Here is a 55486-nt window from a genome sequence, read left to right as displayed (position 1 = left end):
TCAAACCCGTTACCGATCAGAAAGTCCATATTTTTATTCCGATCAGGAAATTTATGGAGATTGATACCCAAATATTTATTTATTATTTTTTAAGCCGTAACATCAGGGTTTTCGTTCCGAAAGTTGTTGACACGAAGCTCCTCTCCGTCGAAATTTTTAAGAATACTGTATTTGAAGTTGGAAAATGGGATATTTCCGAACCGGTTTCTGATAAGGATTCGGGATGTTTTGATTTTGATTACGTGATTACTCCTTTATTATATTGCGACCATGCAGGGAATAGAGTAGGATATGGAAAAGGTTTTTATGACGGTTTCTTCGAGAAAATTTCTGAAGAGTCAAAAAAAATCGGAGTTAATTACTTTAACCCCGATGAACGTATCGATGATGTCTGGGAAAATGATATTCCGCTTGACTATTTGGTTACGCCTACTGATGTGCTGTCTTTTTTAAGCAAGGGATTGGAATAGAAATTTAAAAAGAAAAATTTAAATTCCCGGTTCGTATTGGGTGTAGAAACAAGGATATACTGTGCACTTTTTTCAAAAGATCCCAATGACTTATTTTTATTGTCAAAGTATTCTACACTGAACTTAGCAAAATCAAGGGTATCTTTATTGTAAAAATCTTTATAAACTTCCAGGTTATTTACTTTTACACTTTTTACCTTCAGGCTGTCCAGCTCACTGAATAATTTTTTAAACGTCAGGCTATCGGGTTTATGGAAATAGCTCTGCATCTGGGAATAAATAACGGTGTCAATTTCCGTATTTCTTTTCCCTGAAAGATATAAAGTGGACAGGTCCAGAAGTTCCTGTACTTTTTGCTTGGTGATAAGGTTAATTGCTTGCGCACTGTCCATCTGTACTGCAGGATAGGTCTTTGTATTATTGCTGTTTCTGAGTTTGTCCAGATCACTTACTTCAGTCTTTTTATTATTACATGAAAATATGGCAAGAAATAATAAAGTGAAAATTAAAAAGTTATTTATTTTTTTCATCCGGGGCTGCAATTTTAAATTTAATGGAGATGATCTTTCCGTTGTCTTTTTTCATTTCTATCACACTAAGGTTTTTAAGTGAAGTCGTAGGCGTGGTGACAAGCGTAATGTATTTTTGCTTGTCAAGTCTTTCAATTCCGTAGGTGTTGTTGTCATATACCTGATAAATAACAGCGTTATTGCTGATCAGGTTTTCCAATTGGCTTCTTTTCTGCTTAATCAGAGCCAGCTGCTCATCTTTTGGTGCTCCCGTTACATCTTTAATGGAAAAATAATAAGCTGCCATTTTATAATCATCCGGCTTTAGTTCAATCATTTCTTCATCCGGAGCATTCTCAAGGCTTCTGTTGACCTCAAGGTATTCATAAAAAGGCGCGCTGATCTGCATTTTGAGGTTTTTATCCTTTGTTGAATAATAAAAGCACTCACCAGGCTTTATTTTATAGAGAATAGGGGATTCGTTTTCTTTAATAACTTTTATTTCAAGGGTGTTCAGCACACCGGCTCCGCGATCGGCATCATTGAAACAATATTTATATGTTTTAGAAAAAATAGCATCTTTGAATCCTAAAAGTCCGGTAATAACAATTAAAATCGACGTTAAAAAAATCCAGCCGCTCTTCTGAAAGAAATTTTTATGCTGTTTTAGAGGTACAGATGTCTCTGTCGTACTGATTTCTTTATTTTCATTAAGTTTCTGGTTTTCAGTAATTGAATTTTGTAAATTAATGTTTTCAATACTGTTTTCTGCTGTTTTTTTGACTGAAATGTCACTTTTAGGTAAATCGGGTGATGTACTAACTGCTTTTTCCTGTTCTTCTATATCTTCTTCGGATAATTCTTCATCATTCTGTAACAATTCTCCGGCAAAAAGATGCTGTTTTTTAAATTCGTACCAAGAGTCGTATCCTGCATAAATACTCAGTAAATTGAGCATGTCAATCCTTGGAAGTTTGGTGACAGGTGATGATTTAAAGTAGGTATAAAAGGATTTTTCACTAATGTTTCCTTTTGCTTTCTTACGCAGATCTTCCTGGAAATATATAATATCAATTCCCTTCCATTTCGAAATATCATCGTAGGAAGGGGTGTGTTCTTTCAGATATTGAGCCTGTACATCCTTTTTAAGTTGCTCAAAATGCAATAGATCTAAATCTGTCAATTTATTATTTAATAATTAAATTATTGATTTTCAGTAATGTTTGTTTGTAAAACTGTTTTACAAAGGTATTACAATTATTTTTCATAAACAAATTTTCTATCTGCTATACCTTTGTCTTGTTCAAATAACAGAACAGGAAAAAGATTTATATAACAATATTAACAAAATTAAATTTAATTTATTATGAAAAAGTCATTATTCGTAGCTGCTATCGCTGCAATCTCTCTAGTTGCTTGTAAAAAAACTGAAGCTAACTCTACTGAAGCTTCTAAAGATTCTGTAAACGCTGCTGCTGATTCAGCTACTACTGCTATCGATTCTACTGCTGATGCTAAAGTTGATTCAGTAAAAACTACTGCTGATGCTAAAGTTGATTCAGTAAAAGCTGACGCTAAAGTTGCTAAAGAAGAAGTAAAAGCTGAAGAGAAAAAAGAAGAAGCTGCTAAGAAATAATTTTAGCTTAAGCTTAAAAATAAAAGAACCGCTCACTCAGTGCGCGGTTTTTTTATGCTCTTATATTTTACATTTACTTAATCTCTTTTCTGTCTCAAAGCTTCATAGCATGTGATTGCCACGGCATTGCTCAGGTTTAAAGAGTCAATACTTCCTGTCATCGGAATTAATGTATTCTTTCCTTTCCCGATCCAGAAATCACTCAACCCTGAATGTTCTGTGCCAAATAAAACTGCGGATTTTTGCTTTAGATCTCTTTTGAAAAGGTCTTCAGCCGTTTCGTCCATGATGGTTGTGTAAATATTGAAGTTGTTTTTTTGCAGATAGTCAAAAGTCTGTTGGTTGTCAGCCTGAAATACTTCCATTCCGAAAAGGCATCCCACGCTTGACCGGATAACATTCGGATTATAAAAGTCTGTTTTACCATCTGAAACGATAAGCGCATCAATTCCGAAGGCCTCACAGCTTCTCAGGATGGCTCCCAGGTTTCCGGGCTTTTCAACACCCTCAACAATAATTACGGTTGCATTATCTTTAGGATTGAATAAAGAAAGGTCTGATTCCTTCGTTTTGTAAATTCCAATAATGCCCTCAGAACTTCCCCGATAGGCTATTTTTTCGTATATCTTTTCGCTTACTTCATGAACTTTTCCTTTAGGAAATTCTTTTCGGTAAACCTTTTCACAGATGAAAAATTCAACAGGTATAAAACCAAACTGTTGAGCACGTTCATTTTCCTGCTGGCCTTCCACGGCAAAAACTTCTGATTTTTTACGGAACCTGTTGTCGGTAAGAAGCCTGGTAAGGTATTTTATCTTTTCGTTCTGAAAGCTTTCTATTAACATACCCGCAAAATTATGTAAATTATCTGTAAGCTCTTTTGAAATTATATTTTAAATAAAAATAAACCCGGTCATAAGCCGGGCTGTTATACATTAATATTATTCATTTATAATATCCGATGAAGTCTGCGAATTTTCTACCAGGCTTGGCGGAAGGTCTTTTTTGTTTTTTATTCCTAAAGACTTTAATTTTTGCGTCTGTATAATGAGATTGTCATTTCCTGTTGAAAGCTGTTTGTATGCTTCATTGTACACATTCTTTGCCTGATCCAGATTTTTTCCCACTTTCTCCAAGTTGTCAACAAATCCTACAAATTTATCATAGAGCTTTGAACCTCTGTCCGCAATTTCCATAGAATTCCTGTTCTGGTATTCGCGTTTCCATAGATCGGCGATTAGCTTTAATGAAGTAATCAGATTGCTTGGGTTTAACAACAATATTCTTTTGTCATAGGCAAAATTCCAAAGATTCTGGTCTGCCTGCATGGCTGCAATGTATGCGGGCTCGCTTGGAATAAACATCATGACAAAATCCAAGGATTTTCCATAATCGTCATAAGCTTTCTGGCTCAATTGGCTAATATGGTTTTTGATGGATGATAAATGCTGATTCAGTTTTATTGAATAAATATCCTGATCTGTTTCATCAACAAGTTCTGTAAATGCGGTAAGAGAAACTTTAGAATCAATAATGACATTTCTTTCATCCGGATATTTTACCACAGCATCAGGCCGCATTTTCTTTCCTGAAAATTCTGAGAAGAGTGCTTTATTGTCTTCATCACGGAGTTCATGTTCGAGGAAATATTCCCTGCCTTTTACCAGTCCGGATTTTTCCAGGATGCTTTCCAGGATCATTTCGCCCCAATTTCCCTGGGTTTTGCTTTCGCCTTTTAGTGCCCGGGTTAGTTTTTTTGCATCTTCAGAAATCTGTTGATTAAGTTCGGCAAGTTCTCTTACTTTTTCTGCCAGTGAGAAGCGTTCTTTATTTTCTTTTTCATAGGCTTCATTTACACGGTTTTTAAGTTCTGTAATCCTTTCCTGGAAAGGTTCAAGAATCATTTTTAAATTATTCTGGTTCAGGGTGGTAAATCTCTCTGTTTTTTCTTCCAGGATTTTATTGGCAAGGTTTTCAAATTGCAGCTTTGATTCTTCCTGAATTTTGGTAATTTCCGCTTTTTGGGTTTCCAGCGATTCTTTCAGGCTTTCGTTAATGGCAATAAGCTCTGAATTTTTAGCGTAAATGTGTTGTTTTTCAGTGATAAGATTTTCTATTTGTGAGATTTGTCTGAGATTGAGTTGTTTCTGTTCCAGAAACTGAGTATTTAAAGAGGCGTGTTCTGCAGAGATTTTAGCAAACTCATTTTTAAGATCATTCAGAAGATCCGATTGCTGTAAGCTCAGCTCTTTTTCCTTACTGATACTCTGAGACAATTCCTGAATTTTCTGAAAATAATTTTCTGCATCTGAATTGTTTTTAATGTATAAATTATTCAGCTCATCATAAGAACTTCTTGAAACCATCGATGATTTCAGTGCAAAGTATAATATCACTGCACCAATTATTGCTCCTATAAGAAATCCTGCTATTAAATAGATCATCTCCATATTTCAAAAATACGAAAAGAAATAATGATTTGTTTTACGGGAAGCCGTAATCTTAAAATTGTAAGATTGTTTTAAATATCATTTATAAAGCTTTTGGCCGATGTAATTAAAATTTCGAAGTTCTTCCTGTAATATTGGAGTAGCAGTTCTGACAGTAAACAGTACAATTATTAAAAAAGCATCCTCAATTAAGGGATGCTTTTTTTTAATCAGGGTCCTACAGTAACAGGTACTTCAATTTCGGTTGGAGGACAAAATCCTGTGTTGATCATGCATTTTCCACCCATGCATCCATAGTTTGTCATTGAAGTGGTTCCGTCCGGACACCTGATGAGTGCCTCTCCGTATCGTGCACATTGCCCGTCAGAATAGCATTCTAAAGCAGGATAGAGTGTTCCTCCGAAAACATCTTTCAATGATTGTCTGGAAAGCTTAGTCAGATTGTTTTTTTTCATGGTTTAACTTTTAGTGATTAATAATTTGGGTTATAATGTTCTCAGGATGAGATTTATAATTTTAATATTTAGCTAAAATATGAAAAATAATCACTACTGTTTGATAAAAAATTAAATTACTGGATGTTTTTATTTCTATGGTAAAATAGAATCATCATTCTGCTTACTCTTTTATTCTCAGGAATTCTTTTGCCAGCTCAATCATTTTCGGATCTCCGGTATATTTTCCATGTTCATCAGAAAGTTTTACGGTCGGTATCCATTCCTTATTGGGAGCCTGTACGCCAATTAATTTCATAACAATATTCATAGGCTTTAGGCCGACATCATTGGTAAGATTGGTTCCGATCCCAAATGAGATCCCGATTTTTCCTTTACAGTAATTTGTAATTTCTTCTACTTTCTCAAGATTCAGGGCATCTGAAAAAATGATGTATTTAAAAAGAGGATTGATTCCGTGTCTTTGATAATGGGCAATGGTTTTGTCTGCGAATTCAAGCGGGTCACCACTGTCATGGCGTACACCATCGAAAAGTTTTGCAAATTTTTTATCAAACTGCTGGAAGAATACATCGGTTGTGTAAGTGTCTGACAATGCAACTCCCAGATCTCCCCGATACACATCTACCCAATGCTCCAGGGCCAGTTCATTGGCCATTTTAAAACCATATTCTGCTGCATGGAACATAAACCATTCGTGCGCATGGGTCCCGATAGGCTTTACTCCGTATTTCATTGCAAAATATACATTTGAGCTCCCGATAAATGCAGGATCATTTTTCTGAGTCAGAGCTTCCATGACCAAATTTTGAACTTTATAAGAATGTCTTCTCCGGGTTCCGAATTCCGCGAATGTAACGCCCAGTTTTGCTAATGTATCCGCTTTTTCCAGAGTTTTATTCATGACCACTTCATTGGAGTCTCTTTCCATATGGTTCATTTCGTAATGGAGCTCGCTGATTAAAGCCAATAATGGAACTTCCCAAAGTATAGTCCGGTACCAAAGTCCTTCGACGGTTACTGAAAGGTCGCCTCCTTCCTGGTGAATTTTTACTTCTGAAGGATCATAATGGTATCCTTCGAGGAAATCCAGGTAAGGCAAATCAATATACGGGCAGGTTTTTGCCATGAATTTTTTTTCGTCTTTCGTCAGTTTAAGTTCTGCCATTCTGTTTACGGCTTCTTTTAAAGCAGTGTCAAAACCTTCCGGAAACTGATGTTTTCCTCTGTTAATAAATTCATATTTTACAATGGAGCCTGGAAACAATTTCACCACAGCATTCTGCATGGTAATTTTATAGAAATCATTGTCTAAAATAGAGTTCAGTTGTACGGTGTGCATAATTGTGTAATTTATACGCAAATTTAATAATTAAAAATAAAATCACCTAAATGTAAGGTGATTTTTTCGATTTTTCTGATAAAATATATTGGGTTACTTTCCAAGATAAGAGTTGTACATCCATACTTCTTTTTCCTGTTCTGTAATATAATCGCTCATCTGGGAATTGGTTCCTTCGTCTCCGGCTTCATCAGTAATATCCAGAAGTTCTCTTTGCAGATCGATTACTACTTTAAACGAGTTAAGAATGTTTTCTACGCTCTTGTTTGCATCGCTGACTTCCTGGCTTTCTTTAATGGTTGCTACTTTAAGGTAATCGGAATAGTTGTGAGCCGGTATTGCGCCCAACGTAAGAATTCTTTCTGCAATTTCATCAATCTTTAAAACCAGATTGTTATAGAGCTCTTCAAATTTTGGATGCAGGGTAAAGAATTGATCTCCTTTGATATTCCAGTGCGATCCTCTTGTATTCTGATAAAAAACAGAATAGTTGGCTAAAAGGATATTCAGCTTTTCAGCAATTTTCTGGCAGTCGGCTTCCTGAAGGCCTATAATGTTCGCGTTTTTCATAATGATTTATTTTTTGATAGTACAAATTTAGTAAATATCATGCCGGAAATATATTTTTATGATTGATGGTACTTATCTTTGAAATTTCTATTATATATTTAAATATGATCATCTTCTCTAAAGTTTATTTTAAAGATTTCCTGCGGTCCTTTGGTATATTCTTTATTGTCTGTATAGGGTATTATCTTAATGTTGTTTCTAAAACAGACGGACACTATGTGTATGTTCTGGATGACGCCTATATTCATCTTGCGATGGCTAAAAAATTTGCTTTGTATGAGGTGTGGGGAGTGACTAAATATCATTTCTCCTCTACTTCTTCTTCGCCATTATTTACTTTTCTTTTAAGTATTCTGATTAAAGTTTTCGGAGATGAGGATAGTCTTCCTTTGTTTTTCAATGCAATAATTGGGCTTGGGGTTGTTTTTATTTTGACCCGATATTTTTCAGGTATTTTTTATCAGGCTAAATATGTTGTAACCGCTGTGCTTTTTACGCTGTTTTTTTCAGTGCTTCATTTACAGGTTTTATCAGGGATGGAGCATGTTTTCCATGTTTTTTTATTTGTGCTGAATATATTTTGTCTTTCAAATCTTAAGAACAGGGCATCTGTCTTTGGCTTTTACTTTTCTCTACTGCTAATGGGACTTGTACGGTTTGAAAGTATGTTTTATTTTGTGATTCTTGCTTTGGTTTTTGCTTTACTTAAGAAATGGAAAGAAGCATTAGCTATTATACTTGTCGGGTTTATACCGATCGCTGTTTTCTGTTATTTTAACGAGCTGCATAGTGGATATCTTTTCCCGAACTCCGTGGTGGTGAAAGGAACGAAATTCAATTTTGACTCAGGTATTCTTCCACAGCTTAAAGTCATCTTTCTTGATAATTTTCTGCTCAATACCAGCTTTTACAAAATCGGGCTTTTTCCTGTAATCATGTCACTGATCTTCATAATAAGGGATCGCAAAGGCAAACGTATTTCAGAAATAATACAGGACAATTTTCTTTTGATCATACTTTCTTTATTAATGATCTGTCATACGATGTTTGCTGATCTGAAAGGTTTTTTCCGGTATGAAGCCTATATCCTGGCAGGATTTTCCATGGCCTTGATTCCGCGGGTAAAAGGTTTTTTTGTAGATTTTAAAAATTATATCATTCGTGAAAAATTCGTTTCCGGTTTAATAATTATGAATCTTCTTCTTTTAATGTATAAATCTTTTGCTGCGCATCTGATGCTGGATAACGGCGGTAAAAATATTTATGAACAGCAAATTCAGTCAGCAAGATTTCTCCATAGCTATTATAACGATTCAAAAGTGGTAGCCAACGATATCGGAGCGATTACTTATTATACAGACATTCAATTGCTCGATATTGCGGGTCTGGCATCGAAAGAAACGATTCCTTTCAACGAAGGCAAGCGGCGGCCGGATAAGTGTTTTGAAGAATTCCTTACGCAGTATACGATTGACAACCGATATGATATTGCGGTAATTTATGATGAGTGGCTTCAGGGTCATATTCCAAAAAACTGGCAAAAAGCAGCTACTTTAAGCATTAGTAATCCCGTAGCGGTTTCAAAAGACCGGGTTTCTGTCTATTCAATAAATAAGGATGATCTCCATGCGCTTAAAGAAAATATCAGGAAATTTTCCTGGAACAAGAATGTTAAGGTTGTGATCATTGATTAATTGTAAGTGCTTGTTAATTAATTTTTAATAAAAAGTATAATTTCTTTCTGAGTACTTGTTAATTAAAAAATAATCATTAAATTTGCACCCTAAAATAAAAAGCAATTAAATGCCTACTATTCAACAATTAGTAAGAAAAGGAAGAGCCACGCTTGCCAAGAAGAGCAAATCGGCTGCCCTAGATTCTTGTCCACAAAGACGTGGTGTATGTACGAGAGTATATACAACTACACCGAAGAAACCTAACTCTGCACTTAGAAAAGTAGCAAGGGTAAGACTTTCTAACGGTAAAGAAGTTAATGCCTATATCCCGGGCGAAGGACATAATCTTCAGGAGCACTCGATAGTATTGGTTAGAGGCGGAAGGGTGAAAGACCTACCGGGAGTACGTTACCACATCGTAAGAGGTGCTTTAGACACCGCTGGTGTAAATGGAAGAACTCAGAGAAGATCTAAGTACGGAGCTAAGAGACCTAAACCAGGACAAGCAGTTGCTGCCCCTGCAAAAGGAAAGAAAAAATAATCATTAAATAAGGTACAGAAGCAATGAGAAAGACAAAAGCGAAAAAAAGACCGTTGTTACCAGATCCGAAATTTAATGATCAATTGGTAACGAGATTCGTAAACAACTTAATGCTTGACGGTAAGAAGTCAATCGCATTCAAAATTTTCTATGATGCATTGGATATCGTAGAAACTAAAAAAGGAGAAACTGAGAAAACAGCTCTTGAAATCTGGAAAGATGCATTAACTAACGTTATGCCTCACGTAGAAGTACGTTCCAGAAGAGTAGGTGGAGCTAACTTCCAGATTCCTATGCCTATCAGAGCTGACAGAAAGATTTCTATGGCAATGAAATGGTTAATTCTTTACTCTAAAAAGAGAAATGATAAGTCAATGGCTTTGAAATTGGCTAACGAAGTGGTAGCTGCTTCAAGAGAAGAAGGTGCTGCTTACAAGAAAAAATCTGATACTCACAAAATGGCGGAAGCTAACAAAGCTTTCTCACACTTTAAATTCTAATCTGAAATGGGTAGAGATCTTAAATTTACAAGAAATATTGGTATTGCTGCTCACATTGATGCAGGTAAAACTACCACTACAGAAAGAATTTTATTCTATACAGGGGTAAACCACAAAATTGGTGAAGTTCACGATGGTGCTTCTACAATGGACTGGATGGAGCAGGAAGCAGAAAGAGGGATTACCATTACTTCTGCTGCAACTACTTGTTCTTGGAACTTTCCAACTGACCAGGGAAAACCTGTAGCTGAAACCAAGCCTTATCACTTTAACATTATCGATACACCGGGACACGTTGACTTCACCGTAGAAGTAAACAGATCTTTGAGAGTATTGGATGGATTGGTATTCTTATTCTCTGCAGTAGACGGAGTTGAGCCTCAGTCTGAAACAAACTGGAGACTTGCTGACAACTATAAAGTAGCAAGAATGGGATTCGTAAACAAAATGGACAGACAAGGTGCTGACTTCCTTAACGTGGTGAACCAGGTTAAGACCATGTTAGGATCAAATGCAGTTCCAATCGTTTTACCAATCGGTGCTGAAGAAGATTTCAAAGGAGTTGTAGACTTAATTAAAAACAGAGCGATTATCTGGGATGAAGCAGGACAAGGAGCTACTTTCGAAGTAGTGCCAATCCCTGAAGACATGAAGGCTGAAGTTCTTGAATACAGAGAGAAATTGGTAGAAGCGGTTGCTGACTACGATGATACTTTGATGGAGAAATTCTTCGAAGATCCGGATTCTATCTCTGAAGAAGAAATAAACGAAGCGCTTAGAAAAGCAACGATTGATTTATCAATTATCCCGATGACTTGTGGTTCTTCATTCAAGAATAAAGGAGTACAGTTTATGTTGGATGCAGTATGTAAATACTTGCCTTCTCCATTGGATAAAGATGATATCAAAGGTACTGACCCGAGAACTGACGCTGAAATCACAAGAAAACCATCTGTAGATGAGCCTTTCGCAGCTTTGGCATTTAAGATTGCTACCGATCCTTTCGTAGGAAGATTGGCATTCTTCAGAGCATACTCTGGAAGATTGGATGCAGGTTCTTATATCCTGAATACCCGTTCAGGTGATAAGGAAAGAATCTCCAGGATCTATCAGATGCACGCTAACAAGCAGAATCCTGTAGAATATATTGAAGCAGGAGATATCGGTGCAGCGGTAGGTTTCAAATCTATCAAAACCGGTGATACGATGTGTGACGAGAAAAACCCGATCGTTCTTGAATCGATGGTTTTCCCTGATCCGGTAATCGGTATCGCTGTTGAGCCTAAGACTAAAGCTGACCAGGATAAAATGGGTAATGCATTAGCTAAATTGGCTGAAGAAGATCCTACTTTCACAGTGAGAACTGATGAAGCTTCAGGACAAACAATTATTTCCGGTATGGGTGAGCTTCACCTGGATATCATTGTTGACCGTATGAAGAGAGAGTTCAAGGTTGAAGTAAACCAGGGACAGCCTCAGGTAGAGTACAAAGAAAACTTAACAAAAGTTGCCCAGCACAGAGAGGTTTACAAAAAACAATCCGGTGGTAAAGGTAAATTTGCTGATATCGTATTTGAACTGGGACCTGCTGAAGAAGGTAAAATCGGTTTAGAATTCATTAATGAGATCAAAGGGGGTAACGTTCCTAGAGAATTTGTTCCTGCAATTGAAAAAGGCTTTAAAGCGGCAATGAAAAACGGTCCTTTGGCTGGTTTCGAAGTTGAAGGTATTAAAGTTACTCTTAAAGACGGATCTTTCCACGCAGTGGATTCTGATGCTCTTTCTTTCGAATTAGCTGCTAAATTAGGATTTAAAGAAGCGGGACGTGCTGCGAAGCCGGTAATCATGGAACCTATTATGAAACTTGAGGTAGTAACTCCTGAAGAATATATGGGTAACATTATTGGTGACCTTAACAAGAGAAGAGGTACGATCAGTGGACAAGAAGAAAAGAACGGTGCCGTTGTAATCAAAGGTTCAGTTCCACTTTCTGAAATGTTTGGATATGTAACGACTCTAAGAACACTTTCATCAGGAAGAGCTACTTCTTCTATGGAATTAGAGAAATACGCACAAACTCCACAAAACGTTGCGGAAGAAATCATTGCTAAAGCAAAAGGTTAATTTTTAAAGTAAAGAAATGTCACAAAGAATCAGAATAAAACTAAAATCTTACGATTACAACTTGGTAGACAAGTCTGCTGAGAAAATCGTAAAAACGGTAAAGGCTACCGGTGCTGTTGTAAACGGACCTATTCCATTGCCAACGAACAAGAGAATCTTCACAGTATTGAGATCTCCGCACGTAAACAAGAAGGCCAGAGAGCAGTTCCAATTATCAGCTCACAAGAGATTGATGGATATCTACTCTTCTTCTTCTAAAACTGTTGATGCTCTAATGAAATTAGAACTTCCTTCAGGAGTTGACGTAGAAATTAAAGTGTGATAACTTTGCCGGAAGATAGATGACGCAGGTCAGAAGTTTTTAAGCAACACCTTAAATACAAATCCCTTTTCGAAAGAAGAGGGATTTTTGTTTTTATAAAATATTAAATTAGTATCATGTATTGCAAGGTTCTGTTTATTGTGTATATTTGTAAAAATGTTTCATGAAAAAAATCCTGCTCTTATTGATATTGATTAGCCTGTCTGTATCGGCACAGACACACCGGTTTATTTATGATGTTATTTACCGCCCGGATTCCGCATCCGCAGAACTAAGAAAAGCAAATTATTATCTTGATATCAATCCTGATGATACATTTTATTATGAAAGATCTTTCTTTGTGAGCGATTCTATAGAAAAAGCATCGGGTTTGAGAACATTTAATGGAAAAGTAACCGATCTTTTAAGCAAAAAACGTAAAACCAATGAATACATGCTGTACAGCATTCAAAGCTTTGATATTTATCAATTAAAAGATGATCCAAAAATAAAGTGGAATATAGAAAAGGATACAAAAACATCTTCATCTTTCACATTACAGAAAGCTACTGCCAGATTCGCAGGAAGAAACTGGATTGCCTGGTTTTCCCGGGATTTTCCTTTTCAGGAAGGACCTTACAAGTTTCACGGTCTGCCGGGACTGATTGTGGAAATTTATGATGACAAAGAAAATTATCATTTCTCTCTGAACAAATCCGAAAATTTCAATGATACCCAATTTATAAGCTTTTATAAAAACGCGAAGGCGAGAGGTGTTGAAATTCCCTATTCAAAGTATAAATCGATGCTGTTGAGCTATTACCGGATCCTATAAAATTTGTAAACAGTGGGCAGATAGAAATCAATGAAGACCACAAACTCGGCTTAGATGACGGAAGAGTGATTTATAAGCCTGAAGAACTCCGCCAGTATGCACTCGAAGAGCAGCAGCTAATAAAAAAATATAATAATCCTATCGAGCTGGATAAAGCGGTCCTGTATCCGGAGATAAAAAAATAATATTAAAATTACTATGAAAAAGCTTTTACTCATTCTGATTTTGTTCAGCCTGACTTTCGCAGCGCAGACCCACCGTTTCATCTATGAATATCATTTAAAAACTGATTCAACATCATCTGAAAAAAGAAAAGTGAGCATGGTGCTGGATGTGAATCCGGACCAGGTAAAATTCTACAATTACGATTTTGTGGTGACCGATTCCATCAACAAAACTAGAGGGGAGAACAATGTTGTTTGGGATGACACTCCTGCGCTTACGAGAAAGAGGAATTCTACCGTTAATTCAAATTATATCATGATCCAGAACATGTTTGTGGTAGAGACTGATGATAAGATGAACTGGAAACTTGATGATGAAACCAAAACCATCGGAGGCTACCAGGTTCAGAAAGCCACGACCCGATACGGAGGCAGAAATTGGACCGCGTGGTTCATGAAAGACATCAATTTGAACGAAGGCCCTTATAAATTCAAAGGTCTGCCGGGGATGATTTTTGAGATTTATGATGACCGGGACAATTTTAAGTTTTCATTGGTGAAAAGCTACAAGATGCCAAAGACGTATGAGACACTGGAGATTCTTGAAAAATTCGGAGGCCAGAATCCTGTTAAAATACCAGAATCAAGACTTAAAAAAATGATGCTCGACAGTTACAATGACCCGCTTCATGAGTTTAAAGAACATTATAAAAACAATACTGATCCTTCCGCACGCTTCATGGTAATGGGAATTCAAGTGAAAAGCCCTGACCAGTTCAAAGATTTATCTGAAAAATTACAGAGTAATATAAGGAAAAATAATAATCCGATCGAAATAAGCAAAGCGGTTCATTACCCGGACAGATAAAAATTATTCAATCTTTTAAAACGCAGATTTCGGCGGAGTTTTTGATGTTTATGTGGTATTAAAATCAACACAATGTCAGGTTCAGATAAAAATGTCTTTGAAAGGTTTTCAAATTGGGCAACAAAATTTACGGGAAGTTCTTACGCTTTCATCGGTGCTACATTAATTGTTATCATATGGGCCGCATCAGGGCCGGTTTTTAAATACTCGGAAACATGGCAGCTGGTCATTAATACAGGAACTACTATTATTACTTTTTTAATGGTTTTTTTAATTCAGAAAGCTCAGAATAAAGATTCAAAAGCAATTCAGATTAAATTGAATGAATTGATTGCAGCCAATGAAAAAGCCAGCAACAGGATTGTAGATATCGAAGACCTGACAGAAAAAGAACTTGATCAGCTTCACTGCTACTACGAAAAGCTGGCTGATTTTGCAGAAGAAGATGAAGACATTCATGCTTCCCATTCTATTGACGCTGCACAAAGAAACCAGGATCATAAGGATGAACTTTTCAGAAAAAAACACGAAGAATGGCTGCAGATGCAAAAAAAGGAATCACACTGATTCCTTTTTCTTTTAAATTTATTTATGTTTACTGTATAAAATAACCGAAATAAGTACAGCTTCCCATCAGGTCTTTGGCAGTTTCGGTATCTGCATATTGTGTTTTCAGCATGGTGAAATAGGTACGGTATTTTTGGTTTTTAATCTGGCTAAGCTGCTTTAAGTAAGCACCACTTTTCTCATCGTATTTAGGATCGGAGTAATCAATTTTCAAAGGATTCTTAGCCTCATACTGATAATATTTCCCTTGTTCTGCGCTGGCCATCTGGAAAAGTACCCTTGCCTTACGCTCCTTATCGGTAGAAAGCTGCAATGCTTTTTTATAATAGTTGATGGCAAGATCAAAATTATCAGGCTCCATATAAGATCGGTCAAGGAAATTCTTATAATAATATGGATTAGGTTTCTGTTGGTCCGGACCTGGGAAGTCATACTTTCCTCCATTCGTATTGTCAAGATCCATCACAAACAATTGTCTGTAATATCCTAAGACGGACGTATTATATAGCAGATTACCGATCAGCTGATTGGCCTTCGCTGCTCTTTCATCCCGGCCGGCTCCTATCTTTTTCAGCTGAAGCAGCATATCTGACAATTGAAATTTATTCATAACCGGCTTTATAAAAGGAAATGCCACGTAGTCTTCTTTTTCCATACTTTCTGCGGGACTGCTTTGGTAGCTAACCAAGATGTTGTGACCGAAAACCAGGTCGGAAATATTATTGAACCCGTTATAGGCGGTAGCACTGTATTGAAGCGGCATTACCTTTTTCTGGTCATAGTTCCATTCCGATCTTGGGATCCCGGAAAAATTCTGTGCTTTTGCATAATAGGATCTTGCTTTTTCAAAATCGGCCTGCCGCATGGCACGGTCACCGTAAATAATTGTAAAGAAAGCATCAATATTTCCTACATCATTAAGATTTTTAGCAACGATCTGTTGCTCAAACTGCGTTTTATTCGGTTTCCTGTAAAAATCTTCTACACTTTTTACCAGAGCAGAATTCGGGTTATATTGTAAGTCAGACAACTTATTATTCATCAGGAAGGATTTTCCATCCTCGCCCTGGAGAAGATAACGGTTAGCCAGAACATCTTTAAGGAAATCTGCTGTTGACGGAGCTTCATCATAATAATCATATCCATCACTCTCAGTGCTGTCTTTTTTTGCTTCCGGCTTATCGATAAAATATTCAGCGTAATCTTTTATCAGATGATCCTCATATGCTGCATCAATTTTGGGTTGAGACACAATATCATTCAGCACTTTCATTCTTTTGATTTCTTGCTGGTATTCCGGATTGGCTGTTTTGATATTATCCAGGATTTCACTGCTTGCTTTATAATCCTTCTTAAGGAATTTCAGATAGGCGTCCGCAATCTGCCAATATTCATCTTTGGATTTCTCTTTGGCTTTATCCGTAAATTTTTCAAGATCATCCAGGAAATTTTTAGTCTGCTCATCATAGTAATAATTGTTTTTGGTGAAAACAGGAATTCTGTTTGGATTCTCTGCAAGTTCTTCATCACTTTGCCCGGATTTGTTTCCGTCGCTGCTTTTATTTTTTGAGCTGAAAAGATTTTTAAAAAATCGCACGATCTTTTGCCAGAAAGAGAGTTCTTTTTTTGCAGGCTCAGCTGCAGGCGCCGTACTGTGGTCAGAATCTTTAATTACAGAGCCTGACTGGACAGTAGAGCCTGTATCATTATTCTGGTAGTAGTAAATTGGAAGATAGCTTCTCTCCAGTTCATTGATGCTTCTTACAGCCATCACTTTCAGGATCTCAGAATCGGGGTTGATGTCATACATTTTCTCCATGACCGGGATCGGGTTATTAAAATCTTCGTATCCCAAAAGAAAATAAGCCATGTTTTTTTCATCATCAGTCGAGGCTCGTTTCAGGATGTTGTTAAATGAAGCGGTATCTGAAAGTTTCATGGAAACAAAAGCAGATTCTTTACGGCTCTTGCTGTCTTTAAAAACCTGGAAAAAGTTCCAGTTGGCATCGCTGCTCATTCCCAGTCCTCTCTGGGCTCCGGCAAGCTGATCTAGTGCCATGATATAAGGAGCTCCTTTCAACCTGATCGGTTCAACATATCTTTTAAAAGCTTTAAGGGCGGCATCGTAATTTCTGGTGTAATGGTTGAAGCGTACAAGCTGATATCCGTACCGCTGCTTTATTTCAGGGTTTCTCGCTGCATTATATAAGGAAGTAAGCGCTGCAATGGTTTTATTGTAATCAAGGCTGGTGGCATTTTTGCCGCTTTGCGGTTCGCTGTAATAGAATGAATCTGCACTTTCAACATAATTGATCCTCATATAGGGTTCAAGATATTTTGCCTCTATAAGATAATCAATGGCTTCACTGTACTTCTGATAAAAACCGGGGCCTGCTTTTGTAAACAGCGGATTGGTCGGATTGCCTTTTTTTAAAGCATTCAGTTCATTCATAGTCATTGTATTGACCAGGTAGGCTGTTTCTGAATAGGTGAACTGATTATTGAAAAATCTCTTCCACGATTCAATATTCTCATCCGGAATCAGGGAAGGTTTGAAATCGGTATAGAACCTTGTTGAATAACTGTGCAGAAAAGGAAGATAAGATTTATCTTTAATGATGCTTTGGGTAAACAGGTTGAAATACTCATAGTCGGGATCTGACCATGCACAGGCATCGGATTCCGCATAGAAAAGGGAAACAACAGCCAGTGAAAGTAGGTACTTTTTCATAATTATATTTGGTGTTTTTATGTATAACGAAATGAGATAGGTTTTAGGATAATTACTGGAAAATAAAATTCTGTCCGGTAACAAATTTACTGTCTAACTGATAATAGATGATTTTAAAGTGAGGTATTTTTTTATCCAGAAAATGAATTACTTCCTTCAATTGTTGATCGGAAATTTCCTCAATCTTAATTCTGAATCCTTTATTTAAATAATTTCCGAAATAAAATCCGTCTTTCTGAATTTCAATTTCATGTTCCGAAAGTCTTTTAAAATTGGTATTTTCCAGGTCTTTTGCAGACAGTGCATTGATTAATTTATGTTTTCCCAGGTAATTGGTGACGATTCCCCATGAGTAGATAGGAAGGGCAACTTCAATGTGCCTGACCGGATATTCGTCAATCTTGTCCAGATAACTTTTTAAAGTATTTACATCAAGAATTGAATTTTTATCTGAATGGTCCAATGGGGAAGAGGTGGAATAGCACATGAGGTAGACTTTCTCTACAGGCGGAACCCCTGTCAGGCTTTTATCTTTTACCTGATGGAGTCTCAGGGTACAGGTAATGTCTTTTCCTGAGATTGTTTTTAATGCTTTAAGGAAATTAAAATAATCATCACGTGTACCAGCGGTCCAATCGCAGTCAATCTGGATTTCATGATTTGTTTTAAGGTCATATTGCGAGATCTTTTTCCTGATCAGATCATTAACGCTTTGTGCAAGGAATCTGATGTCTTCCTTTTTAATATAAAGAAACGTGCGGTTGGTAATGAAAACAACAGGAATGATTTTTTTATCGGTTCTAAAGCTTTTGGTCATTGTAACGGTTCCTACAGGCTGAAATTTCCCGTTAATTTTATCAATGTCAAAAAACCGTGTATACAAATAAGGTACTGAAGCCCGATCCAATACTTCCTTTTCTTTACTGTCCAGGGCAAGTCTGGTTTTCCAGTAATAAAATGTATACGGATGGGATTCTTTCTTCGTACACGATAAAAAAATTAAAAAGAATAAAAGCAGTAAAAATGTAAGGGATTTCATTACCGGTATAGCTTGCCTTCGCAATTACAGTTTATGTTCGCCATTTCAGAAACCGGACAACAGTCATCAGACTTTTTAATGTTTCCCTTTGCATCGGTAAGATAAATTTTTTCTTTATCAAATTTTACGTAAAAGGTCTCATTATATGTTTTAAAATGGACTTTCATTACTTTCGGGTTATACTTTCCGGCATTAATTTCTTCTTTCGTTTCCGTACCGTCGGCCTGGTTAACCTGCAGGAAGCCAAAATGGACATCGCCGTTACTTTTTATATCCAGATAATAAGCCGGGGTTCCGGAGCCGCTAGTTCCCTGCTCGATAACAAAATCTCTTTTACCTGTAAATGGAGCTTTTGATTGTGCAAATGAGAGGATGCCGATGCATAATACGAGTATGCTGAGTGCTTTTTTCATTTAATAAAGGATTTAGAATTAAAAAATAGGGTATCAAAAAGTACACCGTAAAGCTGTTAAGAGAGCTTAATCATGGGTCTCTCAAAAATAAGTTGCAAATTCATTGACTTAATGGCAGTTAATGGAGCAAGATTTAATAGTGCAGCTGCTAAATGCGGGCTTCGAAAAGTATTCATTATAAAAAATTGAAAACTAAAAAATGTTTTCATTGTTGTGGGAGTATACATTCACCATTAAATTTTCGATCCGTTTAAAAATATTTTAAAGGAATATGAGAGATTTTCTCAAAAATGACCTAATCCATTAAAAATCAAAATATTTTGCACCAAATGTTTGTCAGTAATAAATTTATTCATAAATTTGCACACTCATTTTAGGACATAGTATGCCTATATCAAACGTAGAAATTACTTTAGATTCCTCAAAATGATATGAAACAGAAGATAAATTTTATTATTATATAAACAATGTCAGGTATTATTGGTAAAAAAATCGGTATGACATCTTTGTTTGACGAAGCAGGGAAAAATATTCCTTGTACAGTTATTCAAGCTGGTCCGTGCTCGGTTTTACAGGTCAGAACCATTGAAAAAGACGGTTATAAGTCAGTTCAGTTAGGTTTCGATGACAAGAGTGAGAAGAACGTTGGTAAGGCGTTAGCTGGTCATTTCAAAAAGGCTGGTTCAGCTCCTAAAGCGAAGTTGGTAGAATTCTACAGAGAATTCGTTGACGAAGTAAAAGTAGGAGAAGAAGTAAAAGTTGATTTATTCTCTGAGGGAGAATATGTTGACGTAACAGGAACTTCAAAAGGTAAAGGCTTCCAGGGTGTTGTTAAAAGACACGGATTTGGAGGTGTAATGCAGGCAACTCATGGTCAGCACAACAGACTTAGAGCTCCAGGTTCTATCGGTGCTGGATCAGACCCTTCAAGAGTATTCAAAGGGATGAGAATGGCTGGAAGAATGGGAGGTAATCAGGTAACTGTTCAAAACCTTCAGGTATTAAAAGTGGATCAAGAACAAAATCTTTTAGTAGTAAAAGGTGCTGTTCCGGGAGCTAAAAATTCTTATGTAATTATCAGAAAATGGAACTAGTAGTATTAAATACATCAGGAAAAGAGACCGGAAGAAAAGTAACTCTAGACGAAACAGTATTCGGAATTGAGCCAAATCAGCACGCGGTTTACTTAGAAGTTAAACAGTACCTTGCCGCACAGAGACAAGGGACTCATAAATCAAAAGAAAGAAGCGAAATCACTGCTTCTACTAAGAAGCTTAAGAAGCAAAAAGGATCTGGTTCTGCTAGATATGGTGATATCAAATCTCCAACTTTCAGAGGTGGAGGTAGAGTATTCGGACCAAAACCAAGAGACTACAGATTCAAATTGAACAAGGCTCTTAAGAGATTAGCTAAAAAATCTGTTTTATCTCAGAAAATGAGAGACAACAGCATCAGGGTTTTAGAAGATTTGAGCTTAGACGCTCCTAAAACGAAAGATTTCATTACTTTATTAGATGCATTAACATTGAACGGTAAAAAATCTTTGTTTATTCTTCCTGAAGCGAACAAGAATGTATATTTATCTTCAAGAAACTTGCCTAAGACCAAAGTGATGAACTTCAACGAAGTGAGTTCTTACGACTTGGTAAATGCAGGTGAGATCGTTTTCTTTGAAGGTGCAGTTGAAAAATTCCAGGAAAATTTAAAGAAATAAATCATGTCAGTTATTATTAAACCAGTTATATCAGAAAAGGCTAATTACCTTACGGATTTAAGAGGTTCTTATTCTTTCTTAGTGAATCCTAAGGCGAATAAAATCCAGATTAAAAAAGCTGTAGAAGCGGCTTACGGTGTAAAAGTAGCAGACGTTAACACCATGATTTATGCTCCGAAGGTTTCTTCAAAATACACTAAAAAAGGTCTTCAGGTTGGAAAGACAAACAAATTGAAAAAAGCGGTAATCAAGCTTGCTGAAGGTGAGGTTATCGATATTTTTGCTGTAAATTAATTATTAATTATAAATAATAGTAATGTCTGTTAGAAAATTAAAACCTATCACCCCGGGACAGAGATTCAGAGTTGTTAACAACTTTGAGGAAATTACTACCAACAAACCAGAGAAATCTCTAACGGTTGGTATTAGTAAGTCAGGTGGACGTAACCAAACTGGTAAAATGACCATGCGTTACACCGGCGGTGGACACAAAAAGAAATACAGAATTATCGACTTCAAAAGAAACAAAGCAAATGTTGAAGCAACGGTAAAAACTGTAGAATATGATCCAAACAGAACTGCATTTATCGCTTTATTGGAGTATGCTGACGGAGAGAAGAGATATATTATCGCTCCAAACGGTATCAAAGTAGATCAGAAAGTAGTTTCAGGAGAAAGCGTTGAACCTAATGTAGGAAACGCAATGAAATTGAAAAACATTCCATTGGGTACAGTAATTTCTTGTGTTGAAATGAAGCCTGGTCAAGGTGCTATTTTAGCAAGAAGTGCTGGTTCTTCGGCTCAGTTGACTTCAAGAGACGGAAAATATGCGATTATTAAATTACCTTCAGGAGAATCAAGAATGATCCTTACTGAATGTATGGCAATGATTGGTTCAGTTTCCAACTCGGATCATCAGCTGACAGTATCAGGTAAGGCTGGTAGAAGCAGATGGTTAGGCAGAAGACCAAGAACAAGACCGGTAGTAATGAACCCTGTGGATCACCCGATGGGTGGTGGTGAAGGACGTTCTTCCGGAGGTCACCCAAGATCTAGAAATGGTAAGCCGGCTAAAGGTTACAAAACCAGAAAGAAAAATAAAGCGTCTAACCGTCATATCATATCTAAAAGAAAATAATTATGGCAAGATCACTTAAAAAAGGACCATTCATCGCATATACTTTAGATAAGAAGGTTCAGGCAAATATAGAGTCTGGTAAAAAGACAGTTATCAAAACTTGGTCTAGAGCGTCTATGATCTCTCCGGACTTCGTAGGACAGACTATCGCTGTACACAACGGGAAATCTTTTATCCCTGTTTACGTTACAGAGAACATGGTAGGTCACAAGTTAGGCGAATTTTCTCCAACAAGATCTTTCAGAGGTCATGGTGGTAACAAAAATAAAGGTAGCAGATAATCATGGGATCAAGAAAAAGAGAAAGTGCATTAGCACGTAAATTAACAAATCAGGATGTAGCAAAAGCATTACATAATGATTGCCCATCTTCTCCGAGAAAAATGAGATTGGTAGCTGATATCATCAGAGGAGTAGAAGTAGACAAAGCTTTATATATTCTAAAATATTCTAAAAAAGACGCTTCCAACAAATTGGAGAAAGTTTTACTTTCTGCAATGGCAAACTGGCAGTCTAAAAACGAAGGTGCTGATATTGAAGAAGCAAACCTTATCGTTAAAGAAATTTTTGTAGACAGTGCAAGACAATTGAAGAGACTGAGACCGGCTCCGCAAGGTAGAGGGTACAGAATCAGAAAAAGATCAAACCACATTACACTAATCTTAGGTACAAAAGAAAATTAATCAAGGTATGGGACAGAAGACAAATCCAATTGGTAATAGATTAGGTATCATCAGAGGATGGGATTCTAACTGGTTTGGTGGAAACGATTATGGAGACAGAATCGCTGAAGACTACAAAATCAGAAGATACCTTGAAGCTAGATTATCTAAAGGTGGTATTTCAAGAATTTATATTGAAAGAACATTAAAATTAGTAACAGTTACAATCACTACCGCCAGACCGGGATTAATCATCGGGAAAGGAGGTCAGGAAGTTGACAAACTGAAAGAAGAGTTGAAGAAATTGACTAAAAAGGATATTCAGATCAACATCTTCGAAATTAAAAGACCTGAGCTTGACGCAGTATTGGTTGCAGACAGCATCGCTAAGCAAATCGAAAACAGAATCTCTTACAGAAGAGCGGTTAAGATGGCTATCGCAGGTACCATGAGAATGGGTGCTGAAGGTATCAAAGTTCAGATCTCTGGTAGATTGAACGGTGCTGAAATGGCAAGAAGCGAATCTTTCAAAGACGGAAGAATTCCTTTGTCTACTTTCAGAGCAGATATCGATTACCATATTGGTGAAGCACTTACTCAGTACGGTAAGCTAGGCGTAAAAGTTTGGATCATGAAAGGGGAAGTTTACGGTAAAAGAGAACTTTCTCCTCTAGTGGGACAACAGAAAAAAGGAGGTCCGTCTGGAGATAGAAGAGATAACAGAGGAGGAGACAGAGACAACAGAAGACCTAGAAAAAACAATAACAATAATAACAATAATAATTAAAAATTTTAGATAGAAATTTTGAATTTTAAATTACCGTTACTTTTTTAAAATAAAAAAAATCTAAAATCTAAAATCTAAAATCTAAAATTTAGAAATTATGTTACAACCAAAAAGAACCAAGTTCCGTAGAGTTCATAAGATGAAGATGAAGGGGAGTGCCCAGAGAGGGAGCCAACTTGCTTATGGAACTTTCGGGATCAAGGCGACAGAAGGTGCTTGGATCACTGCGAGACAAATTGAAGCTGCGCGTATTGCTGCAACAAGATATATGAAGAGAGAAGGTCAGTTATGGATCAAAATCTTCCCGGATAAGCCGATTACCAAGAAACCAGCCGAAGTAAGGATGGGTAAAGGTAAAGGTGCCGTGGAATATTGGGTAGCTGTAGTAAAACCTGGTAAAATTATGTTTGAAGTAGGAGGTGTACCTTACGAAATTGCTAAGGAAGCTCTTCGACTTGCAGCACAGAAATTACCGGTAGTTACCAAATTCATAGTGGCTAACGATTTTGTTAAACCTCTTTAATCTTTGTATACAATGAAAAAAGCTGATATTAAAAATTTAAGCGCGGGTGATCTTCAAGCTCAACTTACTGAAGCAAAAGCTCAATATTCTAAATTGAAATTGGCTCATGCAATCAGCCCAGTTGAAAACCCGATCCAAATCAGAGATTTGAGAAAAACAATCGCTAGACTAAATACTGAGTTAACTAACAAACAATAATTTCCTTTTACAATGGATAGAAATTTAAGAAAAGAAAGAATCGGAGTGGTTTCCAGCAATAAAATGGAAAAAACTATTGTTGTTAGCGAAACTACAAGAGTAAAGCACCCGATGTACGGTAAATTCGTTTTGAAAACGAAAAAATATACTGCACATGACGAAAACAACGAATGCACAGAAGGTGATACAGTTCTGATCCAGGAAACTAGACCTATGAGCAAGAGCAAGAGATGGAGATTAGTAAGAATCATTGAAAAAGCTAAGTAATAATGTTACAAACAGAATCAAGATTAAAAGTTGCTGATAATACAGGTGCTAAAGAAGTATTGGTTATCAGAGTTCTGGGAGGAACCAGAAGAAGATATGCTTCAGTTGGTGATAAAATCGTTGTTACTATCAAAGATTCCACACCATCAGGAAACGCAAAGAAAGGCCAGGTATCTAAAGCTGTCGTAGTAAGAACTAAAAAAGCGGTAAGAAGAAAAGATGGTTCATACATCAAGTTCGAAGACAACGCTTGTGTATTGCTAAACGCAGCAGGAGAAATGAGAGGAACCCGTGTTTTCGGACCGGTTGCCCGTGAGTTGAGAGACAAAGAATATATGAAAATCATTTCATTAGCTCCTGAAGTACTTTAATTTTAAAAATTTTTAAAAGAAAATGTCAAAGTTAAAAATAAAAAGAGGAGATAACGTAATCATTACTACTGGTAAGAAAGATATCAAAGGTAAAACTGGTGAAGTTATTGAAGTGATTAAAAAAGAAGGAAGAGACCCTAGAGTTATTGTTGCAGGACTTAACATCGTTAAAAAACACGTTAAGCCTTCCGCTTCAAATCCTCAGGGAGGAATTACTGAAAAAGAAGCTTCTATTCATATCTCAAACGTTGCTTTAGTTGGTAAAGACGGAAAAGCAATCAAAGTAGGTTACAAGACTGAAGGAGATAAGAAAGTAAGAATCGATAAAAAAACGGGTGAAACTTTATAATTTTTAAGAACACATGGAATATATAGCAAGACCCAAGAAAGCATATAAAGAAACAATTGTTCCTGCAATGATGGAAGAATTTGGGTACAAGTCAGTAATGCAAGTACCTAAATTGGAAAAAATCATTCTTTCTCAAGGATTAGGTGATGCCACTGCAGACAAAAAAATCATTGATTATGCTGTAGAAGAGCTTACAAATATCACCGGTCAAAAGGCTGTTGGTACTATCTCTAAGAAAGATGAGGCTGCCTTTAAATTGAGAAAAGGAATGCCTGTAGGAGCTAAAGTTACTTTAAGAGCTAACAAAATGTATGAGTTCTTAGACAGATTAACTTCTTCTGCATTGCCACGTATCAGAGATTTCTCTGGAATTAAGGCTGACGGTTTCGACGGTAGAGGTAACTATAACTTAGGAATTACTGAGCAGATCATTTTCCCTGAGATCGTTATCGATAAAGTGAAAAAAATCCAGGGGATGGACATCACTTTTGTTACTACTGCAAAAACAGATAAAGAAGCGAAAGCATTATTAACTCACTTCGGTTTACCATTCAAAAAGAACTAAGAAATGGCTAAAGAATCAATGAAAGCGCGTGAGCGCAAGAGAGAAGCACTGGTTGCTAAATACGCTGACAAAAGAAAAGCTCTTAAAGAAGCAGGTGATTATGAAGCACTTCAGAAATTACCTAAAAATGCTTCTCCTGTAAGATTACACAACAGATGTAAATTAACAGGAAGACCAAGAGGATATATGAGAACGTTCGGAATTTCCAGAGTAACTTTCAGAGAAATGGCGAATAACGGTCTTATCCCGGGAGTTAAAAAAGCTAGTTGGTAAGCAATGAAAATTTTTACAGCTGACTTCTATATTTTATAAGTCAGCTGTATTTTAATAAATAGAGTACAAGATTAAGCTGGCTTAGAGGCAGAAAAAAAATAAATAGTATTAATTTTTTTTTTGTATTTTTGCACCCGCTCAGGAAAATTATTATTTCTCTGGCAAACTAATCTTCGTTTTGGTTATGTTTATTAGAATAAAAATGAAATTAAAAAAATAAAAGTGACAATTAAGTTGTTGAGATACTGAAGGTAAAGAGATCAGGCGAAGATATATTCGGAACCGTATAGTCTTTAATCTTCAAGTCTTTTCAATACTGATTGTCATTAACCAATAATTTATAAAAGAAAAATGGTAACAGATCCAATTTCAGATTTCCTAACAAGAGTAAGGAACGCACAAAGCGCAGGCCACAAGGTGGTGGAAATTCCTGCATCGAAAATCAAAAAGGAGATTACTAAGATTTTATTTGATCAGGGGTATATTTTAAACTTTAAGTTTGAAGAAAACGCTGTTCAGGGTACAATCAAAATCGCTTTAAAGTACGACAAGCAAACCAACAAACCGGCTATCAAGTCTATTCAAAGAGCTTCAAGACCAGGTTTGAGACAGTACAAAGGTTCTACTGAACTTCCAAGAGTACTAAACGGTTTGGGTATTTCTATCATCTCTACTTCCAAAGGAGTAATGACTGACAAGAAAGCAAGAGAAGAGAAAGTAGGCGGTGAAGTAATCTGCTATGTTTATTAATTTTTAATCACAGGAAAATGTCAAGAATTGGTAAAGCAATTATAACAGTTCCAGCTGGTGTTACCATCACTGAAAATAACAGTGTAGTAACCGTAAAAGGTCCTAAAGGAGAACTTTCTCAGGAGCTTACGGCAGGAATTACTTTAGAACAAAAAGATGGTGAGCTTAACGTAAACAGACCATCTGATTCTAAGCAACACAAAGCGCTTCACGGTTTATACAGAGCGTTAATCAACAATATGATTGTTGGTGTTAATACAGGTTTCGAAAAGAAACTGGAACTCGTAGGGGTAGGATACAGAGCTTCACATTCAGGTCAGAAACTTGAATTGGCTTTAGGATTCTCTCACGGTATCATATTGGAGCTTCCAACCGAAGTAAAAGTTGATACATTGACTGAAAAAGGTAAAAACCCGATTATTACTTTAACGTCTCACGACAACCAACTTCTGGGGATGGTCGCTGCAAAGATCCGTTCTTTCAGAAAACCTGAGCCTTACAAAGGAAAAGGGGTAAGATTCGTAGGAGAAATTGTTAGACGTAAAGCTGGTAAATCTGCTTAATAAATTATAAGTATTATGGCATTAAGTAAATTAGAAAAAAGAATAAGAATCAAAAGAAGAGTAAGAGGAAAAATCTCCGGATCTTCTGAATTGCCAAGATTATCTGTATACAAAAGTAATAAGGAAATTTACGCTCAGTTAATCGACGATAACAGTGGAAAAACTTTAGCTTCTGCTTCTTCAAGAGAGAAAGGTGTTGAGGCTAACGGAACAAAAACTGATGTTTCTGCTGCTGTAGGTAAGGCTATCGCTGCCAAAGCTATCGCTGCAGGAATCGAAAATATAGTATTTGATAGAAACGGATTCGTATATCACGGAAGAGTTAAGGCTCTTGCTGACGGTGCGAGAGAAGGAGGACTTAAATTCTAATCATTAAATTTCGGAAAATATGTTAGGACTAGATAATATAGAAAGAGTAAAACCGGGAGGATTAGAACTTAAAGATCGTCTCGTAGCTGTTAACAGAGTAACAAAAGTAACCAAAGGAGGTAGAGCTTTCGGATTTTCTGCAATCGTTGTAGTTGGAGACGAAGCGGGTACCATCGGTTTTGGTTTAGGAAAATCTAAGGAAGTTGCTTCTGCTATTGCTAAAGCAGTAGAAGATGCTAAGAAAAACTTAGTAAAAGTTCCTGTAATGAACCATACTATTCCTCACCAGACTTCTGCCAGATATGGTGGTGCAGATATCTTCTTAAGACCAGCTTCTCACGGTACAGGGCTTATTGCCGGTGGTGCGGTAAGAGCGGTACTTGAATCTGCCGGTGTTCATGATATCCTTTCAAAATCTAAAGGATCTTCAAACCCTCACAATGTGGTAAAGGCAACTTTCAAAGCATTGTTAGATATTAGAAGACCTGAAGAAATTGCAAGAATGAGAGGAGTTTCTTTAACTAAAGTGTTTAACGGTTAATATATAAACAATGGCAACAATTAAAGTAAAGCAAGTAAGAAGCGCTATTGGCAGAACAAAAACCCAAAAGAGAACGCTTGAGGCATTAGGATTTAAGAAACTTCACCAAGTTGTAGAACATGAAGCTACTCCTTCTATCTTAGGAATGATAGCTGCAGTTAGTCATTTACTTGAAGTTCAAAAATAATTTTTAAAAAAGAAATTAAAATGAATTTAAATAATATAAAACCTGCTGCAGGATCTACTTTCAATTCAAAAAGAATTGGTAGAGGACAGGGAACAGGAAAAGGAGGTACTTCTACCAAAGGTCACAAAGGACAGAAAGCAAGAGCTGGTTATTCTCAGAAAATCGGTTTTGAAGGAGGTCAGATGCCTTTACAAAGAAGATTACCTAAATTCGGTTTCAAAAATGTAAACAGAAAAGAATTTAGAGCAATCAACCTAGATGATATTCAGATTATGATTGATAACAAATCTGTATCTGGAGATATCACGAAAGAAGTTTTGGTAGCAAACGGTTTAGCAACTAAAAACGAATTAGTGAAAATTATGGGTAGAGGAGAATTGAAATCTGCGGTTTCAATTTCGGCTGACAAATTCACTAAATCTGCTGAAGAGCTTATCACTAAAGCAGGTGGACAAGCAATTACCTTATAATAATAACTAATGAAAGAATTTATACAAACACTCAAAAATATTTGGAGCCTTAAAGAATTACGAGATAAAATTATCTTCACTTTAGGGATTATTCTTGTGTATAGATTCGCATCTTATATCTCACTGCCTGCAATTAACCTTGCACAAGTGGGAGATCTCTTAGAGCATTATAAAAATCAAGGCGGAAACAAGCAGGGAGCAGGTCTTCTTGGCTTGCTTTCGTCATTTACAGGAGGGGCTTTTAGCCATGCTTCCGTAATGGCGTTAGGAATTATGCCTTATATTTCTGCTTCTATTATTGTTCAGTTGATGGGGATGGCTATTCCTTATCTTCAGAAGCTTCAGAAAGATGGAGAGTCAGGTAGAAATACGTTGAATCAGATTACCAGATGGTTGACTATCGGGGTGTGTTTAGTACAGGCTCCTTCTTATTTAACCTCGATCACTCAACTGTTTTTACCGTATGCTCAGTTCCAGTCTGCATATTATGTAGAGCCAACTTCTATCATGTTCTGGTTACCAAGTATTGTTATTTTGGTTGCCGGTTCAGTATTCGCAATGTGGTTGGGTGAGAAAATCACCGACAAAGGTATCGGGAACGGTATTTCCATCCTTATTATGGTGGGAATCCTTTCAAGGTTGCCTGAAGCATTCGTACAGGAAATGGCAGTGCAGAACGGAAAAGGAGGGATGGGATCAATCATGATCCTTATTGAAGTAATATTCTGGATGTTGGTGGTTCTTTTAGCAGTGGTATTATCCGTTGCGGTAAGAAAAATCCCTATCCAATATGTAAGCAGAGCTCAGGCAAGAGGAGGTGTCAACAGAAATCTTATGCAGGGAGCAAGACAGTGGATTCCGTTGAAAGTAAATGCTGCCGGTGTAATGCCGATCATCTTTGCCCAGGCATTGATGTTCGTACCGGGGTTATTAACCAAAGTAGATGAATCTAATACTTTTCTTGCAGGTTTCAAGAATGTTTTTAGCTGGCAGTACAACGTATTGTTTGCCCTGTTAATTATTATCTTCTCGTTTTTCTATACTGCAATTACCATTCCCGTGAACCAAATGGCTGATGATCTGAAGAGAAACGGAGGCCTGGTACCCAAGGTAAGACCAGGAAAAGAAACAGCTGATTATTTAGATGATATTTTATCAAAAATTACCTTGCCAGGTGCAATTTTTTTATCTATCTTTGCAGTCCTTCCGGCAATAGTGCATGGAAGCTTTGTTCAGACAGATGCGTTCGCCTTATTTTTCGGGGGAACATCATTATTGATTATGGTGGGAGTAATTTTAGATACTGTTCAACAGATTAATACCTATCTGCTGAATCATCATTATGATGGCTTAATGCAGTCTAAATTATCAAGAACGACTGGATATTAATTTATGGCAAAACAAAAACATATTGAACAAGACGGCGTTATCACGGAAGCACTTTCGAACGCCCAGTTCCGTGTAGAACTGGAGAATGGGCATATTCTTATCGCTCATATTTCTGGTAAAATGCGAATGCATTATATTAAACTTTTACCCGGAGATAAGGTAAAATTAGAAATGTCTCCTTATGATTTAACCAAAGGGAGAATTACATTTAGATATTAAACAACCGCCAAACGGAATGCATATTCCGTTTGGCTATTGTTAAAAAATAAATACTATCAGATGAAATCGCAAGATTACGTTCGGCAGTTAAAAAAATAAATACTATCAAATGAAAGTAAGAGCATCAATTAAAAAAAGAAGTGCTGATTGCAAGATCGTACGCAGAAAAGGTGTACTGTTCGTAATCAACAAGAAAAACCCAAAATTTAAACAAAGACAAGGCTAACATTAAATTATGGCGAGAATTTCCGGTATTGATTTACCAAAAAACAAAAGAGGTGTTATCGGTTTAACTTACATCTACGGAGTCGGAAGAAGTACATCTTCAGAAATCCTTAAAGCTGCCGGTATCAGCGAAGACAAGAAAGTCAACGAATGGAATGACGATGAATTGGCTGCCATCAGAACGTATATCTCAGAAAACGTAAAAGTAGAAGGAGAATTAAGATCTGAAGTGCAATTGAACATTAAGCGATTAATGGACATAGGATGCCAACGAGGAATACGTCACAGACTAGGACTACCTTTAAGAGGCCAGAGAACGAAAAACAACTCGAGAACCCGTAAAGGAAAGAGAAAAACTGTTGCTAACAAGAAAAAAGCTAGTAAATAATCGTTAGGAATTATGGCAAAACAAACTAAAGTAGTTAAAAAAAGAAAAGTAAAAGTTGAAGCTATTGGAGAAGCGCATATTCAGGCTTCTTTCAATAACATCATCATTTCTTTAACAAATAAAAACGGAGAAGTTATCTCTTGGGCATCTGCCGGTAAAATGGGTTTCAGAGGTTCTAAAAAGAATACTCCATTTGCTGCTCAAATGGCAGCTGAAAATTGCTCTAATGTAGCCCATGAAGCTGGTCTTAGAAGAGTAAAGGTGTTTGTGAAAGGTCCTGGAGCAGGTAGAGAATCTGCAATCAGAACCATCCACAATTCAGGAATTGAAGTTAGCGAAATCATTGATGTGACTCCTATGCCACATAATGGATGTAGACCACCAAAAAGAAGAAGAGTTTAATTTTTAGAATTTACCCATTATGGCAAGATATATTGGACCTAAAACAAAGATTGCTAGAAAGTTTGGTGCTGCAATCTACGGAGATGATAAAAACTTCGAAAAAAGAAAAAACCAACCGCCAGGACAACACGGTGTTAACAAAAGAAGAGGAGCAAAGAAATCTGAATATGCTGTTCAGTTGATGGAAAAGCAAAAAGCTAAATATACATACGGTATTTTAGAAAGACAGTTTTCTAACCTTTTCGAAAAAGCACACAGAAGCAAAGGGGTAACCGGTGAAGTGTTATTGCAACTTTGCGAGTCCAGATTGGATAACGTAGTATACAGATTCGGTTTTGCTAAAACAAGATCTGCTGCTAGACAATTGGTTTCTCACAGACATATTACAGTGAACGGAGAAATTCTAAATATCCCTTCGTATTTGGTAAAAGCAGGTGATGTAATTGCAGTAAGAGAAAAATCTAAGTCTCTTGAAGTGGTTACTGATGCATTGGCTTCTAAAGCAAATTATGAGTGGTTACAATTCAACGATGAGAAGAAAGAAGGTACCTTCATTTCTGCTCCTGAGAGAATCCAGATTCCGGAGGACATCAAGGAACAGCTTATTGTCGAACTTTACTCTAAATAATTTTTTAATCAAATTTTTGCTCAACCCAATAATATGGCAATTTTACAATTCATAAAACCCGATAAAGTAATTTTACTTAACTCTGATCAATTTAGAGGTCAATTTGAATTCAGACCACTAGAACCAGGTTTCGGGCTTACAATCGGTAATGCTTTGAGAAGAGTGTTGCTTTCTTCTCTGGAAGGTTATGCTATTTCATCTATCAAAATAGAAGGTGTAGAGCACGAATTTTCAACTATTTCAGGAGTAATCGAAGATGTTACCGAAATTATTCTTAACCTTAAGCAGGTAAGACTAAAATCTACGGCAGAAAACCAGACTAGTGAGCAGGTTGTAGCCAAAGTTTCGGGGCAGACGGTTATTACTGCTGGAGATTTAGGGAAGTCTATCAACGGATTCCAGGTACTGAACCCGGAATTGGTGATCTGCAACCTAAACAGTGATGTAACTTTCGAAATTACTTTCAATATAGAAAAAGGAAGAGGGTATGTTCCTTCTGAACAAAATAAGTCGAACAATGCACCTATCGGTACTATTGCCATCGACTCTATTTTTACGCCAATCAAGAAAGTACAATACAGCATTGAAAATTATCGTGTAGAGCAAAAAACAGACTACGAAAAACTTGTATTAGATATAGAAACTGATGGTTCCATCAGTCCTCAGAATGCTTTAACAGAAGCTTCCAAGATATTGATTTATCATTTCATGTTGTTCTCCGATGAGAGAATCACTCTTGAAACAGAAGCGGTAAAAGCATCGATCCAGTACGATGAAGAGACTCTTCACACAAGACAATTGCTTAAGTCTAAATTAGCAGATATGGATCTTTCCGTAAGAGCCCTTAACTGTCTTAAAGCAGCTGAAGTAGAAACTCTTGGTGAGCTTGTTTCTTACAGTAAGTCTGATTTGATGAAATTCAGAAATTTTGGTAAAAAATCTTTGACAGAACTAGAAGAATTGGTGCATTCAAAAGGTCTTAACTTCGGTTTCGACGTTGCAAAATATAAATTAGACGCTGATAATTAAAAAATAATGAGACACGGTAAAAAATTCAATCACTTAGGAAGAACAGCTTCTCACAGAAGCGCTTTACTTTCTAATATGGCTTGTTCTCTAATTGAGCATAAAAGAATCAACACTACTGTAGCTAAAGCTAAAGCTTTAAGAGTATATGTTGAGCCTCTATTAACTAAAGCAAAAGAAGATACTACTCACAACAGAAGAATTGTTTTTTCATATCTTCAAAATAAAGAAGCGGTTACTGAATTGTTCAGAACTGTAGCTCCGAAAATCGCTGAAAGAAACGGTGGTTATACGAGAATCATCAAAACTGGTTTCAGACCTGGTGATGCTGCAGATACTGCTCTTATCGAGTTGGTTGATTTCAACGAGCTTTACAACCCTAATGCTGAGGAGAAGAAGACTACAAGAAGAAGCAGAAGATCTACAACAGCTACAAAGAAAGAAGCTGTAGTTGCTGAAGCTCCTGTAGCAGAAGAAAAAGTAGAAGAGCCAAAAGCAGAAACTACTGATTCTACAGAAGAGAAAGCTGGAGAATAATATTCATTCAGATATATAAAAAACCGTTCAGATTACTGAACGGTTTTTTTATGCCCGCTTGTAGAATTGATTTGTATCTTTAAAATCGATAATTTTATGTCACTAAAACTTTTACACATGAAAATTTTAAACAACAAATTAATTAAGACTACACCTTCAGAAACGTTGAGTTTTATAGCCTCTCCGAATAAAGGAGGTGAGATGCAGCCGGATGCTGTAATCATTCACTTTACAGCAGGCCGTAGTGCAGAAAGCTCTATCGCCTGGTTTAAGAATCCTGAAGCCAAAGCATCAGCTCATCTTGTTATTGACCGGGATGGCAAGGTTACACAAATGGTTGAATTTAATAGAAAAGCCTGGCATGCAGGAGTGAGCCGCTGGGCAGACCGATCAGGATTTAATAACTTTTCAATAGGGATTGAGCTTGATAATCCCGGGAGGCTGACAAAAGTAAACGACCGTTTTTATTCATGGTTTGAAAAAGAATATCCAAGGGAGGTTGCGGTAGAAGCAAAGCATAAACATGAAGAAAGTATGTCGTTCTGGCATAATTTTACACAGAAGCAAATTGATTCCTGTTTTAATGTGTGCAAATTACTGATGGAAACCTATAACATTAATCTTATTCTGGGACATGATGATATTGCACCGTTCCGGAAAAATGATCCGGGTCCGGCTTTTCCAATGGAAAATTTCAGAGCTAAATTAATGGGGAGGGAAGATGATACCGCAGATATCTATCGGGTTACAGGAAAAAATATCAACATAAGATCAGGTGCGGGAACAGAGTTTGAAGTGATCACCCAGCTTCCTGAAAATACCGAGGTTGAATTTGTGAAAAGCAAGTTCGGGTGGTTTTATGTCTATGTCATCAATATGCCGATAAAAAATGGGGAGCCTTTATATGGATGGATCAATGGCTCTTTACTGAGAAAACTATAACCACGATGCATGTCAGTTTATTTTGAATGAATGGGCTGATAAACTGTACACATAAAAAGGAAGGCTGTCTCATCAATAATGAACAGCCTTCTTATATTTTATATTTTGGTCTTTTTCAATTCAATAATATTGTTGCCCTGTTCCAGATGCAGGCTGTCACCTTTTACTCTTGCAGTCATATCATCTTTTTTATAGATCGTTTCATCACCTTGGGTCTCTGCCTTTTTCAGGATGAATGTTTTTTTATTGCTTGTAATGGCTACCGTATTTTCTTTTGGGGTATTTTCAAAAACTACCTTTACCAGAGTACCGTCAGTTGCTTTATATACATTACTGATTTGTTCCGTTTTCTGGCCATTCACTTCTGTCATAGAAGATCCGGTACTTACAGAATCTGTTTTACCGTTATTATCAACAATAAGCGTTGAAGAACTATCTTCTTTAATAATGCTCTTGTTTCCGCTTTCATTTTTTTTGCAGCTCATCAATGATAGAACAAGTACTGAAGCTGTCATAAAAATTCCTTTTCTCATAATGTTACTTTTTAATGTGTTGATTAATATTAATTTTAAAGATGTATATAATTTTACTAAATTTAATGAAAACAAAAACTAAAACAATAGCCTGAATTCAAAACTTTAAAAATTACACAAAAAGGTAATTGCTCTTCATTTATCTTTTGTTGAAATTTGTCTTAAACAAATACAGACATGAGCATTTCCATAGCCATTGTAGAAGACGAGAAAAATTACAACAACGCGTTGAAAAAAGTCATCAATTACCAGGATGACATGAACGTTATCGCTCAGTTTTTTGATGGCAATGCTGCATTGGACCACCTTTCTGATCTTTCACCCGATGTGGTCATGATGGATATTCAGCTCCAGGATATGTTAGGTATTCAAATCATTGAAAAGCTCAAAAAGGATATGCCTGCTACTCATTTTATTATGTGTACCAGCTTTGAGGATGATGATAAAGTTTTTAATTCATTAAAAGCCGGTGCCATGGGATATCTGGTAAAAGGCGAAAGCATGGATAAAATTCTTTCTTCGATCCGTGATGTCTGTAATGGCGGCGCTCCTATGAGTTTTTCCATAGCCCGAAAAGTTCTCAGCCATTTTGAAAGAAAGCTTCCCGAAATAAAAGGCTTTGATGAACTCACGGAACGCGAAAAGGAAATCCTGGAACTTCTGTCAGAAGGGCTTCTCTACAAAGAAATCGCCGACAAAAAATTCATTACCATTGATACGGTGAAAAAACACGTTGGAAACATCTACAGAAAACTCCACGTCAACAACAAAGTGGAGGCTATTAATAAATTTAACCATTTTAAAAACTAAGAAATTATGAGAACCATTAAACTATTGAATCTAATCTTTGGCTTGATGCTATGCCTTGGAATTATAAGCTGTAAAAAATCAGTGGAAAAAGATAAAGCTCCCGAATTTAGTATAGTAAGAGATACTATAAATTTGAAAACAAGAAATACAATTGTAAAAATTAATATCAAAGAATTAGTTTCTGAGATTCCTGATGATGTAGCCAAAGAGTATATAAAAAAATATGAAGAAATATTTACAGATGAAGAAAAATTTCCTGGAGCTTATATAATTGATAAAAAAGCATATAACAAAATACTAAATGATGATAATCCACGAAATGTATGCAAGATTCTTTTAACAGAAAAAGATAGTGTACTGAATCTAATCTATCAAAATGGAAAAGAAAAAGAATTTAGATTTAATTTAAATGAATATATTCCTGTTTCTGATACTGATTATACTAATATGGAGCGTAATTTTAATCAGAATTTATATAGCGTCATGAATTCAAGAATTACAACTTTAAATAGTACTCTTAAAAATAACACTAAGGAAATTTACATTCCTATAGAAGATCTTAAGAAGATACAACCGGTGGATAAAAATGACTATATATTTCTTTTTCCGGGTATAATAACTAGAGATACTACTAAGCCTGGTTCAAACTTAAAAAACCAACAAAATTATATAACACTAATTGCAGGGCTTTGGAGATTTGATGATTCAGGATTTGTTCTAAAAAAAGTAACGGTTTTTTATGATAATTTCTGTGTATCACCACCAAACAATTGCTAGGTGTTCTATTTATACATTTTAATGATTTTTCTTTGTTTTGTAGCTTCAATTATCAATAAAGCTGCAAGACAAAGATTTTTATGGATTTATTTTGTATTTATTTTATTATCTGAGATCTTAATATTTACAAAGATTCTTAATAATAATTTTTACAATAGAGCAAACTGTATCCATATCATTTTTATTTGTTGGTATTTTTATAAAGAATTTTTAGATAGGAAAATTTATAGAATATTATTAGTAATAATCTCATTAATTAATTTCGGATTACTGTTTAAACTGGATATTCTAAAAATCGATACAAATATTTTTAAAAGTTTTGTATTTATATTTCTAAGTATAGATTGGTTTGTCAACCAAATTAGAAAACCTGATGAAACTATAATTTATCAGAAGATGACATTTTGGATTTCATCAAGTATTTTGCTTTGGAGCACAATTTTTATTATTAGAGTTATTCCGGGACAGTTTTTTGCAGAATTAGATATGGATTTTTTGCTACTAATTAATCATCTTTATCAAATAATTACCATAATTTCTTATTTACTTTTTCTTAAAAGTCTTTTTTGTAAGCAATGATCCAAACAAATGAAGATATAAAGCTGATGTACATTATTATTTTTTTAATAATGTTGGTTTTCGTTGGTTTCATCATTTTTGTTGTTTTGATGTACAACAGAAGACAGCTTCTTTATCTAAAAGAAAAACAGCTCAAAGAATCCGAATACCAAAACCAGCTTCTCCAAAAAGAACTTGAAAAACAAAAGCTGATCGAAAAAGAACGCGAAAGGATTTCCCACGATATGCATGATGACCTTGGTGCTGGAATTTCCGCATTAAAACTGCAGGCTGAATTTTTAAAGCAGCGGGCAGAAGATGAAGATTTTAAAAGCGACATTGATGAATTGCTGAAAACCTCTGAAGAGATGAACCTTTCCATGCGGGAAATGCTCTGGAGCCTGAATTCCGGAAATGATACCTTGGGAAGCTTTATTGACTATGCAAAAGCCTACGCCCAGAACTTCCTCAAAAAAACAACAATAGCTATTCATATTGAAAGTGAAAATGTGATTTCTGAAACCATCATTACTACAGAACAGCGACGTAACCTCTTTCTATGCCTGAAAGAAGCAATTAACAATGCATACAAGCACAGTCAGTCAAACAGGCTTAGCCTTTCCTTTATACAGCAGAAAAAAGAATTCATAATGAAAATTTCGGATAATGGGATTGGCATTGATCCCGAAAAACCGGAAGGCAATGGCTTACGCAATATGAAACGGAGAATGCAGGAACAGAACGGCCATTGTGAAGTGACCACGGAAAACGGGACCCATCTAATTTTCAGGATAGAATTATAGAAAAAAGTATTTAGGTTTAATATAACAGCACCATTTTTATGATGCTGTTTTTTTGTAAATCACCCATTTGTGTAATTGACTTATTATAATATTAACAGGATATTTGTGAAGGATAATTAAAAATAATTATAATGAATGAATTTAAAATTACAAATTATTTATTAGAGTGGAATATAAACACAAACTCAGGAAGAATAATATTAGAACTTCTTGGGAGACCGACACAATTTGTTGATCCTATAGATTTTGAAAATTTTATCGTATTAACAAAAGTACTCGCAAAAGGGAATGCTTGGATAAGGAATGGTAATATTATATTTAATAAATTTTCATGAAAAATCTATTATTTTTATTGATAATGAGTATGGCCATTTTTTCTTGTGGCACATCTCATAAAGCAACATTAGAAGAATTAAAAAGTACAAGGTCTAATTATCAGATGTCATATGATGCAATGAGAAGAGGAACTGTACTAAGTTTAGATGAGAATGGGAAAATTGAAAGTATTTTATCTGAAGTTCAGCCAGATGCAGCAATAGCTACAACAACAGAGATTACAAGTAAACTTGCTGGGAATTTGAGTCAGCATAAAAACATTTCAATTGATCAAATGACAAAGATAGCTGAAACACTGTCTAAGTTAGGGGAAAGAACTGCTCAAGTTAATATGCTTAGAGATGCTTTATACAGACTTGAAGAACATTGTATAAACTTTAAGAATGAATGTAAGGGAGAAGTATATTGGAATAGTTTCAATAATGTTGTTCAAGCTATCACAGCTATACAGAAAGGAGTCGTGGAAACTGCAGAAAAAGAAGTGGAGAAAGCAAGTGTTGAACTGAAAAAAATTCAAGAGTTCAAGACACTTCCCCCAGAAGAAAAAGCAATGTATTATAACGTAAAATAATCATTTTTTGCAAATGAGTATTTTAGTTTATTGAAAATAACTCTTAATTATTCAAGATTACAATATTAACTAAAATTTAACTCACATAAATCGATAAATTATCTCTTCCATACCTTGAAATTTTAAAAATTCATTAAATTTGTCTGAACTATAAAAAAAGAATAATGAGTTACATTTCTTACATAGAAGCAAGACAGATTTTGGATTCAAGAGGAAATCCTACAATTGAAGTGGATGTATTTACAGAAAGCGGAGCGATGGGTCGTGCTGCAGTACCTTCCGGAGCCTCTACCGGAGAGCATGAAGCGGTGGAACTGCGTGACGGCGGCTCAGAGTGGATGGGGAAAGGGGTTTCCAAAGCTGTAGAAAATGTAAGAGAAGTAATCGCTCCTGAATTGGTAGGGCTTCCGGTATATGACCAGAACCTTTTAGATCAGATTATGATTGATCTTGACGGCAGCAACAATAAAGGAAATCTTGGGGCCAATGCTATTCTGGGGGTTTCTTTAGCAGCAGCCAAAGCGGCGGCCACTGAACTGAAAATGCCTTTATATAAATATGTAGGTGGAGTGAATGCCAATACATTGCCGGTTCCGATGATGAATGTTATCAATGGGGGATCTCATTCTGATGCGCCTATTGCATTTCAGGAATTTATGGTAATGCCGGTAAAGGCAGATTCTTTCTCCCATGCTTTGAGAAAAGGGACTGAGATTTTCCACAACCTGAAAGCAATCCTTCATTCAAGAGGCCTTTCTACGGCCGTAGGTGATGAAGGCGGGTTTGCACCGACTTTCACAGGAACTGAAGATGCTTTGGATACTTTACTGCAGGCGATTGAAAAAGCAGGTTACAAACCAGGTGATGATGTTATGATTGCTTTGGATTGTGCCGCTTCAGAATTCTACAAAGATGGAGTTTATGATTACAGAAAATTCCAGACTCCAGACGCCGCACAGTTTTCAAGCAGTGAGCAGGTTTCTTACCTGGCCGAATTGGCAAATAAATACCCAATTATCTCTATCGAAGATGGGATGCAGGAAAATGACTGGGAAGGATGGAAAATGCTTACCGATAAAATTGGTGACCGGGTACAGTTGGTAGGTGACGATTTATTCGTAACCAATGTGGAAAGGCTGGCAAGAGGAGTTAAAGAAGGTATCGCCAACTCGATCCTTGTAAAAGTTAACCAGATCGGTTCTCTTTCTGAAACCATGGCTGCCGTACAGATGGCTCAGCACAATAAATTTACTTCTGTGATGTCTCACAGATCAGGTGAAACTGAAGATTCTACCATTGCAGATTTAGCAGTAGCGATGAACTGCGGTCAGATCAAAACAGGCTCTGCCTCAAGATCAGACAGGATGGCGAAATATAATCAGCTGTTAAGAATTGAAGAGGCTTTAGGTGAAACGGCTGTTTTCCCGGGACTGGATGCCTTTAAAATCAAAAGATAATTCATCGAATTTATAAATTACGGCAAGCGAAATTTTTTGTTTGCCGTATTTTATAAGAAGTAGTATATTTAAAAAAAAATAAATAATGTCAGACAACAAAGTAATATTGAATTACGCAGGTAATTCGTATGAATATCCAATTGTAGATAGCACTATCGGAGACAGAGGAATCGATATTTCAAAATTAAGAGACCAGACAGGTCTTATCACTTTAGATTTAGGGTACAAAAATACCGGAGCTACCCTTAGCGACATCACTTACTTAGACGGAGATAAAGGAGAATTGTTCTACAGAGGATATCCGATCGAGCAGATTGCTGATAAATCCAACTTTACAGAAGTAATGTACCTTTTATTGCATGGTGAGCTTCCTACTCAAAATCAGTACAATTCTTTCGAATCAAACATTAAAAAATATAATTTCGTAGCAGAGGAGATGAAAAAAATCATCGATGCTTTCCCTCGTTCTGCTCACCCGATGGGAGTTTTATCTTCTTTAACTTCTGCATTAACAGCCTTTAATCCTAAAGCAGTTAACGTAAACTCTAAAGAAGAAATGGACCTTGCTGCAGAGTTGATGATTGCCAAGTTCTCTCACCTTTGTGCATGGACGTATAGAAAAACATTAGGTTTGCCAATTAACCACGGGGATAACAGTCTGAATTACGTAGAAAACTTCTACAAAATGGCTTTCAGAATGCCAAACCAGGAGTTTGAGATTGATCCTGTAGTTGTTCAGGCTTTAGATAAATTATTAATCCTTCACGCAGACCACGAACAAAACTGTTCTACTTCTACCGTAAGAATGGTAGGCTCTGCACATACAGGTCTTTTTGCTTCTATCTCAGCAGGGGTTTCAGCACTTTGGGGACCACTTCACGGTGGTGCTAACCAGGCAGTAATCGAAATGCTGGAGCTGATTGAAAAAGACGGAGGCGATGTTAACAAATGGGTAGCAAAAGCTAAAGATAAAAATGACAGTTTCCGTTTAATGGGCTTTGGACACAGAGTGTACAAAAACTTCGACCCGAGAGCGAAAATTATCAAGAAAGCAGCTGATGATATTCTTAATGCATTGGGAATTCAGGATAAAGCGCTTGATATTGCTATGCAGTTGGAAAAAGTGGCGCTGGAAGATGAATATTTCGTAGAAAGAAAATTATATCCAAACGTAGATTTCTATTCAGGAATCATCTACAGAGCGTTAGGCATTCCTACGGAAATGTTCACTGTCATGTTTGCTTTAGGAAGACTTCCGGGATGGATTTCTCAGTGGAAAGAAATGAGAATAAAAGGAGATCCTATCGGAAGACCGAGACAGGTATACCAAGGGGCTCAGCAAAGAGACTACATCGATATGGTAAATAGATAATCATCTGTACGATTATAATAAAATCCCAAAGCTCGCCTGCTTTGGGATTTTTTATTTTGATATTTTCAAATTATGGACACTGACATCTATCGCAGGTCCAGATATAACATTTTCCTGAGTCATCCCATTCGCAGCATCTTCGACCGGCAGTATTAATACCGCCTGCAATCGTTTTTTGATTTTCTCTGCTTAGCTTGTGTGCGTGTTTCAGCACGGAGTTTTTCTTGTTCATGATCTTGATGTTTGATTGTTAATAATTTAAGTTTAAGTTTTCAAAACTATTTCACTAATGTATGAAATTAAAATAATGTAATTGTATTTTTAAACGTAAAATATTGATTTATAGATAAATTATCCATTAGAAATTTTATAACAGTGATGAAATTTAATATATCGCAAACAAGCGTTTATTAAAAACTATAAAGTGATTAATTTTTAGAACATAATTGAATTACAATCCTAAATATAGCATAAAAGTTTCGCAGATACAGTCCTTTACTTATATTTGCAATATTGCATAAATCTTTATGAAACTAAATATAAAAAATGAAACGGGCAGGCTTAAATCAGTAGTTTTAGGACAGCCCAATTCCTTAGGAGGTGTTCCTACACTCGAAGAAAGTTACGATGCCAAATCCTATCATTCCATTGAAAACAATATTTATCCTAAAGAAGAGGAGATTATTAATGAAATGAATGCTTTTGAAGCCGTTTTAAAAAAATATGATGTAGAAGTACTCCGTCCGAGTATTATTGAAGACTACAACCAGGTTTTTGCCAGGGACGTGGCCTTTGTAATTGATGATAAAATGATTATCTCTAATGTTATATCGGACAGGGCTGATGAGCAGGATGCTTACAAAAGTATTTTTGAAAAAGTAAAATGGAGGGATATCATCAATCTCCCTGAAACTGCGCACATAGAGGGAGGTGATGTTATTGTGTGGGACAATTTCTTATTTGTCGGAACCTGCTTCAGCGAAGATTACAGGAACTATAAAACGGCAAGAACAAACGAATATGCCATAGAAATTCTTAAAGAATACTTCCCTAAAAAAAGGATCATCGATCTTGAATTGAAGAAAAACGACAAAATTCCATACGAAGGCATTCTTCATTTGGACTGCACTTTCAATCCGGTAGGAAAAGACAAGTGCATTATCTATAAAAATGGGTTTGTGGATGAAAGCGATTACCATTTGATTATTGATATTTTCGGGGAAGAAAACTGTTTCCACGTTACAGACCAGGAAATGTTTGAAATGTTTCCGAATATTTTTTCAATCTCTCCTGAAATTGTAGTTTCAGACAAAGCGTTTACCAGGATGAACAACCATCTGAGGAACGAATGGGGAATGACAGTGGAAGAAATTCCGTACAGGGAAATTTCGAAAATGGGCGGACTTTTACGGTGCTCTACAATGCCGCTTGTGAGGGAATAAAAAAACCGTTAAGATTTCAGATTGGGAATTTTTTAATTTTCCAATCTTTTAATTTTTAATCAAATAAGACATGCAGACAACAGATACAGTATTAATGATAGAGCCGATTGCCTTCGGCTTTAACGAAGAGACGGCAAAAAACAATTATTTTCAGATAGAGCAGAAAGGTTTTGATATCCAGTTTAAAGCGCTTACTGAATTTAAAGCATTTGTTGATAAATTAAGGAGCAGGGGAATCAATGTCATTACCATTAAGGATACCCTGGATCCTCATACTCCGGATTCCATTTTCCCGAACAACTGGGTAAGCTTCCATAAAGACGGTAAAGTAGTGATGTATCCGATGTTCGCATCCAACAGAAGGGTAGAAAGAAGAGAAGATATTATAGATAGCATAAAAGAACAGGGATTCGAAGTAACAGAAATTGACGACTGGTCTTTTCCGGAAATGCAGGGGCATTTCCTGGAAGGAACGGGAAGTATGATTTTCGATCATGACAATAAACTGGCTTACGGTTCAGTTTCCTTACGCCTGGATGAAAACCTGTTCAGGGAATTCTGTGAGAAATACGGTTTTACTCCTGTCGTTTTCCACTCATTTCAAACAGTAGGAGAAGAAAGACTTCCGATCTATCATACGAACGTGATGATGTGTGTGGCAGACCAATTTGTAGTTATTTGCCTGGATTGCATCGACAACGAACTCGAAAGGAGCAAGGTTGTGGAAACCATTAAAAATTCAGGAAAGGAAATCATTGAGATTTCAGAAGCTCAGATGCAGCAGTTTGCCGGAAATATGCTTCAGGTTCATAACAATGACGGAGAAAAATTCCTGGTGATGAGCGAAACGGCTTACAAATCACTGGATGCCGATCAGGTTTCTGCCATAGAAAAATACTGTGAAATCATTTATTCGGACCTCAACACGATTGAAGTAAACGGAGGAGGCAGCGCCCGCTGTATGCTGGCAGAAGTTTTCTTACCGAAAAAATAATTATTCTGAAAAAAACTAATCCATTGGAATCACCCACCAGTAAAGGTTTACATATTCTTCTGACTTTGGAAACAGAGTCAGAAGATGTATTAACAGACAGCGAAGGCTTTCTGGCATTTACACAAAAAAGCCTTGCTACAAAAGATGTGGAAATTGTAGGCATTACCAATCATATTTTTGAAAACCGAAGTTTTACTTCGGCAGTCTGCCTTAAGGAATCCCATCTCTGCATCCATACCTGGCCGGAGTTTAAACAACTCACTTTTGATATTTTCCTCTGCAATTATATGCAGGACAATACTGCCAAAGTTGAAACAATCGCCGATGAGGTGATTGCTTATTTTAAAGCTAAAACCATTCAGAAACATAAAATTTATAGATAAATGCATTACGTTTGCCCCATCTGTAAAACTGAAAATAAACATGAGCTTACATTTTCCGTACGGGAATATGTCTGCGGCTCATGTTCAAGGCTCATTAATACCCATAAAAACATTTCCGAAAAATCAAGGATCACAAAACCTGTTGAAAATGTTGTTCTGAAAGTCGGACAAAACGGAATCATTCACCGAACAGAATATACTGTTACAGGGATTATTATCAGGAAGTACGGTTCAAGTATCTTCTGGAGAGAATATTATTTAAAAGACAAAAGCGGGAAAGATGCTTTTTTAAGTGAAAGCGACGGCCATTGGGTTTTTCTGGAGCCGATTATTGGACCCGGAGTGAAAAAAATATTCGATATGAAAGCGGCGGAATTCAACGGCAGAAATTACCGTTGGTATGAGACGACAGAATGTACTACTTATGCAGCGGCAGGCTTTTTCGAAGATAAATTAAATTTCGGGCTTACCACCTACAGGGAATATGTCAACGCTACCCAGATGATTTCTCAGGAACAGTCCGGCAGTTCAAACGAATTCTTCTTTGGCAGGCATATTTCAAAGTATACCGTAAAAAAAGCGTTTCATATTTCCAGTCTTCCCGGTTATTCAGGAATCGGGATTGTACAGCCTTTCTATTTTGATTTTAAACAGACCCTGAACATTATGGGGGTAGCAGCTTTACTTATTTGTGTGATCCAGCTGTATGTAATGGCGTCAAGATCAAATGCATTGGTTTTTGAACAGGAAATCAGCTTTGCAGAGGTAAAAGATAAAGAGCTGGTAAGCAAAAGCTTTGATCTGTCCGGCGGCTCAGCTCCTTTAAGAGTTGATCTCTCTTCTGATGTCAGTAATTCCTGGGCCAGTGTAGGCTTAAGTCTGGTGAATGAGAAAACCAGTGAAATTGCGTATGCATCGAAAGATGTAGAAGAATACCATGGTTATGAGGACGGGGAAAACTGGAGCGAAGGAAGTACAAACAATGAATTCAATTTTTGTGGTGTAGCTCCCGGAAAATATCATTTCTTGATTTCGGCAGACAAACAGGAATCGCCGGTGACTTCTGTCTCCACAGATAGTTCAGCCCCTGAAAATAAATCGGTAAAAATAAAAGCGGAATGGCTTCCTGTCTCGTTCTGGAATTTCGGAATCATCATGTTTCTTTTAGCGGGATTTGTCGCCGCATGCTATTTCGGAAAAAAAATATTTGAACAGTCCAAATGGAATAACAGCTCTAATTCACCCTATCCACAAACGTAATAATGAACAATATTGTAAGCTATATAAAAGAAAACTGGCTGCTGTGCCTCATTGGGGTCTTTTTTATCAGTTGGTTTACCTATCTTACCTTTCAAGGAAACCAGCTCTGCGACTGTGAAAAAACAGAAAAATATCAGGACGGAACCACCAGAAGGCACCATTCCTCAGGGGTGGGCTATTACAGATACTATCACAAATAAAAAAATATAAGCTATGGATCAGATCAATTTTCTGCCAATAATCAATTCAGTGATTTACTCCTTTTTAGGAATCGCTATTTTGCTGGTTTGTTATGTTATCATCGAAAAATTAACACCGGAAAAAACGTGGCATGAGATTGCACATAATAAAAATACGGCATTGGCCATTATTTTCGGAGCATTTATTATCGGGATTTCAATTATTATAAGCGCAGCCATTCATGGATAAGAAGAGGATTCCTCTTGAACTGCTGTTAATGTTTTCCGTATTTGTCATAGCAACATGCGGCCTGATTTACGAATTGGTGGCAGGTGCTCTCGCAAGCTATCTATTAGGAGATTCCGTAAAACAGTTTTCTTTCATTATCGGGGTATATCTGTTTTCAATGGGAGTAGGTTCCTATTTTGCCAAATTCATTAAAGGTAACCTTATTGATAAGTTTGTAGAAATAGAAATTCTTGTCGGCATTATCGGAGGGATCAGTTCGGTGGTTTTATTTATTCTGTTCAATACACTGGCGCATTTCGAGGCGGTGTTATACCTTTTTGTGTTTTTTACGGGCTGTCTGGTCGGTGTGGAAATTCCGCTGCTGATGAATATCCTGAAAGACCGGGTTCAGTTTAAAGATCTTGTGTCCAATGTCTTTGCTTTTGATTATATCGGAGCTTTACTGGCTTCTATCCTGTTTCCATTGGTGCTGATTCCCAATTTGGGAATTGTAAAGACGCCTTTGTTTTTTGGGCTGATTAATATTTCGATTGCCATATTCTTATGCTTTTACCTTAATAAAGAATTGTCAAAACCAATTTCTTTGAAAGCAAAAGCCATTGCCGCCTTCGCCTTTTTAGTAGCTCTTTTTATTTTTTCAGATAGAATTTTATCTTATTCTGAAGAAAAATTATACGGGGAAAATGTAGTATATACAAAAAGCTCACCTTATCAACGGATTGTTTTAACCAGAAATAACCGCGAATTCAGACTCTATTTAAACAACAACCTGCAGTTTTCTTCAACAGACGAATACCGCTATCATGAAGCTTTGGTGCATCCTGCCATGTCGATAGCAAAAAATATTGATGAGGTCCTTATCCTTGGCGGAGGCGACGGCTTTGCTGTCCGCGAAGTATTGAAATACAAAGAGGTTAAACACATTACATTGGTTGATCTGGATGGTGAAATGACAAATTTCTTTAAAACCAACCAGACCATGCGGGAACTGAATCAGAATTCTTTATCAAACCCGAAGTTAAAAATCATCAACAAGGATGCGTATATCTGGGTGAAAGAAAATACGCGGAAATTCGGGGTTATCATCATTGATTTTCCGGATCCGTCCAACTACAGTTTGGGGAAACTCTATTCTCTGCAGTTTTACAGGGAACTGGAACGCCTTGCCACCACCGATACAAAAATAGTAGTGCAGACCACTTCACCTTATTTCGCGCCTAAATCTTTCTGGTGTATTGAGAAAACCATCCACCAGGTTTTTCCTTTTACTTCGGCTTACCATACTTACGTTCCTTCATTCGGTGAATGGGGATTTTCAATGGCTTCCTTCGAGCCTTTGGATAACAAAATATACCGTAAAATTCCTGATCTTAAATTCTACGATTATAATTTCTCACAGCTGTCTTATTTTACCAAGGACATGAAAACAAAGGATATTGAAGTCAACCGGCTGGACAATCAAATTTTAGTACGTTATTTCGATGAAGAGTGGGGGAAAGTACAATAGGAAAGATTTCCTGAAAACGATCTTTTTAGGCGGCCTGATGATTCCGTTCTTACAATATTGCAGTAAAAAAGGAAAGTCTTTGCTGCTTAAGATCACCGGAACGCATCATGTGCTTGGGCATCGGCTTTGGGCTAAGGATTTTCCTGAACCTGCAGAAGAGGTCCATATCAAATACCTGATTGTTGGTGGCGGTATTTCCGGGCTTTCTGCATGCCGGTATCTTCATCAAAACAATGAACATGACTATCTTTTGCTGGAAATGGAGGATCATTTGGGAGGTAATTCATCAGGCGGAAAAAACCAATTTTCAAGATTCCCTTTAGGGGCACACTATTTACCATTACCCAATAAAGAAAATACGGAAATCATCAGTTTTCTCAAAGAATGCGGGATTTATCAGGGTGACGATGAAAACGGTGAACCGGTTTTAGATGAATATCAGATGATTTTTCCTCAGCAGGAACGCCTGTTTTTTAAAAATTCATGGCAGAATGATCTTGTTCCCCAAAAAGGAATTTCTGCAGAAACTCAGGAAGAACTGGACCGTTTTTTTACCATGATGAACCATTTCCGGAACAAAAAGGATTCAGGCGGGAACTATTGGTTTGCGATTCCGGTGGAAGATTCCAGCCGGGAAGATGAGGTGCTACGGATAGAAAAAATGATTTTTAAAGACTGGCTGTATCAGCGTCAGTTTACATCTGAAGAATTGCTCTGGCTGCTGGATTATTCCTGCCGTGACGATTACGGACTGGGAATCGATTACGTTTCTGCATGGGCAGGCATTCATTATTTTGCAGGAAGAAAAAACAACTGGAGTAAGAACTATAAAGATCAGGTATTTACCTGGCCTGAAGGAAATGCACGCCTGTCCAAACATTTGTCAGCTTATACAGAAGGAAAATCTTTACCGGGCAATTTAGTTTTTGAGGTTACGATAAAGGATAACGTTGAAGTATTAAGTTTTGACAATATCCATAAGAAAACAAATAAAATCATTGCTGAAAAAGTACTGTTTGCCACTCCGCAATTTATTAATGAAAGAATTTTTAATATAAAAAGGGCAGAAGGGTTTACTTATGTTCCGTGGCTGTTAACCACCATTACTTTACAAAATGAGTTTGGAGGAGATGAAGAGCTGGCCTGGGATAATGTGATCTACGGTTCGGAAGGATTAGGCTATATTTACGATCAGCATCAGAATATCGAACAGATCATGGGCGAAAAAGTGATCACCTACTACAGGAGCTTTTCAACCGCTGACTGTAAGAAGGCGAGAAAAAGATTGTATGCTCTACAGGAAGATGAGCTGGAAAATTTAGTTTTGAACGATCTGAAAAAAGCCCACCCCTTAATCGAAGACTTTATCATCGAAATGCAGTTTCATAAAATCGGACATGCCATGATTGCTCCTGTTCCGGGCCAGATCTTTAATAAGCCGGAAGCAAAAACTCCTATTGAAGGAAAAGTTTTCTTTGCCCATTCTGATTTATCCGGGATTTCAATTTTTGAAGAAGCCTTTTACCAGGGGCTGAGAACCGCAGAACAAATGACCGGACACTTATGAAACAGCCCTGGATCCATAGTGCCAAAACAGACAGCTGGCTGATTTTAGCGCCACCTTTTGTCATCTTGCTGATCATCTTTATTTTTCAAAGAGATATCCGTGAACTGGAAAATCAGTATTCCTTTTATACCTGGCTTTTCCTCATTGTTTTTGTAGATGTCGCCCATGTTTATTCCACTTTGTTTAAAACCTATTTTGTAAAAGCAGAAATACGGAAAAGAAAGTTTTTATATTACGGGATTCCTTTATTGAGCTGGGTGTTGGGACTTGTTTTATATCAGTTCGGCAGCCTGGTATTCTGGTCAGCACTAGCTTTGGTCGCCGTATTCCATTTTATCAGGCAGCAATATGGCTTCATGCGGATTTATGCCCGTTTTGAACACGATACCCTAAACAAGAGAATTGATGAGGTGGCTGTATATTCGGCTACGGTTTTTCCAATGCTGTATTGGTTTAAAACGCCGAGAGCCTTTAACTGGTTTGTTGAAAATGAATTCAGCTGGTTCCAAAGCATACCTGATTATACAAAAGGGATTACGGTTGTATATTTCATTATTTTAATCATCTGGCTGATCAAAACGGTTTCTGAAATTTTTAAAACCGGACAGTTTAACATTCCTAAAATAGCGTTGATTACCGGGACCTATCTATCCTGGTATTTTGGGATTGTTTATTTTAACAATGATCTGTTGTTTACATTGCTCAATGTTATTTCCCATGGAATCCCATACATCGCTTTAATTTACATCAGGGAAATTGAGCAGAAAGAAGCCCGGCATTTGAATCGGTTTTCTGTTTTTAGGTCCGGCTTCGGGATTTTATTATTTATCGCAGTCATTTTAGGTTTTGCTCTTTTCGAGGAGCTTCTATGGGAAGTACTGGTCTGGAACGAACATTTTTCAATGAACATAAAAGTATCTTCGGAATGGTTTCAGTTTCTGGTTCCTTTCTTGGTCGTTCCGCAGCTTACCCATTATTTACTGGATGGATTTATCTGGAGAAAGCCTTCTCCTAAATAAAATATTTTTGCCTTGTTTATTTCATATAACACGACACGTTTTGTCGTATTGCGTCTATACCTTTGCTTCAGAAGAAATTGAAGAAGAATAAGCAGAGATCATGTTCACCTATAAAGCTCATACCATTCACATTAAATATTTGTCATACACTTTTACCATCACTTAAAAGCCCTACTTTTGCAGCGTTAAAAAATTGATAACACACTGAAAATACACTAAGCATGAAAAAACTCTACATGAGTGCACTGTTTCTGTGCGTCTCTCTCGGCATATCAGCCCAGGAAGTGGTTTGGCAGAAAGACATCCAATCCTCCACCCAGGATTTCCTTTCCCACGTTACCACTACCATTGACCAGCAATACTTAATTACCGGGAGCTCCATCCATCCTTCGACAGGCTCAGGAACCGATAGCCAAAAGCTTACCTCCGATACTAAACAAAACAACGGCTACGATTTCCATCTGGTAAAATTAAACCAGCAGGGAGAAGAAGTCTGGGAAAAATACTTCTCAGGCCGGAACCATGATTTTTTATCAGCTGCGGTAGGTACACAGGAAGGCGGATTTTTGCTTGCCGGAACCTCTTACAGCGGAAAAGGCCTTGATAAAAAAGAAGATTCCAAAGGCGGCTCGGATATTTGGGTGATTAAGATCAATGAATTCGGGGACGAGCTGTGGCAGAAAACCATCGGCGGAAGTTCCGATGAAGAAGCCAGGGCCGTCATCCAGACCACAGACTTAGGATTCTTTATAGCAGGCAATGTTGCCTTCGGCTCCGCCCAGGCAACGGGCAAAGGCTACGGATCCAAAGATGTCCTGGTCATCAGGCTTGATAAAAACGGAGGCATAGCCTCTCAAATTATAATAGGCGGAAAAGGTTTGGACGAAGTCGAGAAAATGGTTCCCACCAAAGACGGCGGAGCTTTACTGGGTATCTATTCCCGGAGCGGAGCTTTCTCTAACGGTAATAAGCAATCGGTAATGAATAATATCAATTCAAATGCAAAAACCAATGAATCACAGATTACTGATTACCCATTAGCGATTACTCATCCAAAATCAACGGAAAACTACGGTGAAGGCGATTACTGGATCATTAAGCTCAGCAAAGAAGGCAAATTAGAATGGGAAAAGAACTACGGAGGCAAAGGCGATGACCATGTAAGGACGTTAGCTTTAACTTCCACAGGCTATCTCATCGGAGGCGAATCCAGGTCGGAACGGTCAGGCAATAAATCGGTAGGGATCGAAGAAGGAACCGACCTTTGGCTCATTTCACTTGATGAAAGAGGCGAAGAAATTTGGCAGAAATCCTACAGCTTTAAGAACCGGGATGTGCTGATGGGGATGAGTGTCATCACGAAGAGAAAAGAGGAAAGAGCAAAGAATAAAGAGGTTACCACGGGGATTTTACTGGGTGGTTATACCCAGGCGGAAGGCAGGATGGAAACGGATGATGAGACGTTCTGGATGCTATACCTGGACCAGGATGGCAATGAGCAGTGGAGAAAGCATGTCAAGGGAGAATCAAGGAAGAGAGAAGAAAGATTATCCGATATTAAGCTGAACCGTGACGGCTCGATTATCCTGGCCGGAACCAGTGCAGAAGAGCTCGGAAAGGAAAACTGGAAGATCGTGAAGCTGGGTGACAGGCAGATTGACCAATTGATCGAGAAGTTAGATATCAAGATTTACCCGAACCCGGTGAGTGATTATGCGTATGTGGAGATTGGGTTTGATTTCAAGGAAGCGGAGATTACCGTGTATGATATGGGCGGAAGGCAGCTGCAGAGTTTGAAAACCAAAAATAAGGTGACGAAGATCAATACTCAGAATCTGATTCAGGGAGCTTACCTGATTACGATTAAAACGAATGATAATAAAACCGCAAGTGCGAAAGTAATTAAGAAATAAAACATACATAATGAAGAAGATTTTTATACAGTTTATAGCCATTACTACTTTTATTGCTATACATAAAACATATGCTCAGTCTTTAGAATTACCTAAAAACATCCAGTCTCCAAATGCATCTTCACTAGGAAAGTATGGGGATATTCCTATGGATTTATATTCTGGAAGAGCTAATGTGAATATACCTCTATATTCATTAAATGAAGGGAATATTCCATTAGACATTACCATGAATTATGATACAGGCGGAGTAAGGGTCAATGATGTTCCTGGTTGGGTAGGTCAAAACTGGACATTAAATGCAGGAGGCATAATTACAAGAAGTCAAAGAGGACAAGGATTTGACGAAGGAAAAACCTGTTCATTAGTTTCGGGAAATCCTGATTCTAAATGGGGATATTTACATTATAGAAGCGATTTACAATCTAATAACTTAAATGATGTTGGCAGTATCTCGAATTTGGTACATAACTATAATAATGTTTGGGGAAATCCTAAAGATTATGAACCGGATATTTTTACATTCAACTTTATGGGTAAGACAGGTAAGTTTTTTTTAGGAGAAGATGGTGGTTGGAAAGTTTCATCAAAATATAATTTGAAAATTGAAATTAATGAAAGTGATTATTTTCTTCCATTTAATATTAATTATTTTGGAGGTCAAACTGGAAATATGTGGAAAAGATGCCCTTCAATAGGTAAGATAAAGATATCTGATGATGAAGGAAATTATTACATTTTCGGTAAAACTCAAAATGATATAGAATATACAATTAATTCATATGACCATCAATCAGAATTGGCATTATATTCCAGTGCATGGTACTTATCAGAAGTGTACAATAAGTTTGGAACTAAAATTTATTCTTTTCAATACGAAAGAGGAGATGATCAAGGACAATTATATGTATATGCTGGCGGAAAATTTTTACGAAGAGATGCATGCGGGATGTATGGAGCTTGTGCACAAACAATTTCTAATCAATTTGAAGCTATCGTGGCTGGAAATCTTGTTAAGCCATGTTATCTTACTAAAATAACTTCTAATAAGGGTATCACTATAAATCTCTCTTCTATTAATCATAATTCTCTTAAGTATAAAGCAGATGATCCTATTATATATAGGACAAATTATAGGCAGAGTGAATACTATAATAATCTCATTTCAATAGGACAAGCTAATCAGGCTTGGTATATGTTCAATTATTATTTTTGGTATTCGATTCATACACCTATGAATAATAGTGATCCAATGACTGAAAATCCAATTTATCAGACAGGCAGCTATTTAGCAAGTTTGGGCAAAATTATTACAGAATGGAAATGGAGAAAATTAAATAATATCATTATTAAAGATGAGAATAACTTACCATTAAAAACAATAAACTTTAATTTTAATGATGATCCAAACAAAAGATTGAAACTACAAAAAATCACTATTGATAATCAATTCAAATATTCATTTGACTATAACAATTTTGACTCTTTGCCTACCTTTTGTTCTCAAGCTTTTGATCATATGGGCTATTATAATGGCAATAATTATAATGTATATGTGGTTGATGAAGTTAATCACTATTCAAATAGACAAACAAATGCCAATTATGTATCTTATGGTACTTTGAATAAAATAACTTATCCATTAGGAGGATATACAACCTTTGAATATGAACCCCATAGTTATACGTCATATGTTTCTAATAACAGAACATCTCTAATTAATGAATCAGGAATAATAGGTGGGGTTAGAATAAAAAGATCTATTGACTATAGTGATCCAAATAATAAAATTATAAAAGAATATTTATATCAAAATGATATTTCTAACAATCTATCAAATGGAATTTTACAATTAAAAAATGTATATAGAATTGTCGATTTTCCTGGAAAAACAGACTGTGGATCAAATTTTTACGAAAGTAGCTTTAGTATGAATAGCATTGTCCCGTTATCTAATTTTTCTGGGACACATATAGAATATCCTGTTGTTATTGAAAAAAGATCTGACGCTAATGGAAATTCTATTGGATATATAAAGAATAATTATACATCCTATATTGACTATAAGGATTCTCGTCTTGGTACGATTCAATTGTCATTTAGCATTTTTGATCCCAAAACTGATTTTAGTTTTAAAAGAGGGCAAATAAAGAAAAAATCTGTATATGATATCAATAATATTCTTAAACAGGAAGAAGAATTTATATATGATATGACAGGAATGAAAAAAGTTAAAGCATTGTCATATGATATATTTGGAACTTGTATTTTGACAGGAAAACCAGGAATTCCTGATGGGATGCCTGATGGTAATCCTGGACTTAAAGGAACAGGTTATGAAATTTATTATTCAGATTTCAATTTAGTAACCAAAAAAACACGGACTTATGGCAGTAATGGTCAGGTGTTTGAAACTGTTGAAAATAATAATTATATTGATTACGGAAATTTCGGAGATAATATACTGAAGAGTAAATCTTCTATTGATAGTAATGGAAGAACTATTTCAGAAAATTACATTTATTCTTTTGATAAGAATGGTACAGAACCTTACACTTCTTTAACGAATAAAAGAGAATTTCCTATTGTAGAAATAACAAAACTTTCTAATCAAGAGGTTTTAGAAAAAACAAAAACAGATTATGCTCTGATACCAACGGTTGATATATCTGGAAATCTTATTACTTCTCAAATATTTCCACAAAAAATTTCAGAAGCTAAGGGTAACAATATACCTGATGAAAAACTGATAATCGACAAATATGACATTGAAAACCATATTTTAAAAGCTCATAAAGCTGATGGAAATTTTGTCTATTACTATTATGGTTATAATAACAGATATCCTATTCTTAGGGTAGAGGGAACAGAAATCTCTAATGAAAATAGTCTATTAAATAGTTTAAACTCATTAAAATCGTTACTAACTGCTTCAAATCCTGATTATACACAAATTAAACAGCAGCAATCTACTATTATTAGTCAATTGCCCAATCATATATGTGTATGTAATCTTCCCTGTCTTAGGTACACTCAAAAGTAGAGTTTTTGATTAATAATTTCTTGTTGTCGTTGTTAAAAT

Annotated in this window: 68 protein-coding genes (1 of these 68 cut by a window edge); 57 read left to right on the top strand and 11 right to left on the bottom strand. The window is 36.5% G+C overall.

Features of this window, described 5'->3' with window-relative positions; genetic code table 11:
* Positions 1 to 470: the 3' portion of a 5-formyltetrahydrofolate cyclo-ligase gene (locus MKJ01_RS01770; RefSeq protein WP_241611388.1), read on the top strand. It extends 79 nt beyond the left edge of the window; 470 of the gene's 549 nt are visible here — the last part of the coding sequence; its start codon lies beyond the left edge, outside the window; it ends in the stop codon at positions 468 to 470.
* Here MKJ01_RS01770 and MKJ01_RS01765 read toward each other — a convergent pair.
* Entirely contained in the window at positions 416 to 1000 is a 585-nt protein-coding gene (locus tag MKJ01_RS01765; protein ID WP_241611389.1) for a hypothetical protein, read from the bottom strand. The genes MKJ01_RS01770 and MKJ01_RS01765 overlap by 55 nt on opposite strands.
* Positions 984 to 2162, bottom strand: a complete 1179-nt coding sequence (locus tag MKJ01_RS01760) for a hypothetical protein (protein ID WP_241611390.1) — start codon at positions 2160 to 2162, stop codon at positions 984 to 986. The genes MKJ01_RS01765 and MKJ01_RS01760 overlap by 17 nt, the downstream gene beginning before the upstream one ends.
* 183 nt (positions 2163 to 2345) lie before the next feature.
* Here MKJ01_RS01760 and MKJ01_RS01755 point away from each other — a divergent pair, with 183 nt between their 5' ends.
* Positions 2346 to 2615, top strand: a complete 270-nt coding sequence (locus MKJ01_RS01755; RefSeq protein WP_241611391.1) for a hypothetical protein — start codon at positions 2346 to 2348, stop codon at positions 2613 to 2615.
* Between the two features lie 77 nt (positions 2616 to 2692).
* On the opposite strand, the gene MKJ01_RS01750 is transcribed toward MKJ01_RS01755, so the two are convergent.
* The 5 genes from MKJ01_RS01750 to MKJ01_RS01730 all read right to left on the bottom strand — a co-directional run bounded on the left by MKJ01_RS01750 (position 2693) and on the right by MKJ01_RS01730 (position 7432).
* Positions 2693 to 3460 carry an RNA methyltransferase gene (locus tag MKJ01_RS01750; RefSeq protein ID WP_241611392.1) on the bottom strand — a complete coding sequence of 256 codons (768 nt, stop codon included), beginning with the start codon at positions 3458 to 3460 and terminating at the stop codon, positions 2693 to 2695.
* A 96-nt stretch (positions 3461 to 3556) separates the two neighbouring features.
* A complete protein-coding gene (gene rmuC / locus MKJ01_RS01745) occupies positions 3557 to 5065 on the bottom strand; it encodes a DNA recombination protein RmuC (RefSeq protein WP_241632435.1) in 1509 nt (502 codons plus the stop codon).
* A 209-nt stretch (positions 5066 to 5274) separates the two neighbouring features.
* Complete coding sequence (locus MKJ01_RS01740) at positions 5275 to 5520, bottom strand: hypothetical protein (protein WP_241611395.1); 246 nt, start codon at positions 5518 to 5520, stop codon at positions 5275 to 5277.
* Between the two features lie 163 nt (positions 5521 to 5683).
* Positions 5684 to 6862, bottom strand: a complete 1179-nt coding sequence (gene pncB / locus MKJ01_RS01735) for a nicotinate phosphoribosyltransferase (RefSeq protein ID WP_241611397.1) — start codon at positions 6860 to 6862, stop codon at positions 5684 to 5686.
* A 93-nt stretch (positions 6863 to 6955) separates the two neighbouring features.
* On the bottom strand, positions 6956 to 7432 hold the full coding sequence (locus tag MKJ01_RS01730) for a Dps family protein (protein WP_241611398.1): 477 nt from the start codon (positions 7430 to 7432) through the stop codon (positions 6956 to 6958).
* A 104-nt stretch (positions 7433 to 7536) separates the two neighbouring features.
* On the opposite strand from MKJ01_RS01730, the gene MKJ01_RS01725 reads away from it, so the two are divergent.
* The 8 genes from MKJ01_RS01725 to MKJ01_RS01690 all read left to right on the top strand — a co-directional run bounded on the left by MKJ01_RS01725 (position 7537) and on the right by MKJ01_RS01690 (position 15008).
* Positions 7537 to 9126, top strand: a complete 1590-nt coding sequence (locus MKJ01_RS01725) for a hypothetical protein (protein WP_241611399.1) — start codon at positions 7537 to 7539, stop codon at positions 9124 to 9126.
* Between the two features lie 109 nt (positions 9127 to 9235).
* Positions 9236 to 9649 carry a 30S ribosomal protein S12 gene (gene rpsL / locus MKJ01_RS01720; RefSeq protein ID WP_241611400.1) on the top strand — a complete coding sequence of 138 codons (414 nt, stop codon included), beginning with the start codon at positions 9236 to 9238 and terminating at the stop codon, positions 9647 to 9649.
* A gap of 23 nt (positions 9650 to 9672) precedes the next feature.
* Positions 9673 to 10149 carry a 30S ribosomal protein S7 gene (rpsG, locus tag MKJ01_RS01715; RefSeq protein WP_034962875.1) on the top strand — a complete coding sequence of 159 codons (477 nt, stop codon included), beginning with the start codon at positions 9673 to 9675 and terminating at the stop codon, positions 10147 to 10149.
* A gap of 6 nt (positions 10150 to 10155) precedes the next feature.
* On the top strand, positions 10156 to 12273 hold the full coding sequence (gene fusA, locus MKJ01_RS01710; RefSeq protein WP_241611401.1) for an elongation factor G: 2118 nt from the start codon (positions 10156 to 10158) through the stop codon (positions 12271 to 12273).
* Positions 12274 to 12289: 16 nt separating this feature from the next.
* Entirely contained in the window at positions 12290 to 12595 is a 306-nt protein-coding gene (gene rpsJ / locus MKJ01_RS01705) for a 30S ribosomal protein S10 (protein WP_002661363.1), read from the top strand.
* A 163-nt stretch (positions 12596 to 12758) separates the two neighbouring features.
* Entirely contained in the window at positions 12759 to 13409 is a 651-nt protein-coding gene (locus tag MKJ01_RS01700; RefSeq protein WP_241611402.1) for a GLPGLI family protein, read from the top strand.
* Positions 13410 to 13607: 198 nt separating this feature from the next.
* Positions 13608 to 14441: a GLPGLI family protein gene (locus tag MKJ01_RS01695; RefSeq protein ID WP_241611404.1), complete on the top strand. Its 834-nt coding sequence runs from the start codon at positions 13608 to 13610 to the stop codon at positions 14439 to 14441.
* Between the two features lie 72 nt (positions 14442 to 14513).
* Positions 14514 to 15008: a low affinity iron permease family protein gene (locus tag MKJ01_RS01690; RefSeq protein ID WP_241611407.1), complete on the top strand. Its 495-nt coding sequence runs from the start codon at positions 14514 to 14516 to the stop codon at positions 15006 to 15008.
* A gap of 28 nt (positions 15009 to 15036) precedes the next feature.
* Here the strand turns inward: MKJ01_RS01690 and MKJ01_RS01685 are convergent, their stop codons facing one another.
* Genes MKJ01_RS01685 through MKJ01_RS01675 form a run of 3 tightly spaced genes read right to left on the bottom strand, consistent with a single transcriptional unit; the run spans position 15037 to position 19191 of the window.
* Positions 15037 to 17739, bottom strand: a complete 2703-nt coding sequence (locus MKJ01_RS01685) for a hypothetical protein (protein WP_241611408.1) — start codon at positions 17737 to 17739, stop codon at positions 15037 to 15039.
* 52 nt (positions 17740 to 17791) lie between these two features.
* Entirely contained in the window at positions 17792 to 18778 is a 987-nt protein-coding gene (locus MKJ01_RS01680; RefSeq protein WP_241611411.1) for a hypothetical protein, read from the bottom strand.
* Complete coding sequence (locus tag MKJ01_RS01675) at positions 18778 to 19191, bottom strand: hypothetical protein (protein WP_241611413.1); 414 nt, start codon at positions 19189 to 19191, stop codon at positions 18778 to 18780. Before MKJ01_RS01675 ends, MKJ01_RS01680 begins: the two co-directional genes overlap by 1 nt.
* A gap of 467 nt (positions 19192 to 19658) precedes the next feature.
* Here MKJ01_RS01675 and rplC point away from each other — a divergent pair, with 467 nt between their 5' ends.
* The 29 genes from rplC (at position 19659) to MKJ01_RS01530 (ending at position 34673) form a co-directional block, all read left to right on the top strand.
* A complete protein-coding gene (gene rplC, locus MKJ01_RS01670; RefSeq protein WP_241611415.1) occupies positions 19659 to 20285 on the top strand; it encodes a 50S ribosomal protein L3 in 627 nt (208 codons plus the stop codon).
* Positions 20276 to 20905: a 50S ribosomal protein L4 gene (gene rplD / locus MKJ01_RS01665; RefSeq protein ID WP_241611417.1), complete on the top strand. Its 630-nt coding sequence runs from the start codon at positions 20276 to 20278 to the stop codon at positions 20903 to 20905. Before rplC ends, rplD begins: the two co-directional genes overlap by 10 nt.
* Positions 20906 to 20908: 3 nt before the next feature.
* Entirely contained in the window at positions 20909 to 21199 is a 291-nt protein-coding gene (rplW, locus tag MKJ01_RS01660; RefSeq protein WP_027387217.1) for a 50S ribosomal protein L23, read from the top strand.
* Positions 21200 to 21221: 22 nt separating this feature from the next.
* On the top strand, positions 21222 to 22043 hold the full coding sequence (rplB, locus tag MKJ01_RS01655; RefSeq protein ID WP_241611419.1) for a 50S ribosomal protein L2: 822 nt from the start codon (positions 21222 to 21224) through the stop codon (positions 22041 to 22043).
* A 2-nt stretch (positions 22044 to 22045) separates the two neighbouring features.
* A complete protein-coding gene (rpsS, locus tag MKJ01_RS01650; RefSeq protein ID WP_027387215.1) occupies positions 22046 to 22324 on the top strand; it encodes a 30S ribosomal protein S19 in 279 nt (92 codons plus the stop codon).
* Positions 22325 to 22326: 2 nt separating this feature from the next.
* Positions 22327 to 22725: a 50S ribosomal protein L22 gene (gene rplV, locus MKJ01_RS01645; protein WP_056026831.1), complete on the top strand. Its 399-nt coding sequence runs from the start codon at positions 22327 to 22329 to the stop codon at positions 22723 to 22725.
* A 7-nt stretch (positions 22726 to 22732) separates the two neighbouring features.
* On the top strand, positions 22733 to 23491 hold the full coding sequence (rpsC, locus tag MKJ01_RS01640; protein WP_241611421.1) for a 30S ribosomal protein S3: 759 nt from the start codon (positions 22733 to 22735) through the stop codon (positions 23489 to 23491).
* A 97-nt stretch (positions 23492 to 23588) separates the two neighbouring features.
* Positions 23589 to 24014 (top strand): 50S ribosomal protein L16, encoded by a 426-nt coding sequence (gene rplP, locus MKJ01_RS01635; protein ID WP_241611422.1) that lies wholly within the window; start codon positions 23589 to 23591, stop codon positions 24012 to 24014.
* Positions 24015 to 24026: 12 nt separating this feature from the next.
* Entirely contained in the window at positions 24027 to 24212 is a 186-nt protein-coding gene (rpmC, locus tag MKJ01_RS01630) for a 50S ribosomal protein L29 (RefSeq protein WP_241611424.1), read from the top strand.
* Positions 24213 to 24224: 12 nt separating this feature from the next.
* Positions 24225 to 24479 (top strand): 30S ribosomal protein S17, encoded by a 255-nt coding sequence (gene rpsQ, locus MKJ01_RS01625; protein WP_027387210.1) that lies wholly within the window; start codon positions 24225 to 24227, stop codon positions 24477 to 24479.
* Between the two features lie 2 nt (positions 24480 to 24481).
* Positions 24482 to 24850 (top strand): 50S ribosomal protein L14, encoded by a 369-nt coding sequence (gene rplN, locus MKJ01_RS01620; protein ID WP_007839504.1) that lies wholly within the window; start codon positions 24482 to 24484, stop codon positions 24848 to 24850.
* A 22-nt stretch (positions 24851 to 24872) separates the two neighbouring features.
* Positions 24873 to 25199, top strand: coding sequence for a 50S ribosomal protein L24 (gene rplX, locus MKJ01_RS01615; protein ID WP_056216914.1), 327 nt, complete (start codon positions 24873 to 24875; stop codon positions 25197 to 25199).
* A gap of 13 nt (positions 25200 to 25212) precedes the next feature.
* Positions 25213 to 25764, top strand: coding sequence for a 50S ribosomal protein L5 (gene rplE, locus MKJ01_RS01610; protein ID WP_039364081.1), 552 nt, complete (start codon positions 25213 to 25215; stop codon positions 25762 to 25764).
* Between the two features lie 3 nt (positions 25765 to 25767).
* On the top strand, positions 25768 to 26037 hold the full coding sequence (gene rpsN, locus MKJ01_RS01605; protein WP_007839501.1) for a 30S ribosomal protein S14: 270 nt from the start codon (positions 25768 to 25770) through the stop codon (positions 26035 to 26037).
* 351 nt (positions 26038 to 26388) lie between these two features.
* Entirely contained in the window at positions 26389 to 26787 is a 399-nt protein-coding gene (gene rpsH, locus MKJ01_RS01600; protein WP_241611426.1) for a 30S ribosomal protein S8, read from the top strand.
* 17 nt (positions 26788 to 26804) lie between these two features.
* A complete protein-coding gene (gene rplF, locus MKJ01_RS01595; protein ID WP_241611428.1) occupies positions 26805 to 27350 on the top strand; it encodes a 50S ribosomal protein L6 in 546 nt (181 codons plus the stop codon).
* 15 nt (positions 27351 to 27365) lie between these two features.
* Positions 27366 to 27719, top strand: coding sequence for a 50S ribosomal protein L18 (rplR, locus tag MKJ01_RS01590; protein WP_241611430.1), 354 nt, complete (start codon positions 27366 to 27368; stop codon positions 27717 to 27719).
* A 19-nt stretch (positions 27720 to 27738) separates the two neighbouring features.
* On the top strand, positions 27739 to 28260 hold the full coding sequence (gene rpsE, locus MKJ01_RS01585) for a 30S ribosomal protein S5 (RefSeq protein ID WP_027387203.1): 522 nt from the start codon (positions 27739 to 27741) through the stop codon (positions 28258 to 28260).
* 10 nt (positions 28261 to 28270) lie between these two features.
* The gene (rpmD, locus tag MKJ01_RS01580; protein WP_007839493.1) at positions 28271 to 28447 is read left to right on the top strand and encodes a 50S ribosomal protein L30; all 177 of its coding nucleotides are present in this window, start codon (positions 28271 to 28273) and stop codon (positions 28445 to 28447) included.
* A gap of 20 nt (positions 28448 to 28467) precedes the next feature.
* Positions 28468 to 28917, top strand: a complete 450-nt coding sequence (gene rplO, locus MKJ01_RS01575; RefSeq protein WP_241611432.1) for a 50S ribosomal protein L15 — start codon at positions 28468 to 28470, stop codon at positions 28915 to 28917.
* Between the two features lie 9 nt (positions 28918 to 28926).
* Positions 28927 to 30306 (top strand): preprotein translocase subunit SecY, encoded by a 1380-nt coding sequence (gene secY, locus MKJ01_RS01570; protein ID WP_241611434.1) that lies wholly within the window; start codon positions 28927 to 28929, stop codon positions 30304 to 30306.
* A 3-nt stretch (positions 30307 to 30309) separates the two neighbouring features.
* A complete protein-coding gene (gene infA, locus MKJ01_RS01565; RefSeq protein ID WP_034684855.1) occupies positions 30310 to 30525 on the top strand; it encodes a translation initiation factor IF-1 in 216 nt (71 codons plus the stop codon).
* Between the two features lie 109 nt (positions 30526 to 30634).
* Positions 30635 to 30751 carry a 50S ribosomal protein L36 gene (gene rpmJ, locus MKJ01_RS01560; RefSeq protein WP_007839480.1) on the top strand — a complete coding sequence of 39 codons (117 nt, stop codon included), beginning with the start codon at positions 30635 to 30637 and terminating at the stop codon, positions 30749 to 30751.
* 9 nt (positions 30752 to 30760) lie between these two features.
* Positions 30761 to 31138 carry a 30S ribosomal protein S13 gene (gene rpsM / locus MKJ01_RS01555; RefSeq protein WP_007839478.1) on the top strand — a complete coding sequence of 126 codons (378 nt, stop codon included), beginning with the start codon at positions 30761 to 30763 and terminating at the stop codon, positions 31136 to 31138.
* Between the two features lie 12 nt (positions 31139 to 31150).
* Entirely contained in the window at positions 31151 to 31540 is a 390-nt protein-coding gene (gene rpsK, locus MKJ01_RS01550) for a 30S ribosomal protein S11 (RefSeq protein WP_200241610.1), read from the top strand.
* Between the two features lie 19 nt (positions 31541 to 31559).
* Positions 31560 to 32168, top strand: a complete 609-nt coding sequence (gene rpsD / locus MKJ01_RS01545) for a 30S ribosomal protein S4 (protein WP_241611436.1) — start codon at positions 31560 to 31562, stop codon at positions 32166 to 32168.
* 33 nt (positions 32169 to 32201) lie between these two features.
* Entirely contained in the window at positions 32202 to 33197 is a 996-nt protein-coding gene (locus MKJ01_RS01540; RefSeq protein ID WP_241611437.1) for a DNA-directed RNA polymerase subunit alpha, read from the top strand.
* Between the two features lie 6 nt (positions 33198 to 33203).
* Positions 33204 to 33731, top strand: a complete 528-nt coding sequence (rplQ, locus tag MKJ01_RS01535) for a 50S ribosomal protein L17 (RefSeq protein ID WP_241632433.1) — start codon at positions 33204 to 33206, stop codon at positions 33729 to 33731.
* Positions 33732 to 33848: 117 nt separating this feature from the next.
* Positions 33849 to 34673, top strand: a complete 825-nt coding sequence (locus MKJ01_RS01530; RefSeq protein ID WP_241611438.1) for an N-acetylmuramoyl-L-alanine amidase — start codon at positions 33849 to 33851, stop codon at positions 34671 to 34673.
* A 98-nt stretch (positions 34674 to 34771) separates the two neighbouring features.
* Here MKJ01_RS01530 and MKJ01_RS01525 read toward each other — a convergent pair whose 3' ends face one another.
* The gene (locus MKJ01_RS01525) at positions 34772 to 35206 is read right to left on the bottom strand and encodes a hypothetical protein (RefSeq protein WP_241611439.1); all 435 of its coding nucleotides are present in this window, start codon (positions 35204 to 35206) and stop codon (positions 34772 to 34774) included.
* Positions 35207 to 35383: 177 nt separating this feature from the next.
* Between MKJ01_RS01525 and MKJ01_RS01520 the strand changes: the two genes are divergently transcribed.
* The 18 genes from MKJ01_RS01520 to MKJ01_RS01435 all read left to right on the top strand — a co-directional run bounded on the left by MKJ01_RS01520 (position 35384) and on the right by MKJ01_RS01435 (position 55447).
* Positions 35384 to 36016 (top strand): response regulator transcription factor, encoded by a 633-nt coding sequence (locus tag MKJ01_RS01520; protein WP_241611440.1) that lies wholly within the window; start codon positions 35384 to 35386, stop codon positions 36014 to 36016.
* A gap of 6 nt (positions 36017 to 36022) precedes the next feature.
* A complete protein-coding gene (locus MKJ01_RS01515; RefSeq protein ID WP_241611441.1) occupies positions 36023 to 36793 on the top strand; it encodes a hypothetical protein in 771 nt (256 codons plus the stop codon).
* 629 nt (positions 36794 to 37422) lie between these two features.
* The gene (locus MKJ01_RS01510) at positions 37423 to 38154 is read left to right on the top strand and encodes a sensor histidine kinase (protein ID WP_241611442.1); all 732 of its coding nucleotides are present in this window, start codon (positions 37423 to 37425) and stop codon (positions 38152 to 38154) included.
* Positions 38155 to 38285: 131 nt separating this feature from the next.
* Positions 38286 to 38489: a hypothetical protein gene (locus MKJ01_RS01505; protein WP_241611443.1), complete on the top strand. Its 204-nt coding sequence runs from the start codon at positions 38286 to 38288 to the stop codon at positions 38487 to 38489.
* Complete coding sequence (locus tag MKJ01_RS01500; RefSeq protein ID WP_241611445.1) at positions 38486 to 39061, top strand: hypothetical protein; 576 nt, start codon at positions 38486 to 38488, stop codon at positions 39059 to 39061. The genes MKJ01_RS01505 and MKJ01_RS01500 overlap by 4 nt, the downstream gene beginning before the upstream one ends.
* A gap of 164 nt (positions 39062 to 39225) precedes the next feature.
* Positions 39226 to 40518 (top strand): phosphopyruvate hydratase, encoded by a 1293-nt coding sequence (gene eno, locus MKJ01_RS01495; RefSeq protein ID WP_241611447.1) that lies wholly within the window; start codon positions 39226 to 39228, stop codon positions 40516 to 40518.
* Positions 40519 to 40603: 85 nt separating this feature from the next.
* Entirely contained in the window at positions 40604 to 41890 is a 1287-nt protein-coding gene (locus MKJ01_RS01490) for a citrate synthase (RefSeq protein ID WP_241611449.1), read from the top strand.
* Between the two features lie 527 nt (positions 41891 to 42417).
* Complete coding sequence (locus MKJ01_RS01485; RefSeq protein WP_241611450.1) at positions 42418 to 43332, top strand: dimethylarginine dimethylaminohydrolase family protein; 915 nt, start codon at positions 42418 to 42420, stop codon at positions 43330 to 43332.
* A gap of 70 nt (positions 43333 to 43402) precedes the next feature.
* Positions 43403 to 44326 carry a citrulline utilization hydrolase CtlX gene (ctlX, locus tag MKJ01_RS01480; protein WP_241611452.1) on the top strand — a complete coding sequence of 308 codons (924 nt, stop codon included), beginning with the start codon at positions 43403 to 43405 and terminating at the stop codon, positions 44324 to 44326.
* Between the two features lie 23 nt (positions 44327 to 44349).
* Positions 44350 to 44709 carry an S-adenosylmethionine decarboxylase family protein gene (locus MKJ01_RS01475; RefSeq protein WP_241611454.1) on the top strand — a complete coding sequence of 120 codons (360 nt, stop codon included), beginning with the start codon at positions 44350 to 44352 and terminating at the stop codon, positions 44707 to 44709.
* Positions 44710 to 45969 (top strand): DUF4178 domain-containing protein, encoded by a 1260-nt coding sequence (locus MKJ01_RS01470; RefSeq protein ID WP_241611456.1) that lies wholly within the window; start codon positions 44710 to 44712, stop codon positions 45967 to 45969.
* A gap of 2 nt (positions 45970 to 45971) precedes the next feature.
* Positions 45972 to 46169, top strand: coding sequence for a hypothetical protein (locus tag MKJ01_RS01465; protein ID WP_241611458.1), 198 nt, complete (start codon positions 45972 to 45974; stop codon positions 46167 to 46169).
* 13 nt (positions 46170 to 46182) lie between these two features.
* Positions 46183 to 46398 (top strand): DUF350 domain-containing protein, encoded by a 216-nt coding sequence (locus MKJ01_RS01460; RefSeq protein ID WP_241611460.1) that lies wholly within the window; start codon positions 46183 to 46185, stop codon positions 46396 to 46398.
* A complete protein-coding gene (locus MKJ01_RS01455; protein ID WP_241611463.1) occupies positions 46391 to 47905 on the top strand; it encodes a polyamine aminopropyltransferase in 1515 nt (504 codons plus the stop codon). Before MKJ01_RS01460 ends, MKJ01_RS01455 begins: the two co-directional genes overlap by 8 nt.
* The gene (locus MKJ01_RS01450; RefSeq protein ID WP_241611464.1) at positions 47880 to 49472 is read left to right on the top strand and encodes an NAD(P)/FAD-dependent oxidoreductase; all 1593 of its coding nucleotides are present in this window, start codon (positions 47880 to 47882) and stop codon (positions 49470 to 49472) included. Before MKJ01_RS01455 ends, MKJ01_RS01450 begins: the two co-directional genes overlap by 26 nt.
* Entirely contained in the window at positions 49469 to 50491 is a 1023-nt protein-coding gene (locus MKJ01_RS01445; protein ID WP_241611466.1) for a hypothetical protein, read from the top strand. Before MKJ01_RS01450 ends, MKJ01_RS01445 begins: the two co-directional genes overlap by 4 nt.
* A 221-nt stretch (positions 50492 to 50712) precedes the next feature.
* Positions 50713 to 52404, top strand: a complete 1692-nt coding sequence (locus tag MKJ01_RS01440; RefSeq protein WP_241611468.1) for a T9SS type A sorting domain-containing protein — start codon at positions 50713 to 50715, stop codon at positions 52402 to 52404.
* A gap of 10 nt (positions 52405 to 52414) precedes the next feature.
* On the top strand, positions 52415 to 55447 hold the full coding sequence (locus MKJ01_RS01435; RefSeq protein WP_241611470.1) for a hypothetical protein: 3033 nt from the start codon (positions 52415 to 52417) through the stop codon (positions 55445 to 55447).
* Positions 55448 to 55486 lie beyond the last annotated feature (39 nt).

The sequence above is a fragment of the Chryseobacterium sp. SSA4.19 genome, assembly GCF_022601875.1.
Lineage (GTDB): Bacteria > Bacteroidota > Bacteroidia > Flavobacteriales > Weeksellaceae > Chryseobacterium.
Note: the sequence above shows the minus strand (reverse complement) of the source record. Positions and strands in the feature narration are given on the sequence as shown.

What these genes read in the sequence shown, in the direction of transcription:
- rpsC (WP_241611421.1), top strand. Translation starts at nt 22,733, where the DNA reads ATGGGACAGAAGACAAATCCAATTGGTAATAGATTAGGTATCATCAGA.
- rplE (WP_039364081.1), top strand. Translation starts at nt 25,213, where the DNA reads ATGGAATATATAGCAAGACCCAAGAAAGCATATAAAGAAACAATTGTT.
- rpsL (WP_241611400.1), top strand. Translation starts at nt 9,236, where the DNA reads ATGCCTACTATTCAACAATTAGTAAGAAAAGGAAGAGCCACGCTTGCC.
- rplF (WP_241611428.1), top strand. Translation starts at nt 26,805, where the DNA reads ATGTCAAGAATTGGTAAAGCAATTATAACAGTTCCAGCTGGTGTTACC.
- MKJ01_RS01755 (WP_241611391.1), top strand. Translation starts at nt 2,346, where the DNA reads ATGAAAAAGTCATTATTCGTAGCTGCTATCGCTGCAATCTCTCTAGTT.
- rpsM (WP_007839478.1), top strand. Translation starts at nt 30,761, where the DNA reads ATGGCGAGAATTTCCGGTATTGATTTACCAAAAAACAAAAGAGGTGTT.
- MKJ01_RS01505 (WP_241611443.1), top strand. Translation starts at nt 38,286, where the DNA reads ATGAATGAATTTAAAATTACAAATTATTTATTAGAGTGGAATATAAAC.
- MKJ01_RS01690 (WP_241611407.1), top strand. Translation starts at nt 14,514, where the DNA reads ATGTCAGGTTCAGATAAAAATGTCTTTGAAAGGTTTTCAAATTGGGCA.
- rpmC (WP_241611424.1), top strand. Translation starts at nt 24,027, where the DNA reads ATGAAAAAAGCTGATATTAAAAATTTAAGCGCGGGTGATCTTCAAGCT.
- MKJ01_RS01470 (WP_241611456.1), top strand. Translation starts at nt 44,710, where the DNA reads ATGCATTACGTTTGCCCCATCTGTAAAACTGAAAATAAACATGAGCTT.
- MKJ01_RS01465 (WP_241611458.1), top strand. Translation starts at nt 45,972, where the DNA reads ATGAACAATATTGTAAGCTATATAAAAGAAAACTGGCTGCTGTGCCTC.
- MKJ01_RS01435 (WP_241611470.1), top strand. Translation starts at nt 52,415, where the DNA reads ATGAAGAAGATTTTTATACAGTTTATAGCCATTACTACTTTTATTGCT.
- rplQ (WP_241632433.1), top strand. Translation starts at nt 33,204, where the DNA reads ATGAGACACGGTAAAAAATTCAATCACTTAGGAAGAACAGCTTCTCAC.
- MKJ01_RS01540 (WP_241611437.1), top strand. Translation starts at nt 32,202, where the DNA reads ATGGCAATTTTACAATTCATAAAACCCGATAAAGTAATTTTACTTAAC.
- rplR (WP_241611430.1), top strand. Translation starts at nt 27,366, where the DNA reads ATGGCATTAAGTAAATTAGAAAAAAGAATAAGAATCAAAAGAAGAGTA.
- MKJ01_RS01510 (WP_241611442.1), top strand. Translation starts at nt 37,423, where the DNA reads ATGTTGGTTTTCGTTGGTTTCATCATTTTTGTTGTTTTGATGTACAAC.
- MKJ01_RS01765 (WP_241611389.1), bottom strand. Translation starts at nt 1,000, where the DNA reads ATGAAAAAAATAAATAACTTTTTAATTTTCACTTTATTATTTCTTGCC.
- MKJ01_RS01485 (WP_241611450.1), top strand. Translation starts at nt 42,418, where the DNA reads ATGAAACTAAATATAAAAAATGAAACGGGCAGGCTTAAATCAGTAGTT.
- rplC (WP_241611415.1), top strand. Translation starts at nt 19,659, where the DNA reads ATGTCAGGTATTATTGGTAAAAAAATCGGTATGACATCTTTGTTTGAC.
- rplB (WP_241611419.1), top strand. Translation starts at nt 21,222, where the DNA reads ATGTCTGTTAGAAAATTAAAACCTATCACCCCGGGACAGAGATTCAGA.
- rplP (WP_241611422.1), top strand. Translation starts at nt 23,589, where the DNA reads ATGTTACAACCAAAAAGAACCAAGTTCCGTAGAGTTCATAAGATGAAG.
- rplN (WP_007839504.1), top strand. Translation starts at nt 24,482, where the DNA reads ATGTTACAAACAGAATCAAGATTAAAAGTTGCTGATAATACAGGTGCT.
- MKJ01_RS01450 (WP_241611464.1), top strand. Translation starts at nt 47,880, where the DNA reads ATGAAGAGTGGGGGAAAGTACAATAGGAAAGATTTCCTGAAAACGATC.
- rpsD (WP_241611436.1), top strand. Translation starts at nt 31,560, where the DNA reads ATGGCAAGATATATTGGACCTAAAACAAAGATTGCTAGAAAGTTTGGT.
- MKJ01_RS01530 (WP_241611438.1), top strand. Translation starts at nt 33,849, where the DNA reads ATGAAAATTTTAAACAACAAATTAATTAAGACTACACCTTCAGAAACG.
- ctlX (WP_241611452.1), top strand. Translation starts at nt 43,403, where the DNA reads ATGCAGACAACAGATACAGTATTAATGATAGAGCCGATTGCCTTCGGC.
- rplW (WP_027387217.1), top strand. Translation starts at nt 20,909, where the DNA reads ATGTCAGTTATTATTAAACCAGTTATATCAGAAAAGGCTAATTACCTT.
- MKJ01_RS01460 (WP_241611460.1), top strand. Translation starts at nt 46,183, where the DNA reads ATGGATCAGATCAATTTTCTGCCAATAATCAATTCAGTGATTTACTCC.
- rpsQ (WP_027387210.1), top strand. Translation starts at nt 24,225, where the DNA reads ATGGATAGAAATTTAAGAAAAGAAAGAATCGGAGTGGTTTCCAGCAAT.
- rpsK (WP_200241610.1), top strand. Translation starts at nt 31,151, where the DNA reads ATGGCAAAACAAACTAAAGTAGTTAAAAAAAGAAAAGTAAAAGTTGAA.
- MKJ01_RS01730 (WP_241611398.1), bottom strand. Translation starts at nt 7,432, where the DNA reads ATGAAAAACGCGAACATTATAGGCCTTCAGGAAGCCGACTGCCAGAAA.
- secY (WP_241611434.1), top strand. Translation starts at nt 28,927, where the DNA reads ATGAAAGAATTTATACAAACACTCAAAAATATTTGGAGCCTTAAAGAA.
- rplV (WP_056026831.1), top strand. Translation starts at nt 22,327, where the DNA reads ATGGGATCAAGAAAAAGAGAAAGTGCATTAGCACGTAAATTAACAAAT.
- MKJ01_RS01490 (WP_241611449.1), top strand. Translation starts at nt 40,604, where the DNA reads ATGTCAGACAACAAAGTAATATTGAATTACGCAGGTAATTCGTATGAA.
- MKJ01_RS01700 (WP_241611402.1), top strand. Translation starts at nt 12,759, where the DNA reads ATGAAAAAAATCCTGCTCTTATTGATATTGATTAGCCTGTCTGTATCG.
- rplD (WP_241611417.1), top strand. Translation starts at nt 20,276, where the DNA reads ATGGAACTAGTAGTATTAAATACATCAGGAAAAGAGACCGGAAGAAAA.
- fusA (WP_241611401.1), top strand. Translation starts at nt 10,156, where the DNA reads ATGGGTAGAGATCTTAAATTTACAAGAAATATTGGTATTGCTGCTCAC.
- rplO (WP_241611432.1), top strand. Translation starts at nt 28,468, where the DNA reads ATGAATTTAAATAATATAAAACCTGCTGCAGGATCTACTTTCAATTCA.
- MKJ01_RS01445 (WP_241611466.1), top strand. Translation starts at nt 49,469, where the DNA reads ATGAAACAGCCCTGGATCCATAGTGCCAAAACAGACAGCTGGCTGATT.
- rpsE (WP_027387203.1), top strand. Translation starts at nt 27,739, where the DNA reads ATGTTAGGACTAGATAATATAGAAAGAGTAAAACCGGGAGGATTAGAA.
- infA (WP_034684855.1), top strand. Translation starts at nt 30,310, where the DNA reads ATGGCAAAACAAAAACATATTGAACAAGACGGCGTTATCACGGAAGCA.
- rpsH (WP_241611426.1), top strand. Translation starts at nt 26,389, where the DNA reads ATGGTAACAGATCCAATTTCAGATTTCCTAACAAGAGTAAGGAACGCA.
- MKJ01_RS01680 (WP_241611411.1), bottom strand. Translation starts at nt 18,778, where the DNA reads ATGAAATCCCTTACATTTTTACTGCTTTTATTCTTTTTAATTTTTTTA.
- MKJ01_RS01455 (WP_241611463.1), top strand. Translation starts at nt 46,391, where the DNA reads ATGGATAAGAAGAGGATTCCTCTTGAACTGCTGTTAATGTTTTCCGTA.
- MKJ01_RS01685 (WP_241611408.1), bottom strand. Translation starts at nt 17,739, where the DNA reads ATGAAAAAGTACCTACTTTCACTGGCTGTTGTTTCCCTTTTCTATGCG.
- MKJ01_RS01750 (WP_241611392.1), bottom strand. Translation starts at nt 3,460, where the DNA reads ATGTTAATAGAAAGCTTTCAGAACGAAAAGATAAAATACCTTACCAGG.
- rpsS (WP_027387215.1), top strand. Translation starts at nt 22,046, where the DNA reads ATGGCAAGATCACTTAAAAAAGGACCATTCATCGCATATACTTTAGAT.
- rmuC (WP_241632435.1), bottom strand. Translation starts at nt 5,065, where the DNA reads ATGGAGATGATCTATTTAATAGCAGGATTTCTTATAGGAGCAATAATT.
- rplX (WP_056216914.1), top strand. Translation starts at nt 24,873, where the DNA reads ATGTCAAAGTTAAAAATAAAAAGAGGAGATAACGTAATCATTACTACT.
- rpmD (WP_007839493.1), top strand. Translation starts at nt 28,271, where the DNA reads ATGGCAACAATTAAAGTAAAGCAAGTAAGAAGCGCTATTGGCAGAACA.
- MKJ01_RS01695 (WP_241611404.1), top strand. Translation starts at nt 13,608, where the DNA reads ATGAAAAAGCTTTTACTCATTCTGATTTTGTTCAGCCTGACTTTCGCA.
- MKJ01_RS01440 (WP_241611468.1), top strand. Translation starts at nt 50,713, where the DNA reads ATGAAAAAACTCTACATGAGTGCACTGTTTCTGTGCGTCTCTCTCGGC.
- rpsJ (WP_002661363.1), top strand. Translation starts at nt 12,290, where the DNA reads ATGTCACAAAGAATCAGAATAAAACTAAAATCTTACGATTACAACTTG.
- MKJ01_RS01515 (WP_241611441.1), top strand. Translation starts at nt 36,023, where the DNA reads ATGAGAACCATTAAACTATTGAATCTAATCTTTGGCTTGATGCTATGC.
- pncB (WP_241611397.1), bottom strand. Translation starts at nt 6,862, where the DNA reads ATGCACACCGTACAACTGAACTCTATTTTAGACAATGATTTCTATAAA.
- MKJ01_RS01520 (WP_241611440.1), top strand. Translation starts at nt 35,384, where the DNA reads ATGAGCATTTCCATAGCCATTGTAGAAGACGAGAAAAATTACAACAAC.
- MKJ01_RS01675 (WP_241611413.1), bottom strand. Translation starts at nt 19,191, where the DNA reads ATGAAAAAAGCACTCAGCATACTCGTATTATGCATCGGCATCCTCTCA.
- MKJ01_RS01725 (WP_241611399.1), top strand. Translation starts at nt 7,537, where the DNA reads ATGATCATCTTCTCTAAAGTTTATTTTAAAGATTTCCTGCGGTCCTTT.
- MKJ01_RS01525 (WP_241611439.1), bottom strand. Translation starts at nt 35,206, where the DNA reads ATGAGAAAAGGAATTTTTATGACAGCTTCAGTACTTGTTCTATCATTG.
- rpsG (WP_034962875.1), top strand. Translation starts at nt 9,673, where the DNA reads ATGAGAAAGACAAAAGCGAAAAAAAGACCGTTGTTACCAGATCCGAAA.
- MKJ01_RS01740 (WP_241611395.1), bottom strand. Translation starts at nt 5,520, where the DNA reads ATGAAAAAAAACAATCTGACTAAGCTTTCCAGACAATCATTGAAAGAT.
- rpmJ (WP_007839480.1), top strand. Translation starts at nt 30,635, where the DNA reads ATGAAAGTAAGAGCATCAATTAAAAAAAGAAGTGCTGATTGCAAGATC.
- rpsN (WP_007839501.1), top strand. Translation starts at nt 25,768, where the DNA reads ATGGCTAAAGAATCAATGAAAGCGCGTGAGCGCAAGAGAGAAGCACTG.
- MKJ01_RS01500 (WP_241611445.1), top strand. Translation starts at nt 38,486, where the DNA reads ATGAAAAATCTATTATTTTTATTGATAATGAGTATGGCCATTTTTTCT.
- eno (WP_241611447.1), top strand. Translation starts at nt 39,226, where the DNA reads ATGAGTTACATTTCTTACATAGAAGCAAGACAGATTTTGGATTCAAGA.